This is a genomic window from Micromonospora sp. NPDC003816, assembly GCF_042874705.1.
Lineage (GTDB): Bacteria > Actinomycetota > Actinomycetes > Mycobacteriales > Micromonosporaceae > Micromonospora.
Genome location: NZ_JBIANP010000002.1, coordinates 55,614 through 112,600 on the forward strand (window position 1 = coordinate 55,614; position 56,987 = coordinate 112,600).

54 protein-coding genes (2 of these 54 cut by a window edge) are annotated in these 56,987 nt (G+C 72.5%); 19 read left to right on the forward strand and 35 right to left on the reverse strand.

The window, feature by feature from the left end:
• The 5 genes in view from ACFYTT_RS06495 to ACFYTT_RS06515 are tightly spaced (each overlapping or abutting the next) and all read left to right on the forward strand, a layout consistent with a single transcriptional unit that may run on beyond the window.
• Positions 1-336 carry the 3' portion of a hypothetical protein gene (locus ACFYTT_RS06495; RefSeq protein ID WP_131055356.1) on the forward strand. The gene continues 510 nt to the left of window position 1, outside the view, so the window shows 336 of its 846 coding nt (coding positions 511-846); its start codon lies off the left edge, out of view; its stop codon occupies positions 334-336.
• Positions 333-914, forward strand: coding sequence for a DUF4129 domain-containing protein (locus ACFYTT_RS06500; protein WP_387257989.1), 582 nt, complete (start codon positions 333-335; stop codon positions 912-914). Before ACFYTT_RS06495 ends, ACFYTT_RS06500 begins: the two co-directional genes overlap by 4 nt.
• Positions 908-2,287 (forward strand): DUF4350 domain-containing protein, encoded by a 1,380-nt coding sequence (locus ACFYTT_RS06505; protein ID WP_387257990.1) that lies wholly within the window; start codon positions 908-910, stop codon positions 2,285-2,287. Before ACFYTT_RS06500 ends, ACFYTT_RS06505 begins: the two co-directional genes overlap by 7 nt.
• On the forward strand, positions 2,284-3,270 hold the full coding sequence (locus ACFYTT_RS06510) for a MoxR family ATPase (protein ID WP_176092727.1): 987 nt from the start codon (positions 2,284-2,286) through the stop codon (positions 3,268-3,270). Before ACFYTT_RS06505 ends, ACFYTT_RS06510 begins: the two co-directional genes overlap by 4 nt.
• The gene (locus tag ACFYTT_RS06515; protein WP_176092726.1) at positions 3,267-4,577 is read left to right on the forward strand and encodes a DUF58 domain-containing protein; all 1,311 of its coding nucleotides are present in this window, start codon (positions 3,267-3,269) and stop codon (positions 4,575-4,577) included. The genes ACFYTT_RS06510 and ACFYTT_RS06515 overlap by 4 nt, the downstream gene beginning before the upstream one ends.
• A 17-nt stretch (positions 4,578-4,594) precedes the next feature.
• Here ACFYTT_RS06515 and ACFYTT_RS06520 read toward each other — a convergent pair whose 3' ends face one another.
• Positions 4,595-5,563, reverse strand: a complete 969-nt coding sequence (locus ACFYTT_RS06520; protein ID WP_176092725.1) for a stage II sporulation protein M — start codon at positions 5,561-5,563, stop codon at positions 4,595-4,597.
• A gap of 41 nt (positions 5,564-5,604) precedes the next feature.
• Here ACFYTT_RS06520 and ACFYTT_RS06525 point away from each other — a divergent pair, with 41 nt between their 5' ends.
• Together ACFYTT_RS06525 and ACFYTT_RS06530 are read left to right on the forward strand one after the other, a co-directional pair.
• A complete protein-coding gene (locus ACFYTT_RS06525; RefSeq protein WP_387257991.1) occupies positions 5,605-6,681 on the forward strand; it encodes an RDD family protein in 1,077 nt (358 codons plus the stop codon).
• Positions 6,681-6,839, forward strand: a complete 159-nt coding sequence (locus ACFYTT_RS06530; RefSeq protein ID WP_387257992.1) for a hypothetical protein — start codon at positions 6,681-6,683, stop codon at positions 6,837-6,839. Before ACFYTT_RS06525 ends, ACFYTT_RS06530 begins: the two co-directional genes overlap by 1 nt.
• A gap of 100 nt (positions 6,840-6,939) precedes the next feature.
• Here ACFYTT_RS06530 and ahcY read toward each other — a convergent pair whose 3' ends face one another.
• The 7 genes from ahcY to ACFYTT_RS06565 form a co-directional block, all read right to left on the reverse strand.
• Positions 6,940-8,439: an adenosylhomocysteinase gene (gene ahcY / locus ACFYTT_RS06535; protein ID WP_131053894.1), complete on the reverse strand. Its 1,500-nt coding sequence runs from the start codon at positions 8,437-8,439 to the stop codon at positions 6,940-6,942.
• Positions 8,440-8,730: 291 nt separating this feature from the next.
• Entirely contained in the window at positions 8,731-9,894 is a 1,164-nt protein-coding gene (gene manA, locus ACFYTT_RS06540; RefSeq protein ID WP_387257993.1) for a mannose-6-phosphate isomerase, class I, read from the reverse strand.
• 3 nt (positions 9,895-9,897) lie between these two features.
• Entirely contained in the window at positions 9,898-10,851 is a 954-nt protein-coding gene (locus ACFYTT_RS06545; RefSeq protein WP_131053896.1) for a cation diffusion facilitator family transporter, read from the reverse strand.
• Positions 10,852-10,930: 79 nt separating this feature from the next.
• Entirely contained in the window at positions 10,931-12,127 is a 1,197-nt protein-coding gene (locus ACFYTT_RS06550; protein WP_131053897.1) for an SIS domain-containing protein, read from the reverse strand.
• Positions 12,124-12,306 (reverse strand): Trm112 family protein, encoded by a 183-nt coding sequence (locus tag ACFYTT_RS06555; RefSeq protein ID WP_013731721.1) that lies wholly within the window; start codon positions 12,304-12,306, stop codon positions 12,124-12,126. Before ACFYTT_RS06555 ends, ACFYTT_RS06550 begins: the two co-directional genes overlap by 4 nt.
• A 62-nt stretch (positions 12,307-12,368) precedes the next feature.
• A complete protein-coding gene (locus tag ACFYTT_RS06560; protein ID WP_176092722.1) occupies positions 12,369-13,748 on the reverse strand; it encodes a phosphomannomutase/phosphoglucomutase in 1,380 nt (459 codons plus the stop codon).
• Positions 13,749-13,818: 70 nt separating this feature from the next.
• The gene (locus tag ACFYTT_RS06565) at positions 13,819-14,757 is read right to left on the reverse strand and encodes a hypothetical protein (RefSeq protein WP_387257994.1); all 939 of its coding nucleotides are present in this window, start codon (positions 14,755-14,757) and stop codon (positions 13,819-13,821) included.
• A gap of 211 nt (positions 14,758-14,968) precedes the next feature.
• Here ACFYTT_RS06565 and ACFYTT_RS06570 point away from each other — a divergent pair, with 211 nt between their 5' ends.
• Complete coding sequence (locus ACFYTT_RS06570) at positions 14,969-16,078, forward strand: SUKH-3 domain-containing protein (protein ID WP_387257995.1); 1,110 nt, start codon at positions 14,969-14,971, stop codon at positions 16,076-16,078.
• 6 nt (positions 16,079-16,084) lie between these two features.
• Here ACFYTT_RS06570 and ACFYTT_RS06575 read toward each other — a convergent pair whose 3' ends face one another.
• On the reverse strand, positions 16,085-17,524 hold the full coding sequence (locus tag ACFYTT_RS06575) for an aldehyde dehydrogenase family protein (RefSeq protein WP_387257996.1): 1,440 nt from the start codon (positions 17,522-17,524) through the stop codon (positions 16,085-16,087).
• A gap of 140 nt (positions 17,525-17,664) precedes the next feature.
• Here ACFYTT_RS06575 and ACFYTT_RS06580 point away from each other — a divergent pair, with 140 nt between their 5' ends.
• Together ACFYTT_RS06580 and gabT are read left to right on the forward strand one after the other, a co-directional pair.
• On the forward strand, positions 17,665-19,101 hold the full coding sequence (locus ACFYTT_RS06580) for a gamma-aminobutyraldehyde dehydrogenase (protein WP_131055769.1): 1,437 nt from the start codon (positions 17,665-17,667) through the stop codon (positions 19,099-19,101).
• Positions 19,102-19,105: 4 nt separating this feature from the next.
• Positions 19,106-20,407, forward strand: coding sequence for a 4-aminobutyrate--2-oxoglutarate transaminase (gene gabT / locus ACFYTT_RS06585; RefSeq protein WP_387257997.1), 1,302 nt, complete (start codon positions 19,106-19,108; stop codon positions 20,405-20,407).
• Between the two features lie 58 nt (positions 20,408-20,465).
• Here gabT and ACFYTT_RS06590 read toward each other — a convergent pair whose 3' ends face one another.
• The 7 genes from ACFYTT_RS06590 to ACFYTT_RS06620 all read right to left on the reverse strand — a co-directional run bounded on the left by ACFYTT_RS06590 (position 20,466) and on the right by ACFYTT_RS06620 (position 27,051).
• Complete coding sequence (locus tag ACFYTT_RS06590; protein WP_176092719.1) at positions 20,466-21,146, reverse strand: hypothetical protein; 681 nt, start codon at positions 21,144-21,146, stop codon at positions 20,466-20,468.
• A gap of 121 nt (positions 21,147-21,267) precedes the next feature.
• The gene (locus ACFYTT_RS06595; protein ID WP_387257998.1) at positions 21,268-21,903 is read right to left on the reverse strand and encodes a M15 family metallopeptidase; all 636 of its coding nucleotides are present in this window, start codon (positions 21,901-21,903) and stop codon (positions 21,268-21,270) included.
• Entirely contained in the window at positions 21,900-23,048 is a 1,149-nt protein-coding gene (locus ACFYTT_RS06600; protein WP_254876727.1) for a D-alanine--D-alanine ligase family protein, read from the reverse strand. The genes ACFYTT_RS06595 and ACFYTT_RS06600 overlap by 4 nt, the downstream gene beginning before the upstream one ends.
• Positions 23,045-24,121, reverse strand: coding sequence for a threonine/serine dehydratase (locus tag ACFYTT_RS06605; RefSeq protein ID WP_387257999.1), 1,077 nt, complete (start codon positions 24,119-24,121; stop codon positions 23,045-23,047). The genes ACFYTT_RS06600 and ACFYTT_RS06605 overlap by 4 nt, the downstream gene beginning before the upstream one ends.
• A complete protein-coding gene (locus ACFYTT_RS06610; protein WP_387258000.1) occupies positions 24,064-25,224 on the reverse strand; it encodes an acyltransferase family protein in 1,161 nt (386 codons plus the stop codon). The genes ACFYTT_RS06605 and ACFYTT_RS06610 overlap by 58 nt, the downstream gene beginning before the upstream one ends.
• Before the next feature lie 106 nt (positions 25,225-25,330).
• Complete coding sequence (locus ACFYTT_RS06615) at positions 25,331-26,389, reverse strand: HAMP domain-containing sensor histidine kinase (protein WP_131056883.1); 1,059 nt, start codon at positions 26,387-26,389, stop codon at positions 25,331-25,333.
• Positions 26,386-27,051 carry a response regulator transcription factor gene (locus ACFYTT_RS06620; protein ID WP_176092717.1) on the reverse strand — a complete coding sequence of 222 codons (666 nt, stop codon included), beginning with the start codon at positions 27,049-27,051 and terminating at the stop codon, positions 26,386-26,388. Before ACFYTT_RS06620 ends, ACFYTT_RS06615 begins: the two co-directional genes overlap by 4 nt.
• Before the next feature lie 958 nt (positions 27,052-28,009).
• On the opposite strand from ACFYTT_RS06620, the gene ACFYTT_RS06625 reads away from it, so the two are divergent.
• Positions 28,010-28,300 (forward strand): endonuclease domain-containing protein, encoded by a 291-nt coding sequence (locus tag ACFYTT_RS06625; RefSeq protein WP_236146019.1) that lies wholly within the window; start codon positions 28,010-28,012, stop codon positions 28,298-28,300.
• 207 nt (positions 28,301-28,507) lie between these two features.
• Here the strand turns inward: ACFYTT_RS06625 and speB are convergent, their stop codons facing one another.
• Genes speB through ACFYTT_RS06660 form a run of 7 tightly spaced genes read right to left on the reverse strand, consistent with a single transcriptional unit; the run spans position 28,508 to position 36,243 of the window.
• Positions 28,508-29,521, reverse strand: coding sequence for an agmatinase (speB, locus tag ACFYTT_RS06630; protein WP_131057183.1), 1,014 nt, complete (start codon positions 29,519-29,521; stop codon positions 28,508-28,510).
• The gene (locus tag ACFYTT_RS06635; protein WP_387258638.1) at positions 29,518-30,720 is read right to left on the reverse strand and encodes a saccharopine dehydrogenase family protein; all 1,203 of its coding nucleotides are present in this window, start codon (positions 30,718-30,720) and stop codon (positions 29,518-29,520) included. The genes speB and ACFYTT_RS06635 overlap by 4 nt, the downstream gene beginning before the upstream one ends.
• Positions 30,720-32,138, reverse strand: a complete 1,419-nt coding sequence (locus ACFYTT_RS06640; RefSeq protein WP_387258001.1) for an NAD(P)/FAD-dependent oxidoreductase — start codon at positions 32,136-32,138, stop codon at positions 30,720-30,722. The genes ACFYTT_RS06635 and ACFYTT_RS06640 overlap by 1 nt, the downstream gene beginning before the upstream one ends.
• Positions 32,135-32,971, reverse strand: a complete 837-nt coding sequence (locus ACFYTT_RS06645) for an ABC transporter permease (protein WP_131055484.1) — start codon at positions 32,969-32,971, stop codon at positions 32,135-32,137. Before ACFYTT_RS06645 ends, ACFYTT_RS06640 begins: the two co-directional genes overlap by 4 nt.
• Positions 32,968-33,882 (reverse strand): ABC transporter permease, encoded by a 915-nt coding sequence (locus ACFYTT_RS06650; RefSeq protein ID WP_131055486.1) that lies wholly within the window; start codon positions 33,880-33,882, stop codon positions 32,968-32,970. The genes ACFYTT_RS06645 and ACFYTT_RS06650 overlap by 4 nt, the downstream gene beginning before the upstream one ends.
• Positions 33,883-33,904: 22 nt before the next feature.
• Positions 33,905-35,056 carry an ABC transporter ATP-binding protein gene (locus tag ACFYTT_RS06655; RefSeq protein ID WP_176092716.1) on the reverse strand — a complete coding sequence of 384 codons (1,152 nt, stop codon included), beginning with the start codon at positions 35,054-35,056 and terminating at the stop codon, positions 33,905-33,907.
• A 2-nt stretch (positions 35,057-35,058) separates the two neighbouring features.
• Positions 35,059-36,243 carry an extracellular solute-binding protein gene (locus ACFYTT_RS06660; protein WP_387258002.1) on the reverse strand — a complete coding sequence of 395 codons (1,185 nt, stop codon included), beginning with the start codon at positions 36,241-36,243 and terminating at the stop codon, positions 35,059-35,061.
• Positions 36,244-36,448: 205 nt separating this feature from the next.
• On the opposite strand from ACFYTT_RS06660, the gene ACFYTT_RS06665 reads away from it, so the two are divergent.
• Positions 36,449-36,961 carry an Lrp/AsnC family transcriptional regulator gene (locus tag ACFYTT_RS06665; RefSeq protein ID WP_131055490.1) on the forward strand — a complete coding sequence of 171 codons (513 nt, stop codon included), beginning with the start codon at positions 36,449-36,451 and terminating at the stop codon, positions 36,959-36,961.
• A 365-nt stretch (positions 36,962-37,326) separates the two neighbouring features.
• Here the strand turns inward: ACFYTT_RS06665 and ACFYTT_RS06670 are convergent, their stop codons facing one another.
• Positions 37,327-37,512 carry a DUF397 domain-containing protein gene (locus ACFYTT_RS06670; protein WP_387258003.1) on the reverse strand — a complete coding sequence of 62 codons (186 nt, stop codon included), beginning with the start codon at positions 37,510-37,512 and terminating at the stop codon, positions 37,327-37,329.
• Complete coding sequence (locus ACFYTT_RS06675; protein ID WP_387258004.1) at positions 37,503-38,273, reverse strand: helix-turn-helix domain-containing protein; 771 nt, start codon at positions 38,271-38,273, stop codon at positions 37,503-37,505. Before ACFYTT_RS06675 ends, ACFYTT_RS06670 begins: the two co-directional genes overlap by 10 nt.
• A gap of 728 nt (positions 38,274-39,001) precedes the next feature.
• On the opposite strand from ACFYTT_RS06675, the gene ACFYTT_RS06680 reads away from it, so the two are divergent.
• Positions 39,002-40,348, forward strand: coding sequence for an aspartate aminotransferase family protein (locus tag ACFYTT_RS06680; RefSeq protein WP_131056637.1), 1,347 nt, complete (start codon positions 39,002-39,004; stop codon positions 40,346-40,348).
• A gap of 9 nt (positions 40,349-40,357) precedes the next feature.
• Entirely contained in the window at positions 40,358-41,734 is a 1,377-nt protein-coding gene (locus ACFYTT_RS06685) for an NAD(P)/FAD-dependent oxidoreductase (protein WP_387258005.1), read from the forward strand.
• A 187-nt stretch (positions 41,735-41,921) separates the two neighbouring features.
• Here ACFYTT_RS06685 and ACFYTT_RS06690 read toward each other — a convergent pair whose 3' ends face one another.
• Positions 41,922-42,293: a DUF3499 domain-containing protein gene (locus ACFYTT_RS06690; protein ID WP_387258006.1), complete on the reverse strand. Its 372-nt coding sequence runs from the start codon at positions 42,291-42,293 to the stop codon at positions 41,922-41,924.
• Positions 42,294-42,442: 149 nt separating this feature from the next.
• On the opposite strand from ACFYTT_RS06690, the gene ACFYTT_RS06695 reads away from it, so the two are divergent.
• Positions 42,443-42,892 (forward strand): metallopeptidase family protein, encoded by a 450-nt coding sequence (locus ACFYTT_RS06695; protein ID WP_117229420.1) that lies wholly within the window; start codon positions 42,443-42,445, stop codon positions 42,890-42,892.
• 76 nt (positions 42,893-42,968) lie between these two features.
• Here ACFYTT_RS06695 and ACFYTT_RS06700 read toward each other — a convergent pair whose 3' ends face one another.
• From ACFYTT_RS06700 to ACFYTT_RS06725, 6 genes are all read right to left on the reverse strand, one after another.
• A complete protein-coding gene (locus ACFYTT_RS06700) occupies positions 42,969-43,226 on the reverse strand; it encodes a WhiB family transcriptional regulator (protein WP_013731688.1) in 258 nt (85 codons plus the stop codon).
• 448 nt (positions 43,227-43,674) lie between these two features.
• Positions 43,675-43,971 (reverse strand): phospholipase, encoded by a 297-nt coding sequence (locus ACFYTT_RS06705; RefSeq protein WP_357216703.1) that lies wholly within the window; start codon positions 43,969-43,971, stop codon positions 43,675-43,677.
• 177 nt (positions 43,972-44,148) lie between these two features.
• Positions 44,149-45,543 carry a DUF4331 domain-containing protein gene (locus tag ACFYTT_RS06710; RefSeq protein ID WP_131055614.1) on the reverse strand — a complete coding sequence of 465 codons (1,395 nt, stop codon included), beginning with the start codon at positions 45,541-45,543 and terminating at the stop codon, positions 44,149-44,151.
• A gap of 179 nt (positions 45,544-45,722) precedes the next feature.
• Entirely contained in the window at positions 45,723-46,010 is a 288-nt protein-coding gene (locus ACFYTT_RS06715) for a hypothetical protein (protein WP_131055616.1), read from the reverse strand.
• A 157-nt stretch (positions 46,011-46,167) separates the two neighbouring features.
• Positions 46,168-48,702 (reverse strand): bifunctional FO biosynthesis protein CofGH, encoded by a 2,535-nt coding sequence (locus tag ACFYTT_RS06720; RefSeq protein WP_176092710.1) that lies wholly within the window; start codon positions 48,700-48,702, stop codon positions 46,168-46,170.
• A gap of 83 nt (positions 48,703-48,785) precedes the next feature.
• Entirely contained in the window at positions 48,786-49,805 is a 1,020-nt protein-coding gene (locus ACFYTT_RS06725; RefSeq protein ID WP_176092709.1) for a hypothetical protein, read from the reverse strand.
• A 98-nt stretch (positions 49,806-49,903) separates the two neighbouring features.
• On the opposite strand from ACFYTT_RS06725, the gene cofD reads away from it, so the two are divergent.
• Both cofD and ACFYTT_RS06735 read left to right on the forward strand, forming a co-directional pair.
• Complete coding sequence (gene cofD, locus ACFYTT_RS06730; protein ID WP_387258007.1) at positions 49,904-50,872, forward strand: 2-phospho-L-lactate transferase; 969 nt, start codon at positions 49,904-49,906, stop codon at positions 50,870-50,872.
• The gene (locus ACFYTT_RS06735; protein WP_176092707.1) at positions 50,869-51,957 is read left to right on the forward strand and encodes a coenzyme F420-0:L-glutamate ligase; all 1,089 of its coding nucleotides are present in this window, start codon (positions 50,869-50,871) and stop codon (positions 51,955-51,957) included. Before cofD ends, ACFYTT_RS06735 begins: the two co-directional genes overlap by 4 nt.
• Positions 51,958-52,009: 52 nt before the next feature.
• Here the strand turns inward: ACFYTT_RS06735 and ACFYTT_RS06740 are convergent, their stop codons facing one another.
• Positions 52,010-52,999 carry a helix-turn-helix transcriptional regulator gene (locus ACFYTT_RS06740; protein ID WP_176092706.1) on the reverse strand — a complete coding sequence of 330 codons (990 nt, stop codon included), beginning with the start codon at positions 52,997-52,999 and terminating at the stop codon, positions 52,010-52,012.
• Positions 53,000-53,324: 325 nt separating this feature from the next.
• Here ACFYTT_RS06740 and ACFYTT_RS06745 point away from each other — a divergent pair, with 325 nt between their 5' ends.
• Complete coding sequence (locus ACFYTT_RS06745; RefSeq protein ID WP_176092705.1) at positions 53,325-53,939, forward strand: NUDIX hydrolase; 615 nt, start codon at positions 53,325-53,327, stop codon at positions 53,937-53,939.
• Here ACFYTT_RS06745 and ACFYTT_RS06750 read toward each other — a convergent pair.
• Together ACFYTT_RS06750 and ACFYTT_RS06755 are read right to left on the reverse strand one after the other, a co-directional pair.
• The gene (locus tag ACFYTT_RS06750; RefSeq protein ID WP_131055952.1) at positions 53,908-54,999 is read right to left on the reverse strand and encodes a mannose-1-phosphate guanylyltransferase; all 1,092 of its coding nucleotides are present in this window, start codon (positions 54,997-54,999) and stop codon (positions 53,908-53,910) included. The genes ACFYTT_RS06745 and ACFYTT_RS06750 overlap by 32 nt on opposite strands.
• A gap of 48 nt (positions 55,000-55,047) precedes the next feature.
• Positions 55,048-56,193: a glycosyltransferase family 1 protein gene (locus tag ACFYTT_RS06755; protein WP_131055950.1), complete on the reverse strand. Its 1,146-nt coding sequence runs from the start codon at positions 56,191-56,193 to the stop codon at positions 55,048-55,050.
• 151 nt (positions 56,194-56,344) lie between these two features.
• On the opposite strand from ACFYTT_RS06755, the gene ACFYTT_RS06760 reads away from it, so the two are divergent.
• Positions 56,345-56,987 carry the 5' portion of a TIGR03089 family protein gene (locus ACFYTT_RS06760; RefSeq protein ID WP_176092704.1) on the forward strand. 47 nt of this gene lie beyond the right edge of the window, so 643 of the gene's 690 nt are visible here — the first part of the coding sequence; the start codon lies at positions 56,345-56,347; its stop codon lies beyond the right edge, outside the window.

Below are 56,987 nucleotides of genomic sequence, written 5' to 3' on the forward strand. Positions count from 1 at the left end.
GCCCTCACCCGCTCCGCCTCGCTCGCCCTGCGGATCGAGGGTCGCGCCGCCGCCCTGCGGACCCTCGGCTACCTGGTCTGGTGGATCCTCCGGGTCGGTCTCGGCTGGGGCATGTTCCTCGGGCTCTCCTCCCTCGGCCTGATCGAGGGTGAGGGCGCCCTGGTCGTCGCCGCGACCCTGCTCTGGGCCGCGGTCAACACCGTCGCGTACGCCGCACTGGCGTGTCTGGACGCCGTCCTCCACCTGGAGACCCGGATCCGCACCGAGGGGCTGGACATCCACCTGTCCCGGGTACCGGCCGACGCGGCACCGGCAGCCCTGGCGGTGCGCGGATGAACCCGAGCCGATGGTGGACCGAGACCACGGCGGCACTCGGCGACCTTGTCCCGCTGCCGCTGGCCGCACTGGCGCTGGCGCTGGTCACGGCCCTGGTCGCGGCCGGCTGGTACACCTTCCCGCGCTGGGTGCCCCGGCGGATTCCCCGACTGCGTCGCCGTACCCGCAACCGGCCGGAGCGCGTCGAGACCGTGAGTGCGGCACCCGCGCCCACCGTCGTCGACGTGCCGCCCTCGGCCGTGTCGCCGGTGGCCGCGTCCGACCTGGCCGACCGGCTCTCCGCCGACGGCCGCTACGCCGAGGCCGTCCGGGAACGACTGCGGGCCATGCTCCACGACCTCACCGACCGGCGCGTGGTCTGGATCCGGCCGGGCATGACCGTCGGCGAGGTCGTCACCGCCGCCAGCGCCAACCGCCCGCCCGTCGGCCCGCCGCTCGCCGCCGCGGCGGACATCTTCTCCGAACTCTGGTACGCCCAACGCGGCGCCACCGTCGACCACGACCACCGGATGCGCGAGCACGCCGACCGGCTGCGCCACGTACTCGCCACCGACGAGTCGACGGAGGTCACGTGGTGACGCCCCGGGCCACCCGTCGCCGGCACCGGGTGGTGATCCCGGTCGTCCTCGCCGCGCTGCTGTTCACCGTCACCCTGGTCAGTCGCGAGTTCGACCAGCCCGACCAGACCGACCCGGGCTTCCTCTCGCCGGTGTCCACCGCGGACGACGGCGGCAGCCGGCTCGCGGCCAGCCTGACCCGCAACGGCGTGGTGGTGCAGCGGGAGACCGAGACCGTGCAGGCACTACGGGCCACCCGGGGCACGCCGGCCACCCTGTTCGTCCCGGCACCCGAGCTGCTGCACCCGCGTACCGTCGACGACCTCGGCCTGCTGCCCGCCGGCACCCGCCTGGTGCTGGTCGACCCGCCCCGGCGGGTGCTGGACGCCGCCGGGCTGCCGATCCGGCCCGCCGCCCGGCGGTGGGCGGCGCGGGCGGTCGCCCCGCACCACGACGGGCGGCCCTGCCCGCTGGCCGCGATGGCCGGCGTCGGCACCGCCGCCGTCACCCGGGCGCGGTACGCGCCCACCGGGGCCGTGGAACCCGTCGAGCTCTGCTTCTCCGCCGGCCTGGCCCGGTTGCCGGGCCCCAGCGAGAGCCTGGTGGTGGGTGCCAGCGACCCGTTCCGCAACAGCCGCATCGACGAGTGGGACAACCACGCCTTCGCCACCGGCCTGCTCGCCGGCACCGGCCGGGTGGTCTGGCTCGACCTGGACGGTCCCGCGCCACCACCGCCCGAGCCGCCGCCGGGCCCGGCCTCCCCGCCACCGGACCCGACCGACTCCGGGTACGGCGAGCCCGAGGGCGACGCGGACGTGGGCACCGCCGACGGCGAGGGGAACGCCTCCGGTGACCGGTCCGGGCGGGACGCCTCCGGACCGGGCCGCTCCGGCCAGGACGACTCGACCAACCCGCTCTGGTCCGCCTTCCCGCCCTGGTTCTGGGCGCTGCTGCTGCAACTGCTCCTGGCCGCCCTGCTCGTCGGTGTCTGGCGAGCCCGGCGACTCGGACCGCCGACGCCGGAGCCGTTGCCGGTGACCGTCCCCGCCGCCGAGACGGTGCGCGGACGAGCCCGCCTCTACCAGCGGGCGCAGGCTCACGAGAGCGCCGCCGAGACGCTGCGGGCCGCCGCCCGGACCCGGTTGGCCCGCCGGTTGCACCTGCCCGCCGACACCCGGCACGAGGGCGTGGCCGCCGCCGTGTCGGCCCGTACCGGCGCTCCCCGGGAGATCGTCGACCGCCTGCTGCACGGTCCGCCGCCCACCACCGACCAGGACCTGCTGGACCTGGCCACCGGCCTGGACCGGGCGGCCCGCACCGACGACGCCGATCCGGCCCGGCCTCGACCGTCACCCCCCGTACCGCAGCCCCGATCCGAAGGAGACCCCCGGTGACCCGACCCGCCACCACCGCCGACCCGCTCGCCGCCGACCCCGCCCGGGCCGCGCTGCACCGGTTGCGCGCCGAGGTGGCCAAGGCGGTCGTCGGGCAGGACGCCGTCGTCGCCGGCCTCGTCGTCGCGCTGCTCTGCCGGGGCCACGTCCTGCTGGAGGGCGTACCGGGGGTGGCCAAGACGCTGCTGGTGCGTACGCTGGCCGCCGCGTTGGACCTCACGGCCCGGCGGGTGCAGTTCACCCCGGACCTGATGCCCGGAGACGTCACCGGCTCGATGGTCTTCGACTCGCGGACCGCGGCGTTCACCTTCCGCGAAGGACCGGTCTTCACCAACCTGCTGCTCGCCGACGAGATCAACCGGACCCCGCCGAAGACCCAGTCCGCGCTGCTCGAAGTGATGGAGGAACGGCAGGTCACCGTCGAGGGCGAGCGCCGTGGCCTACCCGACCCGTTCATCGTCGTCGCCACCCAGAACCCGGTGGAGTACGAGGGCACCTATCCGCTGCCGGAAGCCCAGCTGGACCGTTTCCTGCTCAAGCTGACCGTGCCGCTACCCAACCGGGACGAGGAGTTGGGGGTGCTCCGCGCCCACCACGCCGGCTTCGACCCGGGCGACCTAGCCGGCGTCGGGGTGGGCCCGGTGGCCGGTGCCGCCGACCTCGCCACGGCCCGCGCGGCGGTGAGCCGGGTGCACGTCGCCGAGCCGCTGCTCGGGTACATCGTCGACCTGTGCCGGGCCACCCGGGCCGTACCCGCGCTGGAACTGGGCGCCTCGCCCCGTGGCGCCACCGGTCTGCTCGGCGCCGCCAAGGCGTGGGCCTGGCTCAGCGGCCGCGACCACGTGGTGCCCGACGACGTCAAGGCGATGGCCCGGCCCACCCTGCGGCACCGGCTCCGGCTGCGCCCCGAGGCGGAACTGGAGGGTGTCGCGGTCGACGCCGTACTGGACACGGTGCTGGCCACCGTGCCGACCCCGCGATGACCTGGCGGGCGGCGGCGCTGCTCGCGGTGGGCGCGCTGACCCTGCCGCTGTGGCCGGCTCCCTTCGTCGGGGTGGCGGTGATGGTCGGTGCGGTCCTGCTGCTGCTCGTCGTGGATCTCGCGCTCGCCGCGCCGCTACGGTCGCTCACCGCCTCGCGGGAGGGCGAACGGTCCGTCCGACTCGGCGGGACCGCCACCGTCGTCCTGCACCTGGGCAATCCCTCCGGTCGGCCGCTGCGCGCCCAGGTCCGCGACGCCTGGGTGCCGTCGGCCGGGGCCCGGCCCGACGTGCCGTCGAACCGGGTGGTGCAGGTCGCCCCCGGCACGGTGGTGGCGCTGCCCAGCCGGCTGACCCCGACCCGCCGGGGTGACCGGCCCGCCGTGACGCTCACGGTCCGCTCGCTCGGGCCGCTCGGGCTGGCGTTCCGGCAGTGGAGCGGTCGACCGGTGACACCGCCGTGGACCCTGCGGGTGCTGCCCCGCTTCGACTCGCGGCGGCACCTGCCCGAGAAGCTGGCCCGGCTGCGGGTCATCGACGGCCGCCAGGTCGGCCGGGGACGCGGCGCGGGCACCGAGTTCGACACGCTGCGCGAGTACGTGCCCGGCGACGACGTGCGGTCCGTCGACTGGCGGGCCACCGCCCGCCGGGGCGAGGTGCTGGTCCGGACCTGGCGCCCCGAGCGGGACCGACGGGTGGTCTGCGTGCTGGACACCGGACGGACGTCGGCGGTGCGCCTCGGGGACGAGCCTCGGCTGGACACCTCGATCGAGGCGGCGCTGCTGCTCACCGCACTGGCCACCCGGGCCGGTGACCGGGTCGACGTGTTCGCCGCCGACGCCGTGCCCCGGGCGTCGGTCAGCGGCGCCGAACGACCGGCGCAGTGGAGCCGACTGGCGCACGCGCTGGCGCCGCTGCAACCCGCCCTGGTGGAGACCGACTTCCGTCTGATCGCGGGCGAGCTGCTGCGCCGGCACCGTCCACGCAGCCTGGTCGTCCTGCTCACCGCGCTGGAGCCCGGCGCCCTCGGCGAGGGTCTGCTGCCGGTGCTGCCCCGGCTGGCCGCCCGGCACCGGGTGGTGGTGGCAGCAGCCCAGGACCCGGTGCTCGCCACGCTCACCACCGGGCCGCCCCGGCAGGTCGAGGACGCCTACACGGCCGCCGCCGCCTGGCGCACGCTCGCCGAACGTGACCGACTCACGGCCGCCCTGACCGGCCACGACGTCACCGTCATCGACGCTCCCGCGCCACAGCTCGCCGCCGCGCTGACCGACGCCTACCTGCGGCTCAAGTTCACCGGCCAACTCTGATCCGCCCGGCACCCGCCTCAGTGCTGCACGGCAGGAGAATCGCCAGCGGCGCCCCTGGTCCGGGAGCCGAGCACGAAGACGTACGTGAGGAAGGCGAGCCAGGCGGTGGCGCCGACGGCGATACGCAGAGCCGTCGGCACCGGGGCGGGGGTGACGAAGGCTTCGATCAGCGCCGAGATCGCGAAGACCACCACCAGGCCGAGGGCGACCACGACGCCGTCGCGACCCGCCCGGGCCACCGCCTGTCCCCGGGTGAGCTGCTCCGGCGGCGCGATCCACGCCCACCCGAGACGCAACCCGACTCCGGCGGCCACGAACACCCCGGTCAGTTCCAGCAGCCCGTGCGGGGTGATCAGGCCGAAGAAGACGTCCCCCCGGCCGTACCCGACCATCACACCGCCGACCACGCCGATGTTCACCACGTTCTGCCACAGCAGATACACCACCGGGACGACCAGCACACCCGCCGCCAGGCACTTGGCGGCCAGCCAGGCGTTGTGCGTCCAGAGGTGGAAGGCGAAGGTCGGCGCGGAGAACTCGGTGTAGTAGCCGGCGAAGCCGGACTCGACCAGGTGGGCGGCCTCCGCCTCGCCGACGAACGCCGCCGCCGTCTCCGGATTGTCCGCCACGAACCCGATCAGGGTGAAGGTGAGCAGCGTGAAGGCGGTCGCCACCGCGCACCACCAGGGTGCCGCGCGCCAGACCGCACCGGGGAAGTCCACCAGCACGAACCGCCGGACGATCGCCCACGAGGGACGCGGCCGGTCGGTGAGGCGCGCCCGCGCCCGGAGCACCACCTGGGAGAGCTGACCGACCAGGGCCGGATCGGGCGAGCGACTGCGCAGCATGGAGAGCTGGGTGGTGGCCCGCTGGTAGAGCGCGACCAGTTCGTCGACCTCGTCGACGGTCAGTCGTCGGCGGCCGGAGAGCTGGTCCAGCCGGCGCCACTCCCCGCCGTGCTCGGCGACGTACGCGTCGAGATCCACCGTCCACCCCCGTCCGCGCGATCATAGTGTTCACTGTGCGGGTGAGCACAGCAGCATCGCGACCGTGGAACGCCCCGGCCTGGGGCGACGCCGAGCTGGTCAGCGGTGAGGCGGTGGAGCTGGACGTACGGGCCGCCCGGATCGGCTCGCGGGTGCTCGCGCTGCTGCTCGACGTGCTGATCCAACTGCTGTTCGGCCTGCTGCTGGCCGCGATCGTCGGATTGGGTCTGGCCGCCCTGCCGCACGGCGCGATCGACGCGGCCACCGAACGGGCGCTGCTCACCATCGGGGTGGTGCTGCTGCTGGTGGGCTACCCGGTGCTGTTCGAGCAGCTCCACCACGGCCGGACCCCCGGCAAGGCGGCGGTGGGGTTGCGGGTGGTGAGCGTCGACGGCGCCCCGGTCGGGCTGCGCCAGTCGTTGGCCCGGGCGCTGGTCGGGGTGGCCGTCGAGTGGCCCGGTCTGGTGCTGCCGCTGCTGTCCTGGGTGGCCGGGGTCACGGTGATGCTCAGCGACACCCGGGGGCGGCGTCTCGGTGACCTGGTGGCGGGCACCCTGGTCGTGCACACCCGCACCGCGACGTCCTGGCGTCCGGTCCCGGCCACCGTGCCGGCGTTGCGGGAGTGGACGTACACCCTGGACCTGAGCCGGCTCGATCCGAAGCTGGCGCTGGCCACCCGGCAGTACCTGGCCCGGGCCCACCGGTTCACCGGTGCGGCCTCCGACGACCTGGCGTCGCGGCTGTGGCGGGAGGTCGCCACGGTGATCACCCCGCCGCCACCGGGCGGACTGCCGGCGGCGGTCTACCTGGCCGCCGTGCTCGGTGAACGGCACCGGCGGGCCCGGCACCGGCTGGCCGAGGAACGGGTGCTCACCGCCGCACTCTGGCCCCGGCTCGGCCTGCTGCCGCACGCCGACCGGCCGGACGGCCCGGTGAGCGCGCCGCTCGGCGTACCGTGGCCACGGCCCGCCGTCCCCGGGCATCCGGGCGCCGTCCCGCCGGAACCGCCGCGAGCGCCGGTGCCGACCCAGAACCGGCCGGCGGTACGACCGTCCACGCTCGTCGAGTCCGACCAGACGCCGGTGCCCGGTGTCCACGGCACACCCGGGAGGACCTGATGAGGGGTCTGTTGCCGTGGCTGGCCGTGCTCGGGCTGGTGCTGCTGCTCAGCGCGCTGCGTCTGCGCAGCCTGGCAGCGGTGGTCTCGCTGACCTGGTTGGCCTGGTGCGTCTGGACCTGGTTCCGGCCCACCCGCCGCCAGAACCCGCCCCGCTGACCCACCGGCCCCGCTGACTCGGCCGACCCGCTCGGGGTGGCCCAAAGACGAACGACCGGGCCGGGCCGACCTGAGGTCGACCCGGCCCGGTACGCGTCGGTCAGTAGCGGTAGTGGTCCGGCTTGAACGGGCCCTCCTGGCTGATGCCGAGGTACTCGGCCTGCACCTTGGTGAGCGTGGTCAGCTTGGCGCCGAGCGCGCCCAGGTGCAGCCGCGCGACCTTCTCGTCCAGGTGCTTGGGCAGCACGTACACGCCGATCGGGTACTCGTCGGTCTTGGTGAACAGCTCGATCTGGGCGATCGTCTGGTTGGCGAACGAGTTCGACATCACGAAGCTCGGGTGACCGGTGGCGTTGCCCAGGTTCAGCAGACGACCCTCGGAGAGCACGATGATCGAGTGCCCGTCGTCGAACGTCCAGAGGTCGACCTGCGGCTTGATGTTCTCCCGGGTGACGTCTGAGCGCTTGGCCAGACCGGCCATGTCGATCTCGTTGTCGAAGTGACCGATGTTGCCGACGATGGCCTGGTGCTTCATCCGGGCCATGTGCTCGTTGGTGATCACGTCGAAGCAACCGGTGGCGGTGATGAAGATGTCCGCCTGCTCGACGACGTCCTCCAGGGTGGCGACCTGGTAGCCGTCCATCGCCGCCTGGAGCGCGCAGATCGGGTCGACCTCGGTCACCACGACCCGGGCGCCCTGGCCGCGCAGCGACTCGGCGCAGCCCTTGCCCACGTCGCCGTAGCCGAGCACGACCGCCATCTTGCCGCCGATCAGCACGTCGGTGGCGCGGTTGATTCCGTCGATGAGCGAGTGGCGGCAGCCGTACTTGTTGTCGAACTTGCTCTTGGTCACCGAGTCGTTGACGTTGATGGCCGGGAAGAGCAGCGTGCCGTTGCGGTGCATCTCGTAGAGCCGGTGCACACCGGTGGTGGTCTCCTCGGTCACGCCCTTGATGTCGGCCGCGATCCGGGTCCAGCGTCCGCCGTCCTCGGCGATCGTCCGGTGCAGCAGGCCGAGGATGACCGCGTACTCCTCGGAGTCGGCGGACTCGACCGGCGGCACCGCGCCAGCCTTCTCGAACTCGGCACCCTTGTGCACCAGCAGGGTGGCATCGCCGCCGTCGTCGAGGATCATGTTGGGCCCGTGCCCGTCCGGCCAGGCCAGCACCTGCTCGGTGCACCACCAGTACTCCTCCAGCGTCTCGCCCTTCCAAGCGTAGACCGGGACACCGGAGGGTGCGTCGGGGGTGCCGTCCGGGCCGACCACGATCGCGGCGGCGGCGTGGTCCTGGGTGGAGAAGATGTTGCAGGACGCCCAGCGGACCTGCGCGCCGAGCGCGACCAGCGTCTCGATGAGGACGGCGGTCTGGATCGTCATGTGCAGCGAGCCGGTGATCCGGGCGCCCGCGAGCGGCTGCGCCTCGGCGAACTCACGACGGATCGCCATCAGGCCGGGCATCTCGTGCTCCGCGAGACGGATCTCCTTGCGCCCGAACTCGGCGAGCGACAGGTCTGCCACCTTGTAGTCGCCCTCGGCGAGGGTACGCGGGCGGGCCTCGGACGACGTTCCGCTGCCGGACGCCGGGAGGGTGCTGGTCATGAATGCTCCTGTCGGACGATGTGCTGCGCAACCACCAACCTTACGCGCGCTGTCCGCTGCGGGACGGCCTGGTTGCGGACAGCACACGGGGCGGTCGGTCGTGGACGTGTGCCGCCCAGTCCCGCCCGCCCCGTGCATCCCCCCGGTTTGGTTCCCCCGCGCGTTCTCGGACCTTCGTCGCGATAACGCTGCGCACTCATAGAGTCACACTGCGCTAGACGCGAGTCAAGCGATTTCGGGAAAGTCGGACTTGCCGGTTCAGCGGGATGCGCGGATCCTGGACTGCCGGGATCAGAGTGAGCCGGTCGAGGCGACGTAGACCTCGCCCGCGCCGCGCACCGTCAGCGCACCACCGTCGGCCGGCCCCACCGCGGCCCGCCCACGACCCAGCGTCACCGGCGCGACGGCGTCGGCCACGGTGACCTCCCCGATGGTGCAGAGCAGGACGCGCGGCCCCGGCACGGTGAGCGTCACCCCGGGCCGGTCGCCCCGCACGGTCACCCGGTGCAACGCGAAGTCCGGCACCGGCACCGGCCAGGTCACCACCCCGTCGGAGACCGGTCGTGACGGCACCACCGGCTCGTCCAGCACCTCGAACCGGAGCACCCGCAGCAGTTCGGCCACGTCGACGTGCTTGCGGGTGAGACCACCACGCAGCACGTTGTCACTGGCCGCCATCACCTCCACGCCGGTGCCCCGCAGGTAGGCGTGCAGATTGCCGGCCGGCATCCAGATCGCCTCGCCCTCGGCCAGGCGTACCCGGTTCAGCAGCAGCGCGACCAGCACCCCCGGGTCGGCCGGGTAGGTCTGCGCCAGCATCGCCACCAGGTCGTCGTCGGGGCCGGTCACCGCCGCCGTCCGGGCCGCCGTCACCAGCGCCTCCCGCTCCGCCTCCGGCCAGGTCAACAGCGTGCGGACCGCCTCGGCCAGGCCCGCCGGCCCGGCACTCAACGCGTCCAGCACCGGCCGCAGCTCCGGTACGCCCAACCCGGCCAGCACCTTCGCCGAGACCGCCGGGTCCCGGAACCCGCACAACGCCTCCATCGGCCCGAGCGCCACCAGCAACTCCGGCTTGTGGAACGGGTCGACGTAGTTGCGCACCCCATCGGCCTGGGCGTACTCGGCGGCATAACCGGCCCGGGCCTGCTCCGCGTCCGGGTGCGCCTGAAGGCTGAGCGGTGCCTCCGCCGCCAGCACCTTGAGCAGGAACGGCAGGCGTACGCCGAACCGGTCGATCGCCGGCTGGCCGAGCCACCGGCCCGGGTCGACGGTGAGCACGTCGATCAACGTCGCCGGACCGTCCGCACGCGACACGGTGGCCGGCGCGCCCGGATGCGCGCCCAGCCACAGCTCTGCCTCCGGCCCGTCGCTGGGCACCGGCCGCCCCTGGAGTGCGGCGATCGCCGAGCGGGAGCCCCAGGCGTAGTCCTTGATCGGTCCGTGCAGCAGTTCCACCGGTCAGCTCTCCCGTCGACCGGACGCCTCCGCCGGCCCCGCATCCGCGTGATACACGTCCGGCTCCAGATAGATCACCCGGGCCACCGGCACGGCGGCCCGGATCCGGGCCTCCACCGCGTCGATGTTCCGAGCCACCTCCTCGGCGGTCTCGCAGCGCGCCACCGCGACCTTCGCGGCCACCAACAACTCCTCGGGACCGAGGTAGAGGGTCTTCATGTGGATGATCCGCTCCACCTCCGGACCGGCGGTGACCGCCTGCTCGATGGCGGCCACCTCGCTCGGTTCCGCTCCCTCGCCGAGCAGCAGGCTCTTGGTCTCGATCGCCAGCACCACCGCGATGGTCACCAGCAGCAACCCGATCATCGCGGTGCCGGCCGCGTCCCACCGGCCGTCCCCGGTCGCCAGCGTCATACCCACCCCGAACAGGGCGAAGACCAGACCGACCAGCGCGCCGAAGTCCTCCAGCAGCACCACCGGCAGCTCGGGCGCCTTGGAGCGGCGGATGAACCTGGTCCACGACTCCCGTCCCCGGACCAGGTTCGACTCGACGATGGCGGTGCGGAAGGAGAAGGACTCCAGCACGATGGCGACCAGCAACACCGTCACCGGCACCCACTGCCAACTGGTGATGCCGTGCGGGTCGGACCACTTGTGCCAGGCCTCGTAGAGCGCGAAGAGACCACCGAGGCTGAACAGCACGATCGAGACCAGGAAGGCGTAGACGTAGCGCTCCCGGCCGTAGCCGAAGGGGTGCTGCGGCGTGGCCGCCCGGCGGGCCCGCTTGCCGCCGAGCAGGAGCAGCGCCTGGTTGCCGGTGTCGGCGACCGAGTGGATCGACTCGGCCAGCATCGACGACGAACTGGTCAGCAGGTACGCGACGAACTTCGTCACCGCGATGCCGAGGTTGGCCAGCAGCGCCGCGACGATCGCCCGTGTGCCACCCTGGCTGCTCACGCCCCGGATCTCCCGCGACGTGAGCAGCCGGTGCGAGGAGCCGGGTCACCGGGCCGGCCGGCTCGCTCGCTGCGCTCGCTCACTGGTTGGACAACTCCTTCATCTCGGTGATCGCCGGCACCGCCATCGGGTCCAGGCCGTGCGCCAGCGCCAGATAGATCGACGCGAAGTCGGGCACCGCCACCAGGGAGGCCAGTCGTTCCAGCGCCGAGCCGCCCTCGGCGGTGACCACGTCGCACCGTACGCCACGTCGCTCGGCGAGGGTCTGCACCGCCTCCGCGCGTCGTTCCTCGACCGCGTGCGGCTCGTCGGTGTCGTCCTCGGCGTTCAGACCCCCGTCGCGCAGCAGGACCAACCGCAGCCGGGTGTCCCCGTCCTCGGCGTCGTCCGGGTCGGCGAAGATGTCCCGGTCCCCCTCCGCGAGGCCGCCGAACACGCCGTCGAGCAGACCGACGCGTCCCCGGCCCGCCTCGCCGAGCGCGCCGGTGACCACCGGGTACCGGGCGTTGGCGGAGAGCGTGTCGCCGAAACGGCGGGCGGCGACCGACGCCAGCGGCGACGATCCCCAGACGATCGGGATCGACCCGGCCAGGCCGAGCGCCAGCGACTTCGCCGGGTTGACGAAGGACTCGGCGGTCGGCCGGCATCGGTCGGCGTCGGCGTCCAGCCGGGCCGCCGTCTCGGCCAGGTCCGCCTCGTTCACCTTGACCAGGCCGAGGGCCCGCGCGGCCATCAGGACCGGCACGGTGAGTCCCCAGAGGCTGGCCCGGGCCGGGGCCCGCCTCGGCACCGGGATGAACGGGGAACGGGCCCGCTCGGCCACCGAGTGCAGCGGCGAGTCCGGTGGGGCCACCGCGACCAGTCGGGCCCCGCGACGGTGGGCGGCCTCGGCCGCGCCGAGCGCCTCGGGGCTGCGCCCGGAGGCGCTGATCGCGATCACCACGTCGGCCGCGCCGACCCAGCCGGGTACGCCCGCGCTGCGGTGCGCGATGACGGGCACCGGACACCGTGGCCCGGCCACGGTGGCCAGCACGTCACCGGTCCGCCCGGCCGTGCCGATGCCGGCGATGACGACCGCCCGAGGTCGTCCGTCGTCGCCGAGGACGCCGAGGTTGGCCTCGGCGGCCAGGGCCGCCGACTCGCGGACCTGTGCGCCGGCCGAGGCGGTGTGCCGCAGCATCCCGCCCGGATCCCGCTCGGCCAGCGCCTGCGGGTCGTCGAGGAGCCGGTCGTCGGCATGGCGGTGGCCGCTGACGCCGGCCGTTCCGTCGATCACGACCGCTCCGCGGGGCCGCGCGCCTCGTCCAGCAGCAGCACCGGCACGTCGTCACGGACCTCGAAGATCCGGCCGCACTCCGTGCAGGTCAGCGTCTGGGCCTGCGCGTCGTAGTCGAGCGGTGCATGGTGTGTGTCCGGGCAGGCGAGGATTTCCAGCAACTGCGGGTCGAGGGCCACTGCGCGGCTCCTTCCACGTATGCGGCTTCACCGATCGACGGTGCCGACCGGCGCGAGCGATCCTATCGGCGAACCACGGCCAGCACGTCGTCGCGCAGGGCGGTCATCCGCTCGGCGGTCGGTGCCTCCACGTTGAGCCGCAGCAACGGCTCGGTGTTGGAGGCACGCAGGTTGAGCCACGCCCCGTCGGGGAAGCGCAGCGTGAGGCCGTCCAACTCGTCGACCTCGGCGTCCGGGTACGCGGCCCGCACCTCGTCCACCTTCGCGGCCTGGTCCCGTACGGTGGAGTTGATCTCCCCCGAGGCGACGTACCGCTCGTACTCGGCGGCCAGCGTGGACAGCGGCAGCGGCTGCTCGCCGAGCGCCGCCAGGGTGTGCATCGCGGCCAGCATCCCGGTGTCGGCGAACCAGAAGTCCCGGAAGTAGTAGTGCGCCGAGTGCTCGCCACCGAAAACGGCGTTGGTGCGGGCCATCTCGGCCTTGATGAACGAGTGCCCGACCCGGGCCACCACCGGTTCGCCGCCGTGCTCCCGGATGATCTCCGGTACGGCGCGCGAGGTGATCAGATTGTGGATCACCGTGGAGCCGGGGTGCCGGGCCAGTTCCCGGGCCGCGACCAGCGCGGTGATCGCCGAGGGCGAGACCGGCTCGCCGCGCTCGTCCACGACGAAGCAGCGGTCCGCGTCACCGTCGAACGCCAGCCCGATGTCGGCGCCGTGCGCCACCACGGCGCGTTGCAGGTCGACCAGGTTGGCCGGGTCGAGCGGGTTGGCCTCGTGGTTCGGGAAGGTGCCGTCGAGTTCGAAGTAGAGCGGCACGATCCGCAGCGGCAGCGCCGACAACGCGGCGTCACCGAGCACGCTCGGCACGGTGTGCCCGCCCATGCCGTTGCCCGCGTCGACCACCACGGTCAGCGGCCGGATGCCGGAGAGGTCCACCAGCGTGCGCAGGTGTGCGGCGTACGCGGCGAGCAGATCCCGGCGCTCGACCGGGGCGCTCGGCTCACCGAGCGGCTCGTCCTTGTCGAGCAGGGCCTGTGCCCGGTCCCGGACCTCGGCCAGCCCGCTGTCCTGTCCGACCGGACGGGCACCCGCGTGGCACATCTTGATGCCGTTGTACTGCGCCGGGTTGTGACTGGCGGTGAACATCGCGCCGGGCAGCCCGAGCGCGCCGGAGGCGTAGTAGACCATGTCCGTCGAGGCGAGTCCGATCTCGATGACCGGGCGCCCCTCGGCGCGTACGCCGGTGGCGAAGGCCTCGGCCAGCTTCGGCCCGGAGGCCCGCATGTCGTGCCCGATCAGGACGGCCTCGCCGGGCGGGCCGGCCTCGTCGAGCATCTGCGCGAAGGCGGTGCCCAGAGCACCTGCCACCCGCTCGTCCCACTGGTCCGGCACCGTCCCACGGACGTCGTAAGCCTTCACGATCTGGGACAGATCAGACACCGGTTCCACTCCTCGGCCGCAGGTCGGTCAACGCACCTGAGCGTAACGGAGCGCCGGGCCCCGTCCCGGCTCAGCCGGAGAGCCCGCGCCCCGGTTCGTCTTCGTCCCCGCCCTCCGGCCGTCCCGGCACCGCCGCAGACCCGGTCTGGCCCGAGGTCGACGCCACCGGGGGCGCCGAGACCGGCGGGGCCGTCGGCGGCGCCGACACCGGGGGGATCACCGGCGGGGCCGATACCGGCGAGACCACCGGGTAGCCCGACACCGGCGGGTATCCCGACACGGGCGGAGCCGACACCGGCGGGTAGCCGGACACGGGCGGAGCCGAGACGGGCGGGACCACGGGCGGGGCCGACACCGGCGAGACCACCGGGTAGCCCGACACGGGCGGAGCCGAGACCGGCGGAATCGCGGAGCCGGTGGCGGCCGGTGGTGACGCGTGGGGCTGGTCACCAGGCTCCGGCCGGGCGCCGTACAGACCGCCGGACGGGCGCGGCGACGCCGGGGCGCCGTAGACCCGGGGCGCGGCGGGCCGTGCGGTGCCGTACACGTGCCCGGGAGACGCCTGCGGCACCGGGCCGGGCGGCACCGGCGGAACACCCCGGCCCGGCGGCACCGGCGGTGGCACGACCCCACCCGGCGGCATCGGCGGCGCGACGACCGTGCCCGGCGGCATCGGCGGCGCGGCACCCGGACCTGGCGGCACGGACGCGGCGCCGTGACTCGCGCCGGAGCGATAGGTGGTGCCGCCCGGGTTGCGCGGCAGCGGGATCTCGACCCGGTCCTGACGCTGCCGCCGGTCCTTCCGGGACCGGACGATCAAGAGCGCGATGAGCAGGACGCCGAGGACGACCATGCCGACGCCGAAGTACATCACCGGCGATCCGCCGGAGGACTGCTCGACGGCCTGGACGGAGCGCACCCCGTCCGCGTCGGCGCGAGCCGGCGCGCCACCGAGCACCACCAGGCCACCCAGGGGCACGCAGAGCGTCGCGAGGCGACGTACCGACATGATCACCCACCGTTCTTCCCCCTGACGGGGGACCGCGGTCAGGCTACTACCGGGGCACGACCCCGGCCGGTCGGCGAGCACCCCGCAGGTGGGGCGCATCACGCCGACGCCGGTACGCCGAGCCGTCACCGAGGGCACGACGCGAATCACTCTGGGTAATAACAACCGTACGGAGTGCCACGAAAGTGTGCTTCTCCGGTAAATTCCCCGTGTGATCGACCGCGAGCAGGCCGAGCAGATCGCTGCGGTGTGGGCCCGTCGCGACTCGGTACGACTCGGGCACGAGTGTCGTCCATCGGTCACCGAGTTCGACCTCGGCTACGTGATCACCTCCACCGTCCCGACACCGGCCGGAGCGCTCCCCGGCGACCTGCCGGCGACCGTGGTCGACAAGCACACCGGCGAGGTGAGCACCTGGCCCCGGGTGGCGACCGAGGTGGTCCAGCGGCTCTACCGACGCAGCCGCCCGAGCGGGCCGCCGGTGCCGCGCACGGTGGACCCGGCCGGTCAGCTCATGCGGGAGGTGCACCGGTCGCCCACGCCGACCGTCACCGCGCACCTCACCGTCGAGGGACGGATCTTCACCGCCCGGGGCGCGAAGGGCGACCTGCCGCTGCACCTCCATCCGCTGCTCGACGAGTACCTGGACGGGCTGCCGGCCGGGCACCTGGTCCGTGGTGCCGAACGGCACGCGGAGGTCGTGGTCGTCTCCGACGTGCTGCACCACCACGACCACCTCCGTGCCGCCGAGGGCATCGCCCCGATGTGCCTGGGCGACGCCAAGGGCCTGCTGGCGTCGGCCCGCGTCGAGGTGTTCCGGGTCCGTGAGCCGACGGATCCGCACGCCGGTCCGGCCGGGAGGCCCTGCGACTCGTGTCTGGCCCTGCTGGTGGAGTTCGGCGTCCTGCCGGGCACCGCCCGGGACCAGCTCGCGCCCCGGCCGCCCGGCGAGGCACCGGATCCCGTCCCGGGCCGGTCTCCGCCGGAGGTCGTCGACACCGACCTCACCGACTCGCCTCACCTGTCCAGCACCCGACGCGGACCGGGTCAGCAGGTCTGGATCTCCCCGTTCGACCTGCGGGCGCGTCAGGTCGCGCACTCCGCCGACTCGCTCGCCGACTTCGGGGCGGTGATCGGGGCACGGCTGCTTCCGATCGGCACCGAGGAGCAGCACAGCATCCTCGCCGTGGACGAGCGGGGCCGGGTCTTCGCGCTGGACCAGGCCGGCGAGTGGTTCCTCGGCGCGGACCTGGACGCCGCCCTGGTCACCCTGCTGTCCGGTCGCGCCCCGGCGCGGGTACGCGACGACGGCTCCTGGTGAGGCGCGCTACAGCCGGAGACCGGTGAGGACGGTGACCCGGGGGTCGGTGTAGTCGTCCATGGCGCTGCGCAGCCCCTCCCGTCCCACCCCGCTCCCCTTCACTCCGCCGTACGGCATCTGGTCGGCCCGGTACGACGGCACGTCACCGACGATCACCCCGCCCACCTCCAGCGTCCGCGCCGCCGCGAAGGCGACGTCCAGCCGTCGGGTGAAGACACCGGCCTGGAGCCCGTACGCCGAGTCGTTGACCGCCGCGAAGCCGGCCTCGTCGTCGGTGACCCGGTCCACCACGAGCACCGGCCCGAACACCTCCTCGGCGCGGACCCTCGCCGTGTGGGGCACCCCGCTCAGCACCGTCGGCGGGTACGTCGCCCCGGACCGGCGGCCCCCGGTCTCGACGGCGGCCCCGGCGGTCACCGCCTCGTCCACCCACGCCTCCACCCGGCGGGCCGCCTCCTCGGAGACCAGCGGGCCCACGTCGGTGGCCGGGTCGGTGGGGTCACCGGTCCGCAGTTCCCGCACGGCCGCGACCAGGCGGGGCAGGAAGCCGTCGTAGAGCCACTCGTGGACGAAGACCCGCTGCACCGCGATGCAGGACTGCCCGGCCTGGTAGTTGGAGAAGGTGGCGATCCGCTGCGCGGCGACGGTGAGGTCGGCGTCCTCGGCCCAGTCCGCGCAGATCAGCACCGCCGCGTTGCCGCCCAGTTCCAGCGTGACGTGCTTGTCGGGCACCGCCCGGCGGATCGCCGCGCCGACCGGACCCGAGCCGGTGAACGAGACGACCGGCAGCCGGGGGTCGGTGACCAGCTCGGCGGCCCGGTCGTTGGGCAGCGGCAGCACCGAGAACATCCCGGCCGGCAGGTCGGTCTCGGCCAGGATCTCGCCGAGCAGCAGGGCGGTCAGCGGCGTGGCCGGGGCCGGTTTGACTAGCACCGGCGCGCCGACCGCGACGGCCGGGGCGACCTTGTGCGCCACCAGGTTCAGCGGGAAGTTGAACGGGGTGATGCCCAGCACCGGGCCCTTCGGCACCCGTCGCACCAGGGCGATGCGGCCGGTGGCGGCCGGGTCGGTGTCGAGCCGTTGCAGCTCGCCGGAGAAGCGCCGGGTCTCCTCGGCCGCCCACCGGAAGGTGGAGACCGCCCGGCCCACCTCGGCCCGGGCCCACTTGACCGGCTTGCCGTTCTCGGCGGTGATCAGCGCGGCCACCTCCTCGGCCCGCTCGGCGAGCCGACGTGAGACGTGGTCCAGCGCCGTGGCGCGGGCGTGCGCGGGCAGTTCGGCGGCGGTCGCGGCCACCTCGGCCGCCGCCGCCACCGCAGCCTCGACCTGCTCGGCGGTGGCGAGGGTGGTACGCCCCACCGTCCGGCCGTCGTACGGGTGGTGCACGGTCAGTTCGCCGGCACCGTGGGCGGGACGGCCGGCGACGAAGAACGGGGTGGGTTCCACGTATCGCAGCGTAACTCCGGCAGCCGCCCACGGAAACGGTCGCGCTAGACCTTGTCTGCCGCGAATTCAGTAGCGAAGATGGCACGAAGATTGCGATAACCGCCGCAGCGCGACCCCGGACCCCTCGGAGTGATCCAGCCATGAGTGACAAGCAGAAGCTGCGCAACTTCGTCGACGGCGAGTACGTCGAGCCGGCCGACGGCGGCTACGCCGACCTGATCGACCCCTGCACCGGGGAGGCGTTCGCCCAGGCCCCGGTCTCCGGCGCCGCCGACGTCGACGCGGCCATGAAGGCCGCCGCGACCGCCTTCGAGAGCTGGCGGGACAGCACTCCGGCCGAGCGACAGAAGGCCCTGCTCAAGCTCGCCGACGCGGTCGAGGCGCGGGCCGCCGACCTGGTCGACGCCGAGGTCCGCAACACCGGCAAGCCCCGGCAGCTCACCGCCGACGAGGAACTGCCGCCGGCCGTGGACGAGTTCCGCTTCTTCGCCGGGGCGGCCCGGCTGTTGGAGGGACGGTCGGCCGGCGAGTACATGGCCGGGCACACCTCGTACGTGCGGCGCGAGCCGATCGGAGTCTGCGCCCAGGTCACGCCCTGGAACTACCCGCTGATGATGGCGGTCTGGAAGATCGCCCCGGCGCTCGCCGCCGGCAACACGGTGGTGCTCAAGCCGTCGGACACCACGCCGGTGTCGACGCTGCTGCTGGCGGAGATCGCCGCCGAGTACCTGCCGCCGGGTGTGTTCAACGTGGTCTGCGGCGACCGCGACACCGGGCGGGCCCTCGTCGCGCACCCCACCCCGCAACTGGTGTCGATCACCGGCTCCACCCGGGCCGGCATGGAGGTGGCCGCAGCCGCCGCCCCCGACCTCAAGCGCACCCACCTGGAACTGGGCGGCAAGGCACCGGTGGTGGTCTTCGACGACGCGGACGTCGCGGCGGCGGCCGAGGCCATCGCGACCGGCGGCTACTTCAACGCCGGCCAGGACTGCACCGCCGCGACCCGGGTGCTCACCGGCCCCGGCGTGCACGACGACTTCGTCGCCGCCCTGACCGAGCAGGCCCGCAACACCCGCACCGGCGCGCCGGACGACGAGGACGTGCTCTACGGCCCGTTGAACAACGCCAACCAGCTCGCCCGGGTACGCGGTTTCGTCGACCGCCTGCCCGACCATGCCGCCGTGCAGACCGGTGGTACGCAGGTGGGTGAGCGCGGCTACTTCTATGCGCCCACCGTCGTCTCCGGCCTGCGCCAGCAGGACGAGATCATCCAGGACGAGGTGTTCGGGCCGGTCATCACCGTGCAGCGCTTCTCCGACGAGGACGAGGCGGTGCGCTGGGCCAACGGCGTCGACTACGGCCTGTCCGCCTCGGTCTGGACCCGGGACCACGGCCGGGCCATGCGGATGACCCGACGGCTGGACTTCGGCTGCGTCTGGGTGAACACCCACATCCCGTTCGTCTCCGAGATGCCGCACGGCGGGTTCAAGCACTCCGGGCACGGCAAGGACCTCTCGGTCTACAGCCTGGAGGACTACACCCGGCTCAAGCACGTCATGCACAACATCGAGGGCTGAGCCGGTGAGCGTCGGAAGTGGGCCGGTGCCGCCGGCACCGGCCTCGCACGCACTGCACGTGCGGCGGGGCGCCGCCGTGGCCCGGGGTGTAGGCAGCGTGATCTCCTCCTACGTCGACAGTGCCTCGGGTGGCCTGCTCACCGACGTCGACGGTCGGGAGTGGATCGACTTCGCCGCCGGCATCGCCGTCACCAACGTCGGCAACTCCGCGCCCCGGGTGGTCGAGGCGGTACGCGCCCAGGTCGAACGCTTCACCCACACCTGTTTCATGGTCGCCCCGTACGAGTCGTACGTGGCGGTCTGCGAGCGCCTCAACGCAGTGACCCCGGGTGCCTTCGAGAAGCGGTCGGCACTGTTCAACTCCGGTGCCGAGGCGGTGGAGAACGCCGTGAAGATCGCCCGGCACGCCACCGGGCGGCCGGCGGTGGTGGTCTTCGACCACGCCTACCACGGCCGGACCAACCTGACCATGGCGTTGACCGCGAAGAACATGCCGTACAAGCACCGGTTCGGGCCGTTCGCCGGTGAGGTGTACCGGGTGCCGATGTCGTACCCGCTGCGCGACGGCGGGCTCGACGGCGCCACCGCCGCCGCCCGGGCGATCGAGATGGTGGAGAAACAGGTCGGCGGCGAGAACGTCGCCGCGCTGCTGATCGAGCCGATCCAGGGCGAGGGCGGATTCGTCGTACCCGCGGACGGGTTTCTGCCCGCGCTGCGCACCTGGGCGACGCCGGCCGGGGTGGTCTTCGTGGCCGACGAGATCCAGACCGGCTTCTGCCGCACCGGCGACTGGTTCGCCTGCCAGCACGAGGGCGTCGAACCGGACCTGATCACGCTCGCCAAGGGCATCGCCGGTGGGCTGCCGCTGGCCGCCGTGACCGGGCGGGCGGAGCTGATGGACGCGGTGCACGTGGGCGGCCTCGGCGGCACGTACGGCGGCAACCCGATCGCCTGCGCCGCCGCGCTGGCCACCATCGAGACCCTGCACGAGCTGGACCTGGCCGCCGCCGCCCGGCGGATCGGCGCGACCATGACGGACCGGCTGCGGAGCATCGCCGCACGCGATCCCCGGATCGCCGAGGTACGCGGTCGGGGCGCGATGCTCGCCGTCGAACTGGTGCAGCCGGGCACCCTGACCCCGGACCCGGCCGCCGCGTCGGCGATCTCGGCCGCCTGTCACGCCGCCGGTCTGCTCACCCTGACCTGCGGCACCTACGGCAACGTGCTGCGTTTCCTGCCCCCGCTGGTGATCTCCGACGCCGACCTCACCCGTGGGCTCGACATCCTCGACGCCGCCTTCGTGTAAGGAAGGGTCCCCTGCTAACGCCTCGTGTATAGCAGGGGACCCCTCCTTACATCTCAGCTCAGCGCAACACCTCGACGACGTTGTTGCGGACGAGGTTCTTGCCCGGCTCGCGGATCTGCTCCATCGCGGCGGAGTTGAGCAGCACGCAGCTCGCCGACGGGCCGGTCACCGTCACCGTGGTCGCCCGGTCGTTGTCCAGGTTGGTGACCCGCAAGCGGGTGCCGACCGGGAACCGGTCGCTGGTGGCGCCCGGTCCGGCCGCCTCCTCGAAGAAGGTGATCGGGCCCGGGCAGGCCGACGCCGTACCGGGTCGGGCGGCCGGCGGGGAGAACGAGCCGGGCCGGTCGGCGGGCCCGCTCGGCGCTACGGTGTCCGGCCGTGCCGCCGGGCCGTCCAGCCGCTCGACGAGGTTGCGCCGGATGACGTTCCGGCCCGGCTCGCGGACCAGTTCCATCGCGGCGGAGTTGAGCAGCACACAGCTGCCGGAGGGGCCGACCACGGTCACCTCCGCCGACCTGTCGTTGTCCAGGTTGGTCACCCGCAACCGGGTGCCGACCGGGAACCGGTCGCTGGTGGCGCCCGGTTCGCCGCCCTCCGCCGAGAATGTGATCGAGCCGGAGCAGGCGCTCTGCCCGGCCGGGCCGCTGTCGGCGAACCCGAGCCCGGTGCCCACCGCCACGGTCGCCGCGGCGACCACCGCCACCCCCGCCGCCAACACGTGCTTCCGTTGCAGCCTCACTGTCGCCTCCCGTTACTCCCCGCCTGCGTTCAGGGGTCGGTACGGGCTGGGAGCGCTACCCAGTTCACCGGCGTGACGCGTATCGAAAACAAAGTTTCGGGTGAACCCTGCGGCAGACCGGTCACACCGGTCCGTAGCAGGTGTGCGGCGCTCCGGTCAGCAGTGCCCAGTAGCGGTCGCCGTACGACCAGTGCCACCACTCGGTCGGGTAGTTGACCAGGCCCACGCCGGTCAACGCGTCGACCAGGATGCGACGGTTCCGGCGGGCCAGAGCACCGATCGTCGGCGCGGCGGTGAAGCAGGCGTTCCCGCTCGCCTCCGGGGTGGCGTCGACCGCCGTACCCATGTCGACCTCCACCCCGTCGGCGGTGCAGAGCGTCAGGTCCACCGCACCACCGGTGCTGTGCGGCGCCACCTCGACCGGTGAGACGAACTTGGTGGTCTCCTCGTACACCCGCTCCGGCGACCAGTCGGGATGCGCCCGCCGCAGCTCGTCGTGGTAGCCGGTGAAGATCTCCCACTGCGACCGGTACGGCCGGTACCCCTCGATCACCAGCAGGCGGAGCCCGTCTGGCAGGGCGTCCTGCGCGGCCAGCAACCGCTCCGCCACCCCCTTGCGCAGTCGCGCGTACGCACCGTCGGGGTCGGCCGCCCGCCCGTCCAACCGCAGTTCCGGGATCCCGCGCAGGTCGACGAGAGGCTCGCCGTCGTCGGCACCGGGCACCGCCGCGACGCGCGGATCGCAGAGCAGGATCACGGCGCCTCCCCCGTGCCGCCGGGACGCTCCGCGTGCCGGCTGACCGCCAACGCGACCAGCCGGTCCACGATCTCCCGGTAACCGACGCCGCTCTCCGCCCACACCTTCGGATACATCGAGTGCGCGGTGAAGCCGGGCATGGTGTTCAGCTCGTTCACGTACAGCTCGCCGGCTTCCTCGTCATAGAGGAAGTCGACCCGGGCCAACCCCCAGCCGCCGATCGCGGCGAACGCGCGCAGCGACAACTCCCGGATCCGCTCGGTCACCTCGTCCGGCAGCGAGGCGGGGACCACCATCGGGTCGCTGTCGCCGAAGTACTTCTGCCGGTAGTCGAACCAGCCGCCGCTGACCGTGACCTCACCGACCGCCGACGCCTCCGGGTGGCTCCCACCGAGTACGCCGCACTCCAGTTCCCGCGCGGTGACCCCCTGCTCCACGATGACCAGGTTGTCGTGCCGCAGCGCCTCCTCCACCGCCGCCGCCAGGTCGTCGCCGTCACCCACCCGGGAGATCCCGATCGAGGAACCCATCCGGGCCGGCTTGACGAACAGCGGCCGGCGCAGCTCGACCACCAGCTTCTCCGGGTCCTCGGCGGCCCGGTAGGTCGACGCGTCGAAGGAGACGTACGGCGTGACCGGCACCCCCTCGGCACGCAGCGCCCGCTTCATGGCCACCTTATCCATGCCGACCGCCGAGGCGAGGATGCCGCAGCCCGCGTACGGCACACCGAGCGATTCGAGCAGCCCCTGCACCACACCGTCCTCGCCGAACGGGCCGTGCAGCACCGGGAATACCACGTCCAGTTCGGCCTGCACCGCACCCGGCGGGTCCGCCGCGGTGACCAGTGCCGTGCCGCGCCGCCACCCCGCCCGCAACTCCACGGCCGGGCCGGTCACCGTGAACCGGTCGTCGATGGCCCGTTCCCCGCCGGTGCCGTCCAGGAACTGACGCAGCACGTCGTCCGGCATCAGCCGGAACCGACCGCTGCGGGTCACCCCGATGGCGACGACCCGGTACCCGCCGCCGGACAGCGCCCGCGCCACCCCGAGCGCCGAGGCGCAGGAGACGTCGTGCTCCGCCGACGGCCCACCGAACAGGACCCCGATCCGTACTTCCGCGCTCATACCGCCGCCCCGCTCGCTCATGCCGCCACTCCTTGTCTGGGCAGGACCGGGGTCGCCAGCCGGGCGACCAGGTCCGCTTCCACGTTTCCGCCGGTCAGCACCACGCCGACCGTGCGCGGTCGAGAGCCGCTGCCCGGTACGGCGACCGGTGCGGTGGTGCCGGCGACCACCCGCGTCGCGCCGTCGGCGGCGAGACAGAGGGCACCGGCCAGACCGGCCGCGCCGGAGGGCTCGGCCAGCACCTTCAGCTCCATCAGGAGCAGCCGGAACGCCGCCGCGATCTCCTCGTCGTCCACCCGGACCACCCCGCGCAGGCGGGTGCGCAGGATGGCGAAGGGCAGTTCGCCGACGCAGGACGGCCGCAGCCCGTCGGCGATCGTCGGCGCCGGCCGGACCGGCGTCGGTCGACCGGCGACCAGGCTGTGCGCCAGGGAGTCGCAGCCGACCGGCTCCACGCCGTACACGTCGATGGGCCGGTCGGACGCGGCCAGGCAGGCACCGGCGACGCCGCCGCCCCCACCGACCGGCACGATCAGGGTGTCCAGCGGCGTGCCCGCCCGCTCGGCGTCCTCGATCAGTTCGAGACTTGCGCTGCCCTGCCCGGAGATCACGTCCGGGTGGTCGTACGCGTCGACGATCGGATGACCGGTCTCGTCGCTGATCCGGCGCGCGACCGCCAGCCGTTCCTCCACGGTGGAGCCGACCAGGACCACCCGGGCACCGGCCCCCCGGGCCCGCGCCACCTTCGACGGCGTCGCGTCGACCGGCAACACCACCGTGGCGGCCATGTCGTGCCGGCGCGCCGCCAGCGCGACCGCGACCGCGTGGTTGCCGGTGCTCTGCGCGACCACACCGGTGTGCCCGGCGGCGGCGAGCCGCCCCACCGCGTACAACCCGCCCCGCATCTTGTACGAGCCACCGGTCTGCAGGTTCTCCGCCTTGAGCAGCACCCGCGCCCCGACCAGGCGGTCGATCACCGGGGACCGCAGCAGCGGGGTACGCAGCACCTGGCCGTCGAGCCACCGCGCCGCCGCCGTCACGTCGACCGAGGGCCGACCGGGATCGGCGGGTTCGGGCGGATCGGTGTGGAACATGTCGTCTCCCTTGTCGATTCGATCGGCGATCGGCGAGCCGGCAGGTCGAACAGCCAGGTCGCACGTGCCGCCAGCAGCGCCCGGTGCAGGCCGAGGCTGAGCGCCAGCACCAGGACGGTGAGCGAGAACGGGTAGCCGAAGGCCAACGCGAGCCGGGCGGAGTCACCCAGGTCGGCGATGGGCTCGGCGATCATTCGGTGCAGGAGTGCCAGCACCGGCATGTGGATCACATAGATCGGCAGCGTCTGCCGGCCCAGCGCGGCCAGCGGCTCGCGGACCAGCGGCCACCGGGCCAGTTGCACCGCCAGGGCGATGCCGGCCAGCACCGCGACGACCGAGACCAGCGGCGTCACCCCCGGCAGCCGCCCGGCACCGGTCACCCGCACGGCGGCCAGCACGGCGGCCAGCACGGCGAGGTATCCGCCGACCGCCAGCAGCAGACGTCGACCGGTCACCGCCGCCGACCACCGCCGCACATGGCGACGCAGGTGCAGGCCGGCGAGGAAGAACACCAGGTTCTGGTAGAGCCCGCCCCGGTTGCCGGGGGTGTCGAGCAGCCCCACCGCGGCGACCGCGCTCAGCGCGCCCGCCGCGGCCAGCAGCAGCGCCGGGTGGACCCGGCGCAACGCCTTGGCGAGTACGAAGTAGAGCGCCAGCGCGTACAGGTACCAGAGGTTGGACGGGCTGACCGTCAGCTGTGCCAGCAGTTCCCCCGGGCCGGTCGCCCGGTCGGTCGGGAAGTCCGGCGCGAGGGCCAGCAGGGCGGTGTGGATCAGCAGCCAGACCGCGTACAGGTAGAGGAACCTGGCGATGCGCGGACGGCCGACGGCTCGCCACGGCCGTTGCACCGCGGTGGCCGCGAACATCCCGGAGATGGTGAAGAACAGCGGCATCCGCATCGGCAGCAGCAGTTCGCCGAACGTCCCCCAGGCCCCCGCCACCGGCACGTCCAGCCGCCAGTCGATCTGGAGGTAGTCCTTCATGATCACGTGCCAGAGCAGGACCAGCAGGATGCAGCCGCCCTTGGCGACGTCCGCCCAGTCCCACCGTTCGCCGGCCGGGCGGGCGCCGGTGACGGGCGCGAGGTGGTCACGGGTACGCACCGGGGTGCTCCTCTCCCACGCGGTGGTGACGTTTTCGGGCATGCCGAGGGACGGGACGTCGCGGAATGTGCGACCCCGTGGATCGGGTCGTGGTGACCGGAAGGGCTCAGGGCACGTGCGGAAGCTGGACGTCGACCCGCAGTCCGCCGTACTCGGCGGGGCGGGCGGCGATCAGTCCGTCGTGCGCCTGGGTGATCGAGCGGGCGATGGCCAGACCGAGACCGGCACCACCGCTCTGGTTGGTGCGGTCCCGCGCCAGCCGGCGGAACGGCTCGAAGAGCCCGGCCACCGCCTCGGCCGGCACCACCTGACCGGTGTTGACCACGGTCAGCGCCGGGTTGCGGCCGACGGTGACGCTGATCGCGCCACCCTGGCGGTTGTACTTGATCGCGTTCTCCAGCAGGTTGGTCACCAGGCGCTCCAGCAGCACGCGCTCACCCATCACGGTCCGGGGCTCCAGGTGGGTGCTGACGGTCACCCCGGCCTCGGTGATCCGGTCCTGGTACGCGGCCAGCACCTCCGTGACGATCTCGTCGAGGCGCTGCGGCAGGCGGGAACGGAGCCCCTGGTCGCTCTCGCTGAGCGCGAGCAACCCCTCGATCAACCGTTCGTTGCGCTCGTTGGTCTCCAAGAGCTGGTCGGCCACCAGCTCCATCTGCTCGCCGCTGAGTGACCGGGACAGGCCGACCTCGATCAGCGTGCGCTGCACGGCCAACGGCGTCCGCAACTCGTGCGAGGCGTTCGCGGCGAACCGCCGTTGCCCCTCGTACCCGGCGGCGATGCGCTCCATCATCTCGTCGATCGACCGGGCCAGCCGGGCCACCTCGTCGTTGCCGCGCATCCGGATCCGGTGACCGAGGTTCTGCGGCCCGGCGTGCGAGATCGGGCCGGCGAGGTCCCGGACCGGTCGCAGACACCAGCCCGCAGCGACCCAGACCGCCGCCACCGCGAGCAGGAACACCACCAGCCCCAGCAGCGACAGCGCGACCCCGCCGAGGCCCCGCGCCGGCTCGCACACCAGCCCGCTGCCGGACAGCCCGCTGTCGCAGAGACCCCGAACCCGCCACCACAACTCGCTCGTGACGGACACGGTCAGTCCCGGCAGGGCGTACCCGGCGATCAGGGCGACCACGCCGACCAGCACGATCCTGCGACGCGGGGTCACGACGCCGGACCGATCCGGTAACCGGCCCGAGGCACGGTGTGGATCACCTGAGGCGTACCGAGCTTCTTCCGCAAGGTCATCACGGTCACCCGCACGGTGTTGGTGAACGGGTCGGCGAACTCGTCCCACGCCTGCTCCAGCAGCTCCTCCGAGCTGACCACCCGCCCGTCCGCACGCATCAACACGTGCAGTACGGCGAACTCCTTCGGGCTCAGGCCGACCGCCCGGCCGTCCCGGGTGACCGAGTGCCGGGCCACGTCCAGCGCCACCCCGTGCTGCTCCAGCACCGGCGGCACCGCCGCCGCCGACCGCCGACCGAGCGCGTGCACCCGGGCGACGAGTTCGGCGAAGGCGAACGGCTTGGTGAGATAGTCGTCGGCCCCGAGTCCGAGACCCTCCACCCGGTCGCGGATGCCGGCGGCGGCGGTGAGCAGCAGCACCCGCGTACCCGAACCGGACCCGGCGAGACTGCGGCACACCTCGTCACCGGTGTGCCCCGGCATGTCCCGGTCCAGCACCGCCACGTCGTAGCGGTTCACCCCGATCCGCTCCAACGCGCCGTCACCGTCGTAGCAGACGTCCACCGCCATCGAGAGCCGCCTGAGGCCCTCGGCGACCATGTCCGCCAGCAGCCGCTCGTCGTCCGCCACCAACACCCGCACGCTCTTCGCCCCCGTGATCCGTCGTTGCCGGGCATACGTTCGCAGGCGGAAGATAAGGGTTTCGTAAGCGCCCGCCGCAGCAATACTCCACGTCCACGACGTCACCACAAATCAGCACGGGCACAGCCGGTCACCACGCGCCTGAACAGCACGTACGTCCCACTCTCCCCCACCCGCCCCCACGTGCCACCGTCGTCGCGTCACGTCGGTCGCCGTCGTCGTCGCCGCGTCGATCATGGAGTTGGGGCTGCACTTATGGAAGCTTTTATCCTTATTTGCGATCGCCACGATTCCATGATCGACGCGGACAGCCGTGGGGCCGCGAGTTATCCACAGCGGCCCGGTACGTCGTCCACAGGGGCGGACGGCAGCCGGGGTGGGCCGGGACAGTGGCGAGATGACAGAGCGACTGATTCGTTACTCCGAGTTGTTGGCGACCGGGTGGAGTCGAGGTCAGGTGCGGGGGCAGATCGCACAGGGGGCACTGCTTCGGCTGACCCGAGGTGTCTACGGGCCTCCCGCCGCCGCCGACGACCACCTCAGGGCGATCTTCGAACGTCTGCCCGACGGCGCGGTGGCGGGGTTCCACACCGGTGCGATGCTGCACGGCTTCGGGGATGCCCGGTCGACCAGGTGCCACGTCATCGTGCCGGCGGGTTCGGTCGTGCCGCAGATCCGTGGGGTCGTGGCGCATGAGTCCGTCGTGCCGGTCCGCGATCCCGTCCGGATCCGCGGACTGCCCTGCGCTCCGGCCGCGCGATGTGCCGTCGATCTGGCGAGATCACTCCGGCGGACAGAAGCCCTTCCGGTGCTGGACCTCTGTCTGCGGGCGACAGCCTGCCGGCGCGACGATCTCCATGACGAGCTCGGGCGCCATCGGGGCCTGCGTAACGCCCGCCAGGCACGGGACCTGATCGGCCTGGCGGATCCCCGGTCGGAATGCCGGCAGGAGAGTCAGTTGAGACTGATTCTCGTGGACGCTGGACTACCGGCCCCGGAGCCTCAGCTCTGGGTGCACGACCGGTACGGCATACCGCTGCACCGGATCGACCTGGCCTACCGCAAGCGTCGGATCGGCATCGAGTACGACGGACAGTCCCACCTGACCCCGGAGCTCCTGCACTACGACCGTTCCCGGTCGAACTGGCTGGCCGGACAGGGTTGGCGGATGCGCTACTTCACCGCCGACGACCTCTACCGCCGCCCCACCCACATCGTCACCACCATCCACCACCTCCTCGCCCCCTGAACTCCCGAACCCCCTGCCCTGGGCACCCCAACGCCTTCCCCCACCCTCCCCACTCCGCAACGGCCCCGCACGCAGCCGCACCGGCAGCCGCGATCATGGAGTTGTGGCACTCCGAAAAGGGGCGAATACCCCAGGATCGCAGCCTCAACTCCATGATCGACGGGCAGGAGAGGGCGGGATCGACGGGCAGGGAGACGGGTGGGAGGGTCAGCGGCTGTCCAGGAGGGGTTGGGTGGGGTTCCAGGGTGGGCCACCGGCGGCGTCGCGACGGCGGCGGGCGATGGCCGACAACGCTTCCAGCACGACCCGGTTGCCGAGGTAGGCGGTGATGTCGGCGTGGTCGTACGGCGGGGCGACCTCCACCACGTCCACCCCGACCACGGGGAGTTCGTAGCAGACCCGGCGGACCGCGTCGAGCAGCTGCCGACTGGTGAAGCCGCCCGGTTCGGGGGTGCCGGTGCCGGGGGCCATGCCCGGGTCGACCACGTCCACGTCGACGGAGAGGAAGACGCCCTCGCACTCGTCGGTCGCGATGTCGAACGCCTCGGTGAGGCAGTCGTCCAGGCCACGGGCCACGATCTCGGTCATCTCGTACGAGCGCATCCGCTGCTCGGCCATCCAGGACAGGGTCGACGGGCCCGGCCAGTAGCCGCGCAGGCCGATCTGGAGGAACCGGTCGCCGCGTACCGCGCCGGACTCGATGAGTCGACGCATCGGCTGGCCGTGACCGTGCAGCGAGCCGAACTCGATGTCGCCGGTGTCGGCGTGCGCGTCGAAGTGCACCAGCGACACCCGGCCGAGACCGTGGTGGCGGGCCACCCCGGTGGCGTCGGGCTGGGCGATGGAGTGGTCGCCGCCGAGGACCACCGGGATCGCACCGGCCGAGGCGACCGCGTACACGGCGGTTTCCAGCGCGGACAGCGACCGTTCGATGTCGCCGGAGAACATCTCGACGTCACCGGCGTCGTAGACGCACAGGTCGCGCAGCGCGTCGACGCGCAGCGCCAGGGAGGGGCGGGAGCCGTCGTGCGGCAGATAGCACGCCTGCCGGATGGCGGACGGGCCGAACCGGGTGCCGGGGCGGTGCGAGGTGCCGCCGTCGAACGGCGCGCCGATGATCACGACGTCGGCGTCGGCGTACGTGACGGGCTCCTCGATCGTGCAGGGCGGTACGCCGAGGAACGTCACGTCGGGGCCGTACATCGGGCCGTACCGGGTCATCGTTCCGCCATTCCCCACGGCGAGCCGTAGGCGGTGAGCAGGTCGAGGAAGGGCTTGGGCGGCAACGCCTCCGGTCCGAGCACCCCGCTGCCCGACCACACGCCGTCGGCCAGCAGTTCCAGGGCGACCACCGGGTTCACCGCGGTCTGCCAGACCACCGCCTGGTGGCCGTACTCGCGCATCGACCACTCGTTGTCGACCACGTGATAGAGGTAGACCCGGCGCGGCTCGCCGTCGACGCCGAGGCCGGTGACGTACGTGCCGGCGCAGGTCTTGCCGCGCATCCGGTCGCCGAGGGTGGCCGGGTCGGGCAGGCAGGCGGCCACCACGTCTCGCGGCGACACGGAGACCGGGCCCACCCGCACCGGCGCGGTCGAGGAGAGACCGAGTTTGTGCAGCGTCCTGAGCACCTCGATGAACTCCGCGCCGAGGCCGTACTTGAAGGTGACCCGCCTGGCCGGCACCCAGCGCGGGATCAGCAGCACCTCCTCGTGCTCCACGTTGACGCACTCGACCGGCCCGATCCCGTCGGGGAACTCGAAGACCTCCGGCTCACTGAACGGCTCGGTGGTGAACCAGCCCCGGTCGGCCTCCCAGATCACCGGCGGGTTCAGGCACTCCTCGATGGTGGTCCAGATGGAGAACGACGGGGCGAAGTCGTAGCCGTCGACGGTCAGGTTCGCGCCGTCGCGTACCCCGATCTCGTCGATCTCGCGGAACAGTTCGTCGGCGGCGTACCGGGCGAAGACGTCGGAGAGGCCGGGCTCGACACCGATGCCGCAGAGCGCCAGCCGCCCGGCTTCCGTCCAGCGGTCGGCCGCCGCGAACTGCGCGTCGCCGAGCATCACGCCGGTCTCCTGATAGGGCCGGGTCGGGTGCGGGCGGGACAACGACATCGCCATGTCGAGGTAGTCGGCGCCGGCCGCGTACGCCCCGTCGAAGATCGGCATGACGAAGCGTGGGTCGACCGCGTTGAGCACGTGGGTGATCCGGTGTTCGCGGCAGAGTGCCGCGACCGCCTCCGCCGAGGCGGCGTCGACCCCGGCGGCGACGAAGCGGTCGTCCCGGCCGGCGACGGCCCGCGCGGCGCGGGTCCCGTCGTGGTCGGCGACCACCATCGTGTCGAAGAAGGCACGTCGGGCCGCGATGGCGACGACGGCGGAACCGACGCCTCCGGCCCCGATCAGCAGCACACGCATCACGAGTCGAACCCCAGACCGAAGCGATCGAGCGTACGGAGCCACAGGTTGCGCCGCCCCTGTCGAGCGTCGGCCCGGGCCATGGACCAGCGGGTGAGCCCGATGCCGACCGCGCGGGCCGGTTCGGGCGGGAACGGCAGCGGCCGGCTGCGGACCAGGTCGAGCCGGGTCAGCGGGCTGTCCACGCCGTCGAGCAGGTCGAGCATCACCCGGGCACCGAACCGGGTCGCCCCGACGCCGAGCCCGGTGTACCCGGCCGCGTACGCGAGCCGACCGGAGTACGCCGTGCCGAAGAAGGCGCAGAACCGGGTGCTGGTGTCGATCACCCCGCCCCAGCGGTGGCTGAACCGGACGTCGGCGAGCTGCGGGAAGGTGGTGAAGAAGTGGCGGGCGAGTGCGGTGAAGGTGGCGTCGCGCTGGTCCAGTGCCGGCGTCATCCGGTTGCCGTAGTGGTAGATCGCGTCGTAGCCGCCGAACAGGATCCGCCCGTCGTCGGTGAGCCGGTAGTAGTGGAACTGGTTGCCGGTGTCGGCCAGTCCCTGCCGGTTACGCCAGCCGACGGCGTCCCGCTGCGCGGGCGTCAACGGCTCGGTCGTCAGCGCGTAGTCGTACACCGGCACGATCCAGGTGCGCAGGCGGCGCAGCAGCGGCGGGAACGCGTTGGTGGCCAGCACCACCTTGGCGGCGCGGACCGCCCCGGGGCTGCCGTCGGCGGCGACGGTGCGGGCCAGCAACGCGTTGGTGTCCCGGTGCAGGCCGGTGACCCGGGTGTGCTCGTGCACCCGTACGCCGAGGTCCACGCAGGCCCGGCGCAGTCCCCAGGCCAACCGCGCCGGGTCGAGCATCGCCACCCGGTCACGGTCCCACAGTCCGCCGAGGTACGTCGGCGAGTCGACCTCGGCGCGCACCTCGTCGGCGTCGAGCAGGCGCACGTCGTGCCCGTACCGTCCGGCCAGCGCGGCGTCGGCGGCCAACCCGTCGAGCTGGTACGGCTCGACCGCCACCGACAGTTCGCCGGTCCGCGCGAAGTCGCAGTCGATCCGATGCTCTGCAACGGTGTCGGCGATGGCGTCGAGGTTCTCCCGGCCGAGCCGTTCCAGCGTCTGGATCTCGTCCGGGAACCGCTGCACCCCGTTGGACAGCCCGTGCGTCAGCGAGGCGGCACAGAACCCGCCGTTGCGTCCGGAGGCCGCCCAGCCGCAGGTCCCCGCCTCCACCAGCAGCACGTCCCGCGCCGGGTCGGCCTGCTTGGCCAGCAGCGCCGCCCACAGCCCGCTGTAGCCGCCCCCGATCACCACCAGGTCGGCGGTGGTCGGGCCGGGCAGCGGCGGCAGCGGGTCGGGCCGCTCCGGCCGGTCGAGCCAGTACGGTGCGCGGACCGCGTCGGCAAGCGCCCGGCCGGCGGATGGCCCGGTCATGACCGGCTTGTCGCCCGGGGAGCCGGCACCGCGAACGCCGCCCGGCGGGCCCGTCGGCCCCGCAGCATGCTGGCCAGCACCAGCAGCAACGCGATCGCGAACATGGCCGTACCGATGACGTTGACCTGCGGCGGGATGCCCCGCTGGGCGGCACCCCAGACGTACATCGGGAACGTGACGGTGGTGCCGGAGTTGAAGTTGGTGATGATGAAGTCGTCGAAGCTGAGCGAGAACGCCAGCAGTGCGGCGGCCACGATGCCGGGCAGCACCAACGGCAACGTGATGCGGCGGAACGTCTGCCACTCGCTGGCGTAGAGGTCCATCGCGGCCTCCTCCAGCCTCCGGTCCATCCCGGCCAGCCGCGCCTTGACCGTCACCACCACGAACGACATGCAGAACATCACGTGCGCGATGACGATGGTCCAGAACCCCAGCGGCACCCCGCCGGCGACGAAGAGGGCCAGCAGCGAGGTGCCCATCACCAGTTCCGGCGTGGCCATCGGCAGGAAGATCAGCACGTTGAGCCCGGAGCGTCCCCGGAACCGGTGCCGGACCAGCGCGAACGCCATCAGCGTGCCGAGCGCGGTGGCGGCGACGGTGGCGATGAAGCCGATCTGCACGCTGCGGACCACCGCGTCGCACATGTCGGAGGTGGCGCACGGGTTACGCCAGTTGTCGAGCGTGAACGCGTGGAAGTCGTACGAGAGCCGGTTGGAGGGGCGGTTGAACGACAACGCGCCCACCACGGCGATCGGCAGGAACAGGTAGCCGAGCACCAGCAGGGCCACGCCCATCACCCAGTGCTGCGCCCACCACCGGGAGAACCTGGTCATAGGACCTCCTCCGTGCCGGCCCGACGCAGATAGACGAAGACCACCGCGAGGATCGCCGACATCAGCAGGAACGACAGCGCCGCGCCCTGCGGATAGTCCAGCCGCACCAGGAACGCCGAGTCGATGACGTTGCCGATCATGTACTGGTTGGGCGTACCGAGCAGTTCGGCGTTGATGTAGTCGCCGGTGGCCGGGATGAAGAAGAGCAGCGTCCCGGCGATCAGGCCCGGCATTGACAACGGCAGGGTGACCCGACGGAACGTCTTCAGCGGGCTCGCGTACAGGTCGCTGGACGCCTCCAGCAGCCGGTGGTCGAGCCGCTCCAGGCTCGCGTACAGCGGCAGCACCAGGAACGGCAGGAAGTTGTACGTCAGGCCGAGCACCACCGCGATCGGGGTGGCCAGCAGCCGTCCGTCCGGACCGAGCAGGTGGACGTCCCGCAGCAGCCCGACCAACCAGCCGTTGTCCGACAGGATGGTCTTCCAGGCCAGCGTGCGCACCAGGAAACTGGTGAACATCGGCGCGATCACGCAGACCAGCAGCAGGTTCTTCCACCGGCCGGCCTTCTGCGCGATCGCGTACGCCAACGGGTAGCCCATCAGCAGCGCCAGCACCAACGCGATGCCCGCGTACAGGAACGAGCGGCTGAACTGGGGCCAGTACGCCTGCAACGCCGCCGGGTAGTTCCCGAACGCCCAGGTCATCGCGTACCCGGTGGAGAGCGTGCCGTTCGGGTCGTAGAGGCTGGCCGCAGCGAGTTGCAGCAACGGCAGGGCGAAGAAGAGGAACAGCCAGGCCGCGCCCGGCAGCAGCAACAGGTACGGCAGGAGGCGGTAGCGCCCTGATCGGGCAGCCGGCGGCGGCGACGCCGGCTGCCCGGAGCCGGTGGGTACGTGAGCCAGCGCGCTCACGCCGTGCCCTCGCGTCGCTGGCTCATGAGGACGCACCGACCGGCTCGTCCAGGACCGGAGTGGTCCGGTCCTCCTCGTCGGCGCGGCGCCCGAGCAGGAAGGCGTGCTGCGGATCCCAGTACGCCACGGCCCGCTCGCCGACGGCGAAGCGCTGCTGCGCCCCGCTGTTGGCGACGAAGACGCTCAGCTCGGTGCCCCATCCGGTGCGCAGCAGGTACTGCGTGCTCACCCCGACGTAGGAGGCGTCGGTGACGGTGCCTTCGAGGTGCTGGTTACCGGCCGGCACCTGCACGGCGGCGCCGACCAGGTGCAGCTTCTCGGGGCGTACGCCCAGGAAGACCGGACCCTGGTCGGTGCGGGCCCGCGCCGACGGCACGGAGAACCGCGCGCCGTGCGCGGTGACCAGGAGGTCGCCGCCGTCGGTGCCGGAGACCTCGCCCGCGATCAGGTTGGACTGGCCGAGGAAGTTGGCCACGAACGCGGTGGCCGGGAACTCGTAGATCTCGGCGGGTGGGCCGAGCTGCTCGATCCGCCCGGCGTTCATCACCGCGACCGTGTCGGCCATCGTCATGGCCTCCTCCTGGTCGTGGGTGACGTGTACGAAGGTGATGCCGACCTCGGTCTGGATGCGCTTGAGCTCGATCTGCATCTGCCGACGCAGCTTGAGGTCGAGCGCGCCGAGCGGCTCGTCCAGCAGCAGCACCTGCGGGTGGTTGATCAGCGCGCGGGCCAGCGCGACCCGCTGCTGCTGCCCGCCGGAGAGCTGGGCCGGGCGACGCCGTTCGTACCCGTCGAGCTGCACCAGCGACAGCATCTCGCGGACCTGCCCGTCGACCGAGCGGATGCCGCGCCGCCGCAGGCCGAAGGCCACGTTCTCGAAGATGTCCAGGTGCGGGAAGAGGGCGTAGCTCTGGAACACGGTGTTGACCGGCCGCTTGTACGGGCGCAGCCGGGCGATGTCCCGGTCACCGAGCAGCACCTGCCCGCTGGTCGGCTCCTCCAGCCCGGCGATCATGCGCAGCGTGGTGGTCTTGCCGCAGCCGGACGCACCCAGCAGGGCGAAGAACGAGCCCTGCGGAATGGTCAGGCTCAGGTCGTCGACGGCGGTGAACGGGCCGAACGTCTTGGTGAGGTCGGCCAGCCTCAGGTCACCGGCCGGAGTGTCCCGCGCCATCGTCACGCTCCGATAACCTGCTGGAACTTGGTCTCGTACTCGCGTTCCTGCTGCTCGTCCAGGGCCATGAAGACGCGGGCCTTGGAGAGGATCGCCTCGTCCGGGAAGATCAGCGGGTTGGCGGCCAACTCCGGGTCGATCTTCTCCATCTCCTCCTGCGCGCCCTGCACCGGACAGATGTAGTTGACGTACGCGGCGAGCTGCGCGGCGATGGCCGGCTCGTAGTAGTGGTTGATCAGGGCCTCGGCGTTGCCCTTGTGGGTGGCCTTGTTCGGCACGAGCATGTTGTCCGACCAGAGCGTCACACCGGAGTCGGGCACCACGAACTTGATCTGCTCGTCGTCGAAGCCGAGCTGGATGATGTCGCCGGACCAGCCGATGCACGCCGCGATGTCGCCCTTGGCCAGGTCGGGGGCGTAGTCGTTGCCGGTGAAGCGGCGGATCTGCCCGGAGTCGACCGCCTTCTTGAGCTTGTTCAGGGCGTCGTCGAACTGGCTGGCGGTGAAGTCGGCCGGGTTGTGGCCGTTCGACATCAGCAGCAGGCCCATGGTGTCGCGCATCTCGGTCAGCGCGGTCACCTTGCCCTTGAGGTCGGCGCGGGTGAGCAGCTCGTCGACGGTCCGGATCTCCCGGGTGACCCGCCCGTTGTACGCCAATCCGGCCAGGCCGGACTGCCACGGGACGGCGAGGTGGTTGTCCACGTCGAAGGGACGGTTCCGCAACGACGGCAGCAGGTTCGCCTCGACGTTCGGCAGATTCGACTTCTCGAGCCGCTGGATCCAGCCGAGCCGGATCATCCGGGCGGCCATCCAGTCGGTGAGCACCATGACGTCCCGCCCGGTGCCCTGACAGGCGGCGAGCTGGTTCTGCACCTTGCCGAAGAACTCGTTGTTGTCGTTGACGTCCTCGGTATAGGTCACCTGGATGCCGGTGTCGGTGACGAACTTGTCGAGGCTGGGACGCTTCGACGCGTCGTCGTCATCGACGTCCATGTATTGCGGCCAGTTGGAGAAGGCGACAGTCTTCTCCGTGCCGGACAGGTCCTCGCTGACACAACCGGCCTCGGTCTGCTGCGCGCCGGGGGTGCCGCAACCGGCGAGAGTGCCACCCGCCGCGAGCAGCGCGGCCGAGCCGAGGGTGCCGGTGAGCAGACCACGCCGAGTGAGGGGCCGGTAAGCGTTTCGCATGTGACGACTCCTACAGGTCATCGTCGGCGGCGGGACGGGGGTGGGCGCGCCGACGGGAGGGTCAATGGCGATGGACGACTGATCCTGACATGAGGAAACCTCGCTCACAAGGGATTCCGTAGCCGCAATAGCCGTGGACGACGAATTACGCCAGACTGCGCGGTGGCACTAGGCTCAGCGCCGTGATGGACATGGGGAGCGCTCGATGACGAACCGGCAGCAGGACAACGGCACCGGCGGACGCCGGGTCAGCGTGCGGGAGGGCGCCAGCCACGTGCTGCTCGACGACGTGGCCAAGCAGATCATCGAACAGCTCCAGCAGGACGGCCGTCGCCCGTACGCGACCATCGGCAAGGCGGTCGGGCTCTCCGAGGCTGCGGTACGTCAACGCGTACAACGGCTGCTCGACGCCGGGGTGATGCAGATCGTCGCGGTGACCGATCCGCTCCAACTCGGCTTCCCCCGCCAGGCCATGATCGGCCTGCGTACCGACGGCGACCTGGAGAGCGTCGCGGACCGGATCGCCGAACTCGACGAGGTCGACTACGTGGTGATCACCGCCGGCTCCTTCGACCTGCTGGCCGAGGTGGTCTGCCGCAACGACGAGCACCTGCTGGAGATCCTGCAACGCCTGCGCGCGGTCTCCGGCGTGCTCTCCACCGAGGCGTTCGTCTACCTCAAACTCCGCAAGCAGACCTACAGCTGGGGCACCGCCTGATCATGCGCCGCGCGCGCCTCCGCCCCGTGCGCCCTCGCCCCACCCGCCCGCGCCCCACCCGCCCCGGCCCCGCGCGCCCCCGCCCCACCGCCCGCCCCCACCCACTCGCCCTCGCGCCCTCGCGCCCTCGCGCCCTCGCGCCCTCGCGCCCTCGCGCCCTCGCGCCCTCGCGCCCTCGCGCCCTCGCGGCGATCATGGAGTTGTGGTCGCGGAAACGCGCCGATCGCCCTGGTTTGTCGCTGCCACAACTCCATGATCGCCGTGCGGGGAGGGCCGCGCGGGAGGCGCGGTGCCGCGCGGGGAGGGCCGTGCGGGGAGGGCCGTGCGTGAGGCGCGGGTGCGGTGCGGGAAGGCCGTGCGGGAGGTCAGCGCGGGGGTGTGGCGAGGAACGCGCGCCAGGCGTCGGGAGCGAAGGTCAGGGTGCCGCCGGCTCGATCCTTGCTGTCGCGCACCAGGACCCGGCCGGGCAGGTTGTCGGCCACCTCGACGCAGTCGCCGCCGTTGTTGCTGCTGCGGGTGGCGGTGCGCCAGCGGGCGTCGGTCATGTCCATGTCGTCGCCACTTCCCTGATCAGCTCGATGGACCGGCGGCGGGGCAGCGCCTCACCGGTGACGCTCTCCCATCTCGCGCCCAGGCTAGCAAGGTCGGCACGCTCGGTCACCACCTGACCGCGCAACTGATTGTCCAGATAGGCCGCCTCACCGCCGTCCGGCGTCCGGGCCAGCACGAACGGCCCGGCCAGGCCGGTGTGCCACGGGTTCTCCGCCGGGATCACCCGGACCTGCACGTGCTCCCGCTCGCCCCACTCGGCCAGGTGGAGCAGTTGCCCGGCCATCACCGCCCGGTCGCCGCCCACCCGCCGACGCAGCACCACCTCGTCGATCACCGCCACCAGTTGCAGCGGCACCTCGCGCTCCAGCACCCGCTGCCGGGCCAGTCGCGCCGCCACGATCTCCTCCACCTGCACCGGCGCCACCAGGCCGCCGGTCGCCAGCACCGCTCGGGCGTACGCCTCGGTCTGGAGCAGGCCCGGCACCAGCAGCGGCTGGTACGACCGCAGCGAGCTGGCGATCTGCTCCAGTTGGGCCCACTCCTGGAACCAGGGCATGTCCCGGCGACGGTGGGGCTCCGGCCAGAGTTCCTTCGACTGGCATCCGAGGACGGCGGCGACGGCGGCCCGGGTGCCGGGATGCGGGGTACGCCCGTCGGCCACCCAACGGCCCGCCGTCTTCGGGTCGACGCCGACCTTCCCGGCCAACGACTGAGCCGTCTCGCCCTTGTCCGCCATCGCCAACCGCAGTGTCTCGTTCATCTGCCGACCTCCGTCCACGCGTCACGTTGCGCCGCACGCTAGACACTCTGGGTGGCGCTGTCCGCCCGGTCTCGGCGTGTTGCGGGCGGGACTGTTTCGCGCATCTGAGGTGCGACCGAGATGCCCCTCGAATGCCCTGGACAGGACGCACTACCCGACGCCCACCATTCACCTCCACCACCCACCTGCGGGCGAGGCGGGTCCGGTGGCGGGAGCGGGCGGGGCAGGCCCGCCGACGCTAAGGTCGCCGGCCGGCGCCGGTTCGGCCATCACATCGCGAACATGGACCTTGGAAAGTTTCCGTTAGTAGATAACGGAAACTGTCCAAGATCTCGACTGATCGACAGCGAGGCACCTGACCTCCCACCAGCCGCCTTTGCTCTGCTTCAACCAGCGCACTGCCGTCGAACGAAAACCGTTGCGGTGGTTGAAGCAGAGCAAAGGCGACCGAGAGGTCACCCCGCGAGCCGGACAACGCTGATCGCGAACTGGCGCGCGCGAAGATCAGTGGGACCCGACGAGCTGACGCGCCGGACCCGCAGGAGGACACCGCGCAGGGCAGTGGCGATGCGGAATCCGTTGCACTAAGTCGGATAAGCTCGCTAAATCCGTTGCATCGAGGCGTAAGTTCAACCGATTGCACTTGCCTCGCGGCGGCGGGCTGTGGGATAACCGTGAACAGAGCGGCCGGTGAACCCCTGACCGGCCCGAGACCCGATGGGGCTGACATGGCGAACGCCACCGACCACCTCTGGATGCACTTCACCCGGATGGCGAGCTACTCCGCAGGCGAGGTACCGACGATCGTGCGCGGCGAGGGCGCGTACGTCTGGGACTCGCAGGGTCGCCGCTACCTGGACGGCCTCGCCGGGCTCTTCGTGGTCAACGCCGGCCACGGTCGCACCGAGCTGGCCGAGGCCGGCGCCAAGCAGGCCGGGGAGCTGGCGTACTTCCCGCTCTGGTCGTACGCCCACCCGACCGCCGTGGAGCTGGCCGAGCGGATCTCGGAGCTGGCCCCGGGCGACCTCAACCGGGTCTTCTTCACCACCGGCGGGTCGGAGGCGGTCGAGGCGGCCTGGAAACTGGCCCGGGCGTACTTCAAGCGGGTCGGCAAGCCCACCAAGCACAAGGTGGTCAGCCGGTACATCGCCTATCACGGCACCTCCATGGGAGCCCTGTCGATCACCGGGCTGCCGGGCATCAAGACGGACTTCGAGCCGCTGGTGCCGGGCGGGATCAAGGTGCCGAACACCAACTTCTACCGGGCTCCGGAGCACGGTGACGACCCGGTGGCGTTCGGTCGCTGGGCCGCCGAGGAGATCGGACGGGCCATCGAGCGGGAGGGGCCGGACACCGTCGCGGCGGTCTTCCTGGAGCCGGTGCAGAACTCGGGCGGCTGCTTCCCACCGCCGCCCGGCTACTTCGAGCGGGTCCGCGAGATCTGCGACGCGTACGACGTGCTGCTGGTCAGCGACGAGGTGATCTGCTCGTGGGGTCGGCTCGGCGAGTACTTCGGCGCGACCCGTTACGGATACCAGCCGGACATCATCACCACCGCCAAGGGCATCACCTCGGGGTACGCCCCGCTCGGCGCGATGATCGCCAGCGACCGGCTGATGGAGCCGTTCCTCACCGAGACCGGCATGTTCGCCCACGGGGTGACCTTCGGCGGGCACCCGGTCTCCTGCGCGGTGGCCCTGGCCAACCTGGAGGTCTTCGCCCGTGAGGACCTCGTCGGGCACGTACGCGCCAACGAGGCGGCCTTCCGGTCGACCCTGGAGAAGCTGCACGACCTGCCGATCGTCGGCGACGTCCGGGGCGACGGCTACTTTTACGGCATCGAGCTGGTCAAGGACAAGACCACCCGGGAGACCTTCGACGAGGCCGAGTCGGAACGACTGCTGCGCGGCTTCCTGTCCAGCGCGTTGTTCTCCGCCGGGCTGTACTGCCGGGCCGACGACCGGGGGGACCCGGTGGTGCAGCTCGCCCCACCGCTGATCGCCGGGCAGCAGCAGTTCGACGAGATCGAACAGATCCTGCGCGGCGTACTCACCGAGGCCTGGACCAGACTCTAGGAGGCGGTGGTGGCCTACCAGGACCTGTCGTACTGGCTGTCCACCGTGGACGAGCCGTTGACGCCACGCCCGCCGCTGGCCGGTGACACCGTCGCCGACGTGGTCATCGTGGGCGCGGGCTACACCGGACTGTGGACGGCGTACTACCTCGCCGAGGCCGAGCCCGCCCTGCGGATCGTGGTCCTGGAACGCCAGGTGGCCGGCTTCGGCGCGTCCGGGCGTAACGGCGGCTGGTGCTCCGCGCTGCTGCCCACCTCGCTGACCGCGTTGGCCCGGCGGCACGGCCGGGACGCCGCGATCGCCATGCAGCACGCCATGCACGACACGGTCCGCGAGGTCGGCCGGGTGGTCGCCGCCGAGGGCATCGACTGCCACTGGTCGTACGGCGGCACCGTGGTGTTGGCCCGGAGCGCGCCGCAGGTGCAGCGCGCCCGGGCGGCGGTGGCCGAGGCGCGGCAGTTCGGTTTCGGCCCGGAGGACCTGGACCTGCTCGGTCCGGCGGAGGCCGTCGCCCGGTGCGGTGCCACCGGGGTACGCGCCGCCACCTACACGCCGCACTGCGCGGCCGTGCACCCGGCGCGGCTGGTCCGTGGCCTGGCACGTGCCGTGGAACGCCGGGGCGTCACGATCCACGAGCGCACCCCGGTCACCGAGATCCGGCCCCGCGCGGCGGTCACCCCGGCCGGCACCGTACGCGCCCCGGTGGTGATCCGGGCGACCGAGGGCTACACGCCGGCGCTGACCGGGCACCGGCGGGCCCTCGCCCCGGTCTACTCACTGATGATCGCCACCGAGCCGCTGCCCGACGAGACCTGGGCCGAGATCGGGCTGGCCGAGCGGGAGACGTTCTCCGACCACCGGCACGTCATCATCTACGGCCAACGCACGGTCGACGGCCGACTCGCCTTCGGCGGGCGGGGTGCCCCGTACCACTTCGGCTCGCGGGTCCGGTCCGACTACGACCGGGAGCCACGGGTCTTCGCCGCCCTCCGCCGTACGCTCGGCGACCTCTTCCCGACGCTCGGCCCCGACGTGCCGGTCACGCACACCTGGGGCGGTCCGCTCGGGGTGGCCCGGGACTGGGCGGCCTCGGTCGGCTACCACCGGGCCGACGGGCTGGGCTGGGCCGGCGGGTACGTCGGCGACGGGGTGGGCACCAGCAACCTCGCCGGTCGTACGCTGGCCGACCTGATCCGGAACGAACCGACCGAGCTGACGCGCCTGCCCTGGGTCAACCACCGCTCGCCCCGATGGGAGCCGGAGCCCCTACGTTGGCTCGCGGTCAACGCCGGCCTCCGCCTGATGCTCTCCGCCGACGAACGCGAGTCCCGTACCGGCCGGGCATCCCGCCGCGCCGCCACCTTCTCCCGCCTCCTAGGCCACTGACCCCCTCCCCCGCCCCCTCCCACCCCGCCTCCCGCCCCGCCTTGACGCGTTGATCAAGAAGTTTGGTCGGCCCAGGCGCCAAAAAATCGGCGCAAACTTCTTGATCAACGCCGCCGGGCGCGGGCGGGCGCGGGCGGGCGCCGCCGGGCGCGGGCGGAGAGCGCGGGGTGGGGTGAGGGTGCGGGGGTCAGTGCGTGGGGGGGATTACGCGGAGGTGGCCGCGCCGCGAGGAGGTGGTGGGGGGTGTGGCCTGCTGGGTCTGGTCGTCCTGCGGAGGGCGGGGCGCCGGGCGGGCGGCTTCGCGGACCGCCTCGGCGAGCGCGACCAGGTCGTCGGTGGTGGGCGGCGGGGGCTCGAACTCGCCCTCGTGCCGGACCACCTCCCAGCCGCGCGGTGCGGTCAGGCTCCGGGCGTGCGGCTCGCACAGGTCGTACGTGTGCGGCTCGGCGAAGGCGGCGAGCGGACCCACCACGGCCGTCGACTCGTTGTAGACATAGGTCAGCGTGGCGACCGCTTGCCGGGGGCAGCCGTTACGGGAGCAGCGCCGTGGTGACCTCACGGGCGCAGGGTATCCCCATTACCGGGTCCGGCGCACCGGTTCGCGTTACGACACGCCCGTCTTGGTGATCACATTTCGGCCCGGGGCGCGGCGCGCCAGGTGGCGGCGCTGATGCGGGCGGGGGCGCGGTGGCGGCTACCCTTTGGCTCATGACGAGTCCGGAGAACCGCCGCCCCGGCCCCGGCCGGCGGGCGCACCGCGACCGGCACGGGCGCGGTCTGCGTGGGCGGCTGGTGCCGGCGACTGTGCCGTTGGCGCGCACCAAGGCGGAGATCTTCGACGACCTGGTGCTGGACACCGTCGAGACGCTGGAGCGACGCTTCGCCAAGGAACTCGCCGGGGTGGAGTTCGCCGTCGAGGACGTCCCGCCGGATCTCAACGTCTATGACACCGACGTGCTGGAGGACGGCGAGGTGCCGTTGGCCCGGCTGCTGCCGGGTCGGCCGGGACGTCAGGAGGTGCCACCTCGCATCGTGCTGTACCGCCGCCCGCTGGAGTTCCGGGCCATGGACCGCGAGGATCTCGCCGACCTGGTGCACGACGTGATCATCGAGCAGGTGGCGAACCTGCTCGGCGTCGACCCGGACGAGTTGGCCTGACCCGGCCGCCGTGACCCCCCACGGCACATCGTCACCCCCGGGGCGGGACGTCCCCCGACCGTCCCTTCCCGACGACTCAGGCTGCTCGCCGCTTGAGCTTGCGCCGCTCACGCTCGGAGAGCCCACCCCAGATCCCGAACCGCTCGTCGTGGCCGAGAGCGTATTCGAGGCATTCGGTCTTGACCTCGCACCGCGAGCAGATGCGCTTCGCTTCGCGGGTCGAGCCGCCCTTCTCGGGAAAGAACGCCTCCGGGTCGGTCTGCGAGCACAGCGCTCGCTCCTGCCACTCCGGCGCGTTTCCGAGCAGGTCGGCCGCCTCGAGCTGGCCGTCCATCAATTGCCTCCTTGTCGCGCACCGGCGCCATCGCCGCTGCAACCCCCCACGCGAAAGGCGTGCTTGTCCGTCCGGTCCCGTTATGATGCGGTTCGTGCGAACAACCCCATTCAAATTACACGCGTGTAATGCGTGCGGCGTCAAGCCAAACTTGATAATGGAGTCGCCCTCCCGACACGCACCCGGTCTCGCCCTGCCCTATCGATTCAGACCCCGGCCGAGTAACGCCCTCTCCGGCGAGTTGCCCGAGTTTTCTCCCGTGGCGCACGGCCCGGGACAGCGGTGATCACACCCCGCGCCGGCCTTCGGAAGGCCACCCGACAAGATCGGTTGATCTTGACCCGCAAGATTAGCCCGACTTCGCCGGGACCGCCCGTCCACCGGGCATACGACGACCGCGCCCCGTCCACATCGTGGACGGGGCGCGGTCGTGAGACAGTCGGCGCGGTCAGTCGGAAGTCGCGGAAAGGCTGGTGGGCCACGTGAATTCGGAGACCACGCCACCGGCCACCCGGACCGTCCCGGCGGGCGTATCGTCGTCCCACCAGACGGTATAGGTACCTGCCGGTAGGTCCGGGTAGACCGCACTGTGGAAGGTACCGTCCAGGACCTGCCGCTCGCGTACGGCGGAGTGGGTCCGCGGCTCGTCGTCGTGGTCCGGGCGGCTGACCTCGATTTCCCGACCGAGCAGGTGACGTCCGGTGTGCACGATCAGGGCACCGGTCTCCCCGCCCAGGTCAAGCACAACAGTCGCGCTCCCCGTCGGACCGTATGTGTGCACATGCCCGCTCATGCCGACCCTCCGCTACGCTCCGCGCCGGCACGAGGGCCGACCGCACCGATGATTCGCTCGCTCATGCCGTCCTCCGCTGCGCTCCGCGCCGGCACACCCCTGAGTCGATGACTCGCTCGCTCCGCTCGCTCATGCCGCCGCTCCCGGGTTGTTGAAGCCGTCGTAGGGCGTACCGAGGAAGGGGAAGTTGCGCAGGAACGGCGCGGTCACGTCGGCGGCGCTCAACCCCGGGGTGACCGCGGCGGCCGCCTCGTCCGGCTGGAACTTCCGGTCCACCAGCGGCACCGTCAGACCCGCGATGGCCCGCAGCGCGATCGTCACCACGTCGTCGGTGACCCGCCGACCGTTCGGGAAACCGGCCAGGTCACCGGCGAGTACGCCGATGGCGTTCGGGCGGCGGGCCGGCGGGATCGCGGTGTTCAGGCGCAGCATGTCGGCCTGCACGTCGCCGGTGGCGTTGGTGAAGCCGTCGATCAGTCCCTCCGGGACACCGGTGAGCAGGATCGCGACCAGGTCCGCCCGCGCCTTCTCGGACTTGTTCAGCTTCTCCAGGTTGGGGAAGACGCCCGGGTAGAGCACCGGCAGCAGGGCGGCCAACTCGGGTCGCTCGACGAACTTCGCGAACCGCTTGTCCTCCGACGGCGGCAGGGTGTTCCACAGGTCCTTCTGTGCCATCGGCACGATGACCTCGTTGAACAGTGGGTTGCCCAACCTGGACACCTGGGTGAACGGCCCGGTGCTCGTGTCGGCGGCCACCCTGTCGCCGAGCACCCGCACCTGGCGGCGGGACGCCGAGGTCCAGACGCCGATCACCGAGGCGGGTTCCTGCCAGTGATACCGGTTCGCCTTGCGGCGCGCCCGGTCCAGCGGCACCTGGAGGGCGATGCTGTGCACGTTGAGCCGGTCGGTGGTGTTCACCGGCGTGCCGGGCTCCCGGAAGATCTTCTTGCCGGCCACGTGCAGCTGCTGGAACGGGCGCAGCGTACCGAGGTCGAAGATCGCACCGAGGTCGACGAAGAAGCCGTCGGCGCGCTGCCCGGCGAAGACCTTCTCGCCGGTGGAGAGCGAGAAGGTGGCCTGGCGGACCAACTCGCCGTACTTCGGGGTGGAAAGTGGGCCGACGTTGCACGGCGGGCAGGGCAGTTTGCGCGCCAGCCGCTCTTCCCGTCCACCGGCGATCCGGGTCAGGCTGTAGAACTGCCGTCGGTTCCAGTTCTCGCTGTCCAGCGAATCGATCGGCCCGGTGTTGTAGAGAAAACTATTCGGGTTCGTGATTTCGGTGGTGAATTCGAAACGGTAGGTGACGTCCGGCTGCCCGTCACCGTTGTTGTCGATGTGGATCTCGTAGCGCACGTCGTCGCCGAACTCGAAGAAGTTCGGGCCGCCCGAGGGCAGTTGCAACGGTACGTAGTTGGCGATCAGCGTCACCGTGTCCGGACGGTCCGGCGTGACGAAGGCGTACAGGTCCGACGAATCGGCGACCGGATCCTTGGCGATCTCCGGCGCTTCGCGGTGTGACGACATGACGAACCCACCTCACGGGGCAAAAGTGTGCATTGGACGGACGGCCGGGCGCCGAGAGCCCGCGCCGGACCGGAGTACGCGGCCGCCCGTACGGCGGCGGCGGGTGACCGCTCAGCGCCGGTGACGGGCGCCGCGGTCGGCAACGCCCGGCGTGGCGGGCGGAGGTCGGGTGGGCACGGTCAGCGCCGGGCGGCGGCCTTGCGCAGCCGGTCCGCCAGACCACGGTCCCGCACCTCGATGCGGGACTGGCCCACGAAGACGTCCATCGTGCCGGAGCGGGCGTCGCGCAGGTGCACCACGATCGTCTCGTCCGCGCCGGCCGCGACCCCCTTGTCGTCGTCCCCGGCGGCCGAGAGGCCCGGCACCGCCAGGGCGGCGGCGCCGAGCGTGGCGCTGGCCGCAGCCGTCAACGTCTGCCGGCGGGTCAGTCGCGGCCACTGCCGCGTCCGCCTTCTCTCAGTGATCATGGCCAACCTTTCCGGCGGCGCGCAGGCGCCCGCAAGGACGGACGGGGGTCGCCGCACGGACCGCGAAGGCCCCCGAATCTCGGGTGCCGGCGGCGGTCCTCGCCGATCCCGCCGCCGGCATCGACAGGTACGGCCGGGGACGCGCGAAGGTTCGACGCTAGGCGCTGAGGTGACCGTACGAAGTCGTACGCCTACGCGCCGGACGACCGGCCGCCGTCGCGATCGCCCGTAGCTGCTCCTCGGTCCGCGCGGAACCGTTGCCCGAACCGGCCATCCGCGAGATGGTCTCCTCCATCAACGTGCCGCCCAGGTCGTTGCAGCCGCTGCGGAGCATCTCGACCGTGCCCTCGTCGCCCAGCTTCACCCAGGAGCACTGGATGTTGTCGATCCGACCGTGCAGGAGCACCCGGGCCATCGCGTGCACCACCCGGTTCTCCCGCCAGGTCGGCCCCGGCCGGGCGATGCCGGCCAGGTAGATCGGGGCGTTGGTGTGCACGAAGGGCAGCGCCACGAACTCGGTGAACCCGCCGGTGCGGTCCTGCACACCGGCCAGCACCCGGAAGTGCGCCAGCCACTGCCCGGGATGGTCCACGTGGCCGTACATCATCGTGGAGCTGGACCGGAGGCCCAGCTCGTGGGCGGTGCTGACCACCTCGACCCAGGCGGCGGTCGGCAGTTTGCCCTTGGTCAGCACCCAGCGCACCTCGTCGTCGAGGATCTCCGCCGCCGTCCCGGGGATGGTGTCCAGCCCCGCCTCGCGCAACCCGGTCAGCCACTCCTTCACCGACACCCCGGCCTTCGCGGCGGCGGTGGCGATCTCCATCGGGGAGAAGGCGTGCACGTGCATCCGGGGCACCCGCGCCTTGATCGCGCGGACCAGGTCGGCATAGACGGTGACCGGCAACTTCGGGTCGATACCGCCCTGGATGCAGACCTCGCCGGCACCGGCGTCCCAGGCCTCCTGCGCCCGGTCGGCGACCTGCTCCACCGACAGGCGGTACGCGTCGGCGTCCCGCTCCCGCTGCGCGAAGGCACAGAACCGGCAACCCACGTAGCAGACGTTGCTGAAGTTGATGTTGCGGTTGACGACGTACGTGACGTCGTCGCCGACCGTGTCCCGGCGCAGGTCGTCGGCGCGGCGGCAGAGTTCGTCCAGCGCCGGGCCGTCCGCGCCGAACAGCGCCATCGCGGCGTCGGCGTGCCGGGGTTCGAGGAGCGCCGCCGGGTTGTCGGCGGCCAGCCGCAGCCCCGCCCGCAGGTCGGCGTCACCGGCACCGGCGGCGACCGACCGACCGGCCGGACCGGCGGGCGGTACGGCGACCTTGGCCGCCACCTCCGACCAGTCCCCGTAGACGTGGTCGAAGTCGCCCCGCCGGTCCTCGGTCCGTCCCGTGCGGTCGATGTCGACGTGCAGATCGGTTCGCCCGCCGAAGGTCTCGTCCGGCTCCTGCCAGGGACGGCCGACCGGCCGGGCCGACTCCACGGCGAGCCCGGTCGCCGGCTCGGCCAACGCGGTGACGTGCGGCAGCAGGCGCGGATCCAGCCACGGCTCACCGGCCCGGACGTACTCCGGGTAGACGGTCAGCCGCTCGCGCAGCGTGAACCCGGCGGCGGCGGTACGCGCCGCCAACTCGTCGAGCTGCGGCCACGGGCGTTCCGGGTTGACGTGGTCCGGGGTCACCGGCGAGACGCCGCCCCAGTCGTCGATGCCGGCCCGCAGCAACAGGTCGTACTCGCCGGCGATGAGGTTCGGCGGCGCCTGGATGCGGGCCTTCGGGCCGAGCAACAGCCGGGCCACCGCGACGGTGGCCGCCAGGTCGTGCAGTTCCGCGTCCGGCATGCCGCGCATCGCGGTGTCCGGCTTGGCGCGAAAGTTCTGCACGATCACCTCCTGGAGGTGGCCGTACTCCCGGTGCGCCCGCCGGATGGCGAAGATCGCGTCCACCCGTTCGGCGGGCGTCTCGCCGATGCCGATCAGGATGCCGGTGGTGAAGGGGACGCCGACCCGACCGGCGTCGTCGAGCACCCGCAACCGGACCGCCGGTTCCTTGTCGGGCGAGCCGTAGTGCGGGCCGCCCGGCTCCGACCAGAGCCGGGTCGCGGTGGTCTCCAGCATCATCCCCATGCTGGGCGCGACCGGCTTGAGCCGTTGCAACTCCGACCAGGAGAGCACGCCCGGATTCAGGTGCGGCAGCAGGCCCGTCTCCTCCAGCACCGCCACCGCGCAGGCCCGCACGTAGTCAAGCGTGGATTCGTAACCCCGCTCGTCCAGCCACTGCCGGGCCGCCGGCCAGCGCTCCTCCGGCCGGTCGCCGAGGGTGAACAGCGCCTCCTTGCAGCCCTGAGCCGCACCGGCGCGGGCGATGGCGAGCACCTCGTCGCGGTCGAGGAACGCCGCCGGCAGCCGGTGCGGCACCGTGGCGAAGGTGCAGTAGTGGCAGCGGTCCCGGCAGAGCCGGGTCAACGGCACGAAGACCTTCTTCGAGTACGTGACCACACCCGGCCGCCCGGCGTCCCGCAGGCCGGCGTCGCGGATCGCGCCGGCGACGTCGAGCAGTTCGGTGAGGGCGGTGCCGCGCGCACTCAGCAGTGCGGACGCCTCGTCGACGTCGAGCGCCCGGCCGGCGGCGGCCCGACGCAGGGCCCGGCGGACGGCCGCCTCCGCAGGCCCAGGCTCGCTGCGATCAACCATCCGCCCAGCCTAGGCGCTGGCACCGGCGGCACACCCCCCACGTGGGCAACCGCACCCGGCCGCCCGGCCGGGTGTCACGCCGGTCAGGCCGACTTGTCGCCCGGGTCGATCCGCTGGGTGCGGTCGCCCTCACCCGGAGGCGGCGTCGCCTGGCCCGGCTCGGTGCTCTGCCGGGGGATGGTCTGGGTCGGGTCGGCCGACGGGGGCTGCCCGAAGGGCGGTGCCGCCGGAGAGGTCGGCGCCGGCGGCTGCGGCGGCACGACCGGCTGGCCGTGCGGCGGCCAGGTGTGCGGGGCGGACGGCGGCCCGCCGGGCGCCTGGCCCGCCACCGGCCAACCCGGCTGCGGCTGGTCCCCGCCCGGCTGACCACCGGGGAATCCGCCCGGCTGAGAACCGGGGTAACCCCCCGGCTGGCCGGGGTAACCGCCGGGCTGACCCGCGCCCGGGTAGCCGACCTGGCCGGGGTATCCGCCGGACTGCTCGCCACCGGACCAACCGCCACCCGGACCGGGCTGCTGCTGCCACCCACCCGGGTAGCCACCGGGCTGCCCCGGGTTGCCCTGCGGGGCCCAGCCCTGCTGCGGGCTGCCGTACAGTCCGGGCTCCTGCTTGGGCTTGGGCACGTGGTAGAGCCGCCGCCAGACGGTCCAGACCACGTACGCCGCCGCGCCGAACAACGCCACCCAGGCCGCCCGGACGAGGACGCCGGTCAGGGCGTCGAAGATTTGTGCCTCGGCCAGCCGGCCGACCGTCCAGATCAGCAGCGTCAGGCCGCCGAGCACGACGCTGACCGCGTACTCGACCAGAGCCACCTGCGTGATCAGCTTCGCCTTGCCGACCACCGGGGCGAGGTGGGTGGCGAGCAGCACCGCCAGCAGCGGCAGGACGATCGCCTCCAGCCCGACGAAGGCGAAGAACGCGCTGCCCGCCCGGCCGGTCACCGTGCTGTAGGCACCCTGCGGGGTGACCAACCGGATCAGCGCGACGAAGAGGAAGACGGCGTTCGCGCCCAGGAGCACGAGGGCGACGAGTTCCCGAAGCGGCCCGGTCACCTGACGGGCCGGGGTCGGTTCGGTGGGCGGTTGCTCCACGGGGCTGGTCACGGACTCTCCCTGGGGGCGAAAGCGGACAGGTGCCGACGTGAGCCTAGTCTCCCCGGACGACTGGCCGACGGAGGCGTCACGTAGGCGAGGATGGGCTGATGCGTGTCGTGGTTCTGACCGGCGGAATCGGGGGTGCCCGGTTCCTGCTCGGGGTGCGTGCGTACGCCCGTGAGGTGGGTGCCGAGGTGACCGCCGTGGTCAACGTCGGCGACGATCTTCGCCTGCACGGGCTCCGGGTCTGCCCGGACCTGGACAGCGTCATGTACACCCTCGGTGGCGGGGCGGACCCCGAGCGCGGCTGGGGTCGTACCGGCGAGAGCTGGACGGTCAAGACCGAGTTGGCCGCGTACGGTGCCGAGCCGAGCTGGTTCGGGCTCGGCGACAAGGACCTGGCCACCCATCTGGTACGCACCACCATGCTCGACGCCGGGTACCCGCTGCACCAGGTGACCGACGCGTTGGCGACCCGCTGGCAGCCCGGCGTACGCCTGCTGCCGGCGACCGACGACCGCCTGGAGACGCACGTCGTGGTGACCCCGCCCGACGAGGCCGGCGACGGCACCGACGGGCAGCGGGCGATCCACTTCCAGGAGTGGTGGATCCGGTACCGCGCCCAGGTGCCGACGCACCGGTTCGTCTTCGTCGGTGCGGAGGCCGCGAAGCCGGCGCCCGGCGTGACGGAGGCGATCGCCGACGCCGACGTGGTGCTGGTGGCACCGAGCAACCCGGTGGTCAGCATCGCGCCGATCCTCGCCGTACCGGGCGTGCGGGCGGCGCTGACCGGCGGTCCGGCCCCGGTGGTCGGGGTGTCGCCGATCATCGGTGGCGCGCCGGTACGCGGCATGGCGGACCGGTGCCTCTCGGTGGTCGGTGTGCCGTGCACCGCCGCCGGGGTCGGCGGGCTGTACGGGAGCCGGGCCGACGGCGGCCTGCTCGACGGATGGCTGGTCGCCGAGGAGGATGCGGACACGGTGGTGCCGGACGTGACGGTACGCGCGGTGCCGCTACGGATGACCGACGAGGCGGCGACGGCGGCGATGGTCCGCGCCGCGGTGGAGTTGACGTGAGACTGGAGATCCTGCCGGTGCCGGGCATCGGCCACGTGACCGAGGGCGACGACCTGGCGGCGCTGATCGGAGGCGCGGCACCCTGGCTGCGCGACGGCGACGTGCTGGTGGTGACCAGCAAGATCGTCTCGAAGGCGGAGGGGCGGCTGGTGGACGTACCCGCCGACGGCCCGGACCGGCAGGCCGCCCGCGACGAGGTGCTGGCCTCGGAGACGGTCCGGGTGGTGGCGTCACGCGGCCCGACCCGGATCGTGCAGACCCGGCACGGCTTCGTGATGGCGGCGGCCGGCATCGACGCCTCGAACGTCGACAAGACCCGGCTGGTGCTGCTCCCGGAGGACCCGGACGCCTCGGCCCGCGCACTCCGCGCCGGCCTGCGGGCCCACAGCGGCGTGAACGTCGCCGTGATCATCAGCGACACCATGGGTCGGCCGTGGCGCAACGGGCTCACCGACGTGGCCCTCGGCGTGGCCGGGATGGACGCGATCCGGGACCACCGGGGCGAGGTCGACCCGTACGGCAACGAGCTGGTGCTGACCCAGATGGCCGTGGTCGACGAGTTGGCCGGCGCGGGCGAACTGATCAAGGGCAAGTGCGACCAGATGCCGGTCGCGGTGGTCCGGGGCTACCTCACCGCGGGGCAGGACGACGACGGCGACGGCGCCCGGGTGCTGGTGCGGGACGCCTCGATGGACCTCTTCTCGCTCGGCACCGCCGAGGCCCGGGCGGCCGGGCTGGCCGACGCCGCACACCTGCCGGACCGCCCCGGCGAGTCCCGCCCCGATCCGGCGGTGGTCGCCGCGGCGATCGCCTCGGTCATCGACGTCGTCGCCCCCGGCACCGTGTTCACCCAGGTCGTCGACGACGACGTACGCGCCGGACTGGTCAACACCGTGCCCGGCTGGCCGGGCCGCGCCACCGGACTGGTGCTGTGCTCCCCGCCCACCCCGGTCGGCCCGGTGCAGCTGGTCAGGTTCGGCACCGACGTGCAGAAGCTGCGGACCGCCCTCGCGGCCCACCACGTCCCCTCCCAACTCCTCCCCCCACCGCCGGCCACCACCGCCGCCGCCTCCCTGGCCCTCTGAGGACCCGCCACCGGGCCCGCCCGGTCGAGAGCCGACCGCCGGTTCCGCTCGATCAGGGGTTGAGCAGGGCGCGGCCCAGCGGGGTGGGGGTGTGCAGGACGGTGTTGCGGTCGCGGTGGCTCACCAGCAGGCCGGCGTTGCGCAGCACGGTGGTGTGCTGGCTGGCCGCCGCCGCCGAGATCCGCAACCGGCGGGCCAGCTCGCCCGTGCTGCACCCGCCGTCGGTGGCGGCCAGGACCGCCGCCCGGGTCCGGCCGAGCAGCGCCGCCAGCGCCGTACGGCCGGTGCCGGCGCCGTCGGCCCCGTCGACGACGAGTCCACCCAGCCGGTCCACCGGATAGACCAGCACCGGCGGCAGCTCCGGGTCGACCAGCGCCACCGGTGTCTTCGCGCAGAAGAACGACGGCACCAGCAGCAGCCCCCGCCCCAGCAGGTGCAGTTCACGGCTGTTCGGATAGTCGGGGATGTGCAGCACGCCGGACTCCCAGCGCACGCCGGGCCGCAGGGAGGTCAGCAGACCCTCGATCCCGCCGTCGAGCATGGCCCGCGCCCGCCGGTTCCGGTCGGCGTCCACCGCCGCCTGCACCCGCTCCCAGTAGGGACCGAGCGCCAGGTCGCGGTACCGGCTCATGGCATCGGTCAGGTCTTCCAGCGCCCGCGGCTCGCCCCGGGCCACGGCGTCGGCCCCGGTGGGCAGGCTCCGACCGCTGGCCAGCCGGCTCAGGTCGCGGTGCAGCAGGGTGGCAGGGGTACGCCGCAGCGCCTCCATCCCGGCCTCGAACCCGCCCACGCTCTCGTGCGGGGTGAGGAAGTCCGGGAAGTAGCCACGCGGCGGGTTCAACGCCAGCAGCAGCCGCAGCCCGTCGGCGTCATCCTGCCGGCGCAGGCCGCGCATGACCTCACGTCGCCAACCGGCGAGCAGTGGGTCCCGGCTGCGTCCGGGCAGCAGGTGCAGGCTCAGCACCACTTCCCAGATCGGGTCCGCAGCCGGAGCGACTCTGGTCCGGAGGATGTCCTCGCCGGAGAAGTGGATCTTCAGCATGGAACGGCTCCCCGTCACCCGACCGAGGGACGCCCGGCGACGCTAGGCACTTTACCTGGGACACATCGCCTTGGTCTGTTAAGCGTGGGCTAAAAGACCTCGACTCGCGCCGCACGGGTCCGCCATGCTCTGCGTGCCGCAGGGACAGCACGCATCGCGTGCCGCCACTGCGGAGTCCGGGGGCCGCAGGACGGCTCGACCGGGTGGCACCGCACGAGGGTCTGCGGCTCACGCTTCCGCAGGGGTGCCGCCCGGTCGTCCACCGTCCCGCCCCGCAACTCCCCTCCCACCCGCCCGTACGCTGTGCGGGACGGAAGGAGGGGCCGTGTCGACGCCTCACGCGACCGAGGAGCACCCGCAGGCCCCGGAGCACGGTTGGGCCGCACTGCACACCGACGCGTCGGCGGTCCTCACCGGATGGACGCCGACCAGCCCGGACGCCGCGACCGCCCGGGACCGCACTCTCGACCTGCTGACCGCCGGACCGGTCGCGATGAGCCGCGAGCACCGGGCCGGACACGTCACCGCCAGCGCCCTGCTGTTCGACTCGACCGGCACCCGCGTGCTGCTCTGCCTGCACCGCAAGTTCCACCGCTGGGTGCAGCTCGGCGGGCACTGCGAGTCGGGCGACCGGACACTGGCCGGGGCCGCGCTCCGCGAGGCGACCGAGGAGTCCGGCATCACCGGCCTGCGGGTGGACCCGGTGCCGATCGACGTGGACGTGCACGAGGTCGGCTGCCAGGGCGGTTCCCTGCACCACGACGTACGCTTCGCCGTCATCGCCCCGCCCGGCGCGGTCGAGACGGTCAGCGCGGAGTCCGAGGCGCTCGGCTGGTTCCCGCCGGACCAACTGCCGCAACCGCTGGCCGGCGGGACCGCACGGCTCATGCCACCCGGACTGGCCGCGTTCAGACGAGCCGGTCCTCACCTCGCGCCTTGAGTTCGTCCACGATCGCCTTGACGTCCTGGGCGCGATCGCGCGGGCAGACCAGCAACGCGTCCGGCGTGTCGACCACGATCAGGTCGCGCACGCCGACGCCGGCCACCATCCGCCCGGACTGCGGCACCACCACACACCCGCTGCTGTCGCGCAACAGCACCTCGGCCTTGACGTCGCCACCGATCACCACGTTGCCGGCGTCGTCGGTCGGCAACACCTCACCGAGGGTGTGGAAGTCGCCCACGTCGTTCCAGCGGAAGTCGCCCGGCACCGTGGCGACCCGACCGGCGCTCGCCGCGCCCTCCATCACCGCGTAGTCGACCGAGATCTTCGGCAGCGTCGGCCAGACCGCGCCGAGCACGTCGTCCTGCTCGGGGGTGCCCCACACCGCCGCGATCGCGGTCACGCCGGTGTGCAGGGCGGGCTGCTGGCGGGCCAGCTCGGCGAGGAACGCCGACACCCGCCAGACGAACATGCCGGCGTTCCACAGATACCGACCGGACCGGACGTACGCCTCGGCGACCTCGGCGTTCGGCTTCTCCTTGAACTCGACGACCGGACGCATCGGACCGTCACCCACCGGATCACCGGTCTGGAGGTACCCGTAGCCGGTCTCCGCCCGGGTCGGGGTGATCCCGACGGTCATCAGCAGACCCTGGTCCGCGCCCCGGACCGCTGCCTCGACCGTCTCCACCCACCGCTCGGGCTGACCGATGAGGTGGTCCGCCGCGAACGACCCCATCACCGCGTCCGGGTCCCGCACCGCGATCACCGCCGCGGCCAGCGCGATGGCCGCGCAGGAGTCCCGCGGCGACGGTTCGATGAGGATGTTCTCCTCGGGGAGCCCGGTCAACTGGCGGGCCACCGCCGCCGCGTGCGCGGCTCCGGTGACCACCATGGTCCGCTCCGGAGTGGTCAGCGGCGCCGCCCGCTCCACCGTCGCCTGGAGCAACGAGGCCGGGGTGCCGGTGAACGGGTGGAGGAACTTGGGATGGCCGGAGCGGGACAACGGCCACAACCTTGTGCCACTGCCACCCGCCGGAATGACGACATAGATCACCAGGACATCATGCCCGAACCGCCCGCTCCGGGTGCCGGGTTGCCACCGTCAGGCGCGTACTCGTGACCAGGCGGCGATGTGCACCTCGGCGCTCGACTCCCAGGTGAACTCCTTGGCCCGGTCGAGTCCGGCCTTGGCCAGCGACAACCGACGCGGCTCGTCGTCGAGCAGCGCGACCAGGTCGGTGGCGATCTGGTCCGGGTCCTCACTGGTGTACGCCACCGCCTCACCGCCCACCTCGGGCAGGGAGAGCCGGGGCGTGGTGAGCACCGGTGCGGCGCACGCCATCGCCTCCAGCACCGGCAGACCGAAACCCTCCCCGTAGGACGGATACGCGGCCACCAGGGCACCGCCGAGGAAACCGGGCAGGTCGGCGTACCGCAGATAACCGGGGCGCAGCAGCCGCAGGTGCGACGGCACCTCGGCGGCGGCCCGGTCGATGTCGTCGTCGTGCCCCTGACCACCGGCGATCACCAGGGCCGGCGGGTCCTCCCGGTCGGTGACCGCCCGGGCCCACCCACGGATCAGGTTCGGCACGTTCTTACGCGGCTCCTTCGCGCCGTGGAAGGCCACGTAGCTGCTGCCACCCAGGCCCAGCCGGGCGCGTACCCGGGCCTTCTCCTCGTCGCCGGGGGCGTGGAAGGCGTCCTGGTCGACACCGTGGTAGGCCACGTCGATCCGGGTCGGATCGGCGTCCAGCAGCCGGATCAGCTCGTCCCGGGTGGCCTTGCTCGGCACGATCACCCGGTTGGCGCGGCGCAGCGAGGTCTTGATCGCGCTGCGGAAGAACGTCCGGCGGGACTTGTCGTAGTGCTCCGGCTCGGTGAAGAAGGTCGCGTCGTGCAGGGTCACCGTGACCGGGCAGCCGGCCCGCAACGGGCAGGTGTAGAAGGGCGAGTGCAGCACCTCGGCACCGACCTGCTGCGCGAGCAGGGGCAGGCCGGTCTGCTCCCAGGCGAGCCGGGCGGGACGGTGCGCGACGGCGGCGGGAGCGGGGACGATCTCGGCTCCGGGCAGCATCCGGCGATAGCGGTCCAGGTCGGTGCGGAGACTGACCACGACCAGTTCCACCGCCGACCCGCACACCTTGCCGAGGGCGCCGAGCAGACCGTCGACGTATCTACCGACGCCCCCGCGGTCGGCGGGGACACTCGTGGCGTCGATGAGCACGCGGGGCGGGCGACCGGCGGTCACGGGGCGACTCCTTGTGGTGGCGGGACTGTGGGGAACAACACTTCGGGCAAGCCTACGCCGGTGCCGAGTACGGACGCTGACTCCGACCCGACGGTTCGCCGACTTGTGACTGTCATCGAGTACGCGCGGCGGCGGCGTATCGTTCGCGCCGATGGCCGACAACATTGCCCGCGTCCTGCCCGACGCGATCGCGACCGACCCGACCCGACCGCTGCTCACCTGGTACGACGACGCGACCGGTGAACGCACCGAACTCTCCGGCGCCACGTTGACGAACTGGGTGGCCAAGACCGCCAACCTGCTCGTCGACGAACTGTCGCTCGGGCCCGGTGACACTGCGGCGGTGCTGCTGCCACCACACTGGCAGACCGCCGCCGTGCTGCTCGGCTGCTGGTCGGCCGGCCTGACCGTGGCCGATCGACCGGGTGCCGTGGACGTCCTGTTCGCCACCGCCGACCGGGCCGCCGAGGCGGACGCCTGGTCGGCCGCCGACCGGTACGCGCTCGCCCTGCACCCGTTCGCGCTGCCGCTGCGGGAGGTGCCGTCCGGCTTCGCCGACTACGTGACCGAGGTACGCGCCCACGGCGACCACTTCGGCGCGTACCCGCCCGGCGGACCGGGCCACGTCACGCTGCGTGAGCGGGCGACCGCCCGCGCGACCGAGTTGGGCATCTCCCCGGGCGAGCGGGTCCTGATCGACGTGGACGCCCTGCCCGACCCGGTCGACTGGCTGCTCGCCCCGCTCACCGCCCGCGCGTCGACCGTCCTCTGCGCCCACCCCGACCACACCCGAC

What these genes read in the sequence shown, in the direction of transcription:
- ACFYTT_RS06645 (WP_131055484.1), bottom strand. Translation starts at nt 32,971, where the DNA reads ATGACCAGGTTCTCCCGGTGGTGGGCGCAGCACTGGGTGATGGGCGTG.
- ACFYTT_RS06515 (WP_176092726.1), top strand. Translation starts at nt 3,267, where the DNA reads ATGACCTGGCGGGCGGCGGCGCTGCTCGCGGTGGGCGCGCTGACCCTG.
- ACFYTT_RS06720 (WP_176092710.1), bottom strand. Translation starts at nt 48,702, where the DNA reads ATGGTTGATCGCAGCGAGCCTGGGCCTGCGGAGGCGGCCGTCCGCCGG.
- ACFYTT_RS06580 (WP_131055769.1), top strand. Translation starts at nt 17,665, where the DNA reads ATGAGTGACAAGCAGAAGCTGCGCAACTTCGTCGACGGCGAGTACGTC.
- ACFYTT_RS06670 (WP_387258003.1), bottom strand. Translation starts at nt 37,512, where the DNA reads ATGGACATGACCGACGCCCGCTGGCGCACCGCCACCCGCAGCAGCAAC.
- ACFYTT_RS06710 (WP_131055614.1), bottom strand. Translation starts at nt 45,543, where the DNA reads ATGTCGTCACACCGCGAAGCGCCGGAGATCGCCAAGGATCCGGTCGCC.
- ACFYTT_RS06640 (WP_387258001.1), bottom strand. Translation starts at nt 32,138, where the DNA reads ATGACCGGGCCATCCGCCGGCCGGGCGCTTGCCGACGCGGTCCGCGCA.
- ACFYTT_RS06600 (WP_254876727.1), bottom strand. Translation starts at nt 23,048, where the DNA reads ATGAGCGAGCGGGGCGGCGGTATGAGCGCGGAAGTACGGATCGGGGTC.
- ACFYTT_RS06565 (WP_387257994.1), bottom strand. Translation starts at nt 14,757, where the DNA reads ATGTCGGTACGTCGCCTCGCGACGCTCTGCGTGCCCCTGGGTGGCCTG.
- ACFYTT_RS06680 (WP_131056637.1), top strand. Translation starts at nt 39,002, where the DNA reads ATGGCGAACGCCACCGACCACCTCTGGATGCACTTCACCCGGATGGCG.
- ACFYTT_RS06740 (WP_176092706.1), bottom strand. Translation starts at nt 52,999, where the DNA reads ATGCTGAAGATCCACTTCTCCGGCGAGGACATCCTCCGGACCAGAGTC.
- ACFYTT_RS06665 (WP_131055490.1), top strand. Translation starts at nt 36,449, where the DNA reads ATGACGAACCGGCAGCAGGACAACGGCACCGGCGGACGCCGGGTCAGC.
- ACFYTT_RS06530 (WP_387257992.1), top strand. Translation starts at nt 6,681, where the DNA reads ATGAGGGGTCTGTTGCCGTGGCTGGCCGTGCTCGGGCTGGTGCTGCTG.
- ahcY (WP_131053894.1), bottom strand. Translation starts at nt 8,439, where the DNA reads ATGACCAGCACCCTCCCGGCGTCCGGCAGCGGAACGTCGTCCGAGGCC.
- speB (WP_131057183.1), bottom strand. Translation starts at nt 29,521, where the DNA reads ATGACCCGGTACGGCCCGATGTACGGCCCCGACGTGACGTTCCTCGGC.
- ACFYTT_RS06695 (WP_117229420.1), top strand. Translation starts at nt 42,443, where the DNA reads ATGACGAGTCCGGAGAACCGCCGCCCCGGCCCCGGCCGGCGGGCGCAC.
- ACFYTT_RS06605 (WP_387257999.1), bottom strand. Translation starts at nt 24,121, where the DNA reads ATGTTCCACACCGATCCGCCCGAACCCGCCGATCCCGGTCGGCCCTCG.
- ACFYTT_RS06655 (WP_176092716.1), bottom strand. Translation starts at nt 35,056, where the DNA reads ATGGCGCGGGACACTCCGGCCGGTGACCTGAGGCTGGCCGACCTCACC.
- ACFYTT_RS06635 (WP_387258638.1), bottom strand. Translation starts at nt 30,720, where the DNA reads ATGCGTGTGCTGCTGATCGGGGCCGGAGGCGTCGGTTCCGCCGTCGTC.
- ACFYTT_RS06715 (WP_131055616.1), bottom strand. Translation starts at nt 46,010, where the DNA reads ATGATCACTGAGAGAAGGCGGACGCGGCAGTGGCCGCGACTGACCCGC.
- ACFYTT_RS06500 (WP_387257989.1), top strand. Translation starts at nt 333, where the DNA reads ATGAACCCGAGCCGATGGTGGACCGAGACCACGGCGGCACTCGGCGAC.
- cofD (WP_387258007.1), top strand. Translation starts at nt 49,904, where the DNA reads ATGCGTGTCGTGGTTCTGACCGGCGGAATCGGGGGTGCCCGGTTCCTG.
- ACFYTT_RS06700 (WP_013731688.1), bottom strand. Translation starts at nt 43,226, where the DNA reads ATGGACGGCCAGCTCGAGGCGGCCGACCTGCTCGGAAACGCGCCGGAG.
- ACFYTT_RS06660 (WP_387258002.1), bottom strand. Translation starts at nt 36,243, where the DNA reads ATGCGAAACGCTTACCGGCCCCTCACTCGGCGTGGTCTGCTCACCGGC.
- ACFYTT_RS06675 (WP_387258004.1), bottom strand. Translation starts at nt 38,273, where the DNA reads ATGAACGAGACACTGCGGTTGGCGATGGCGGACAAGGGCGAGACGGCT.